General features: G+C 62.4%; 53 protein-coding genes and 3 pseudogenes (2 of these 56 only partly in view). 32 read left to right on the top strand and 24 right to left on the bottom strand.

What is annotated here, in order from left to right; translation table 11 throughout:
• Positions 1-232 carry the 3' end of a crotonase/enoyl-CoA hydratase family protein gene (locus tag ACFXS9_RS01730; protein WP_392684434.1) on the top strand. The gene continues 560 nt to the left of window position 1, outside the view, so the window shows 232 of its 792 coding nt (coding positions 561-792); its start codon lies beyond the left edge, outside the window; the stop codon is at positions 230-232.
• 64 nt (positions 233-296) lie between these two features.
• On the top strand, positions 297-1,088 hold the full coding sequence (locus ACFXS9_RS01725) for an SDR family oxidoreductase (RefSeq protein WP_392684431.1): 792 nt from the start codon (positions 297-299) through the stop codon (positions 1,086-1,088).
• 329 nt (positions 1,089-1,417) lie between these two features.
• Here ACFXS9_RS01725 and ACFXS9_RS01720 read toward each other — a convergent pair whose 3' ends face one another.
• Together ACFXS9_RS01720 and ACFXS9_RS01715 are read right to left on the bottom strand one after the other, a co-directional pair.
• Positions 1,418-1,732: an IclR family transcriptional regulator C-terminal domain-containing protein gene (locus ACFXS9_RS01720; RefSeq protein WP_392684429.1), complete on the bottom strand. Its 315-nt coding sequence runs from the start codon at positions 1,730-1,732 to the stop codon at positions 1,418-1,420.
• Positions 1,733-1,802: 70 nt separating this feature from the next.
• Positions 1,803-3,392: an amidohydrolase family protein gene (locus tag ACFXS9_RS01715; protein ID WP_392684426.1), complete on the bottom strand. Its 1,590-nt coding sequence runs from the start codon at positions 3,390-3,392 to the stop codon at positions 1,803-1,805.
• A 496-nt stretch (positions 3,393-3,888) separates the two neighbouring features.
• Between ACFXS9_RS01715 and ACFXS9_RS01710 the strand changes: the two genes are divergently transcribed.
• On the top strand, positions 3,889-4,245 hold the full coding sequence (locus tag ACFXS9_RS01710; protein WP_392684423.1) for a hydantoinase B/oxoprolinase family protein: 357 nt from the start codon (positions 3,889-3,891) through the stop codon (positions 4,243-4,245).
• A 331-nt stretch (positions 4,246-4,576) separates the two neighbouring features.
• Entirely contained in the window at positions 4,577-5,575 is a 999-nt protein-coding gene (gene dusA / locus ACFXS9_RS01705) for a tRNA dihydrouridine(20/20a) synthase DusA (RefSeq protein ID WP_392687180.1), read from the top strand.
• Between the two features lie 42 nt (positions 5,576-5,617).
• Here the strand turns inward: dusA and ACFXS9_RS01700 are convergent, their stop codons facing one another.
• The 5 genes and pseudogenes from ACFXS9_RS01700 to ACFXS9_RS01680 form a co-directional block, all read right to left on the bottom strand.
• Positions 5,618-6,685, bottom strand: coding sequence for a maleylacetate reductase (locus ACFXS9_RS01700; RefSeq protein WP_392684421.1), 1,068 nt, complete (start codon positions 6,683-6,685; stop codon positions 5,618-5,620).
• Positions 6,686-6,749: 64 nt separating this feature from the next.
• Positions 6,750-8,126 (bottom strand): MFS transporter, encoded by a 1,377-nt coding sequence (locus ACFXS9_RS01695; protein ID WP_392684419.1) that lies wholly within the window; start codon positions 8,124-8,126, stop codon positions 6,750-6,752.
• A gap of 43 nt (positions 8,127-8,169) precedes the next feature.
• A pseudogene (locus tag ACFXS9_RS01690) lies at positions 8,170-9,194 on the bottom strand (amidohydrolase family protein).
• Positions 9,195-9,234: 40 nt separating this feature from the next.
• A complete protein-coding gene (locus ACFXS9_RS01685) occupies positions 9,235-10,467 on the bottom strand; it encodes a flavin-dependent monooxygenase (RefSeq protein WP_392684416.1) in 1,233 nt (410 codons plus the stop codon).
• A gap of 48 nt (positions 10,468-10,515) precedes the next feature.
• Positions 10,516-11,034 carry a flavin reductase family protein gene (locus ACFXS9_RS01680; RefSeq protein ID WP_392684414.1) on the bottom strand — a complete coding sequence of 173 codons (519 nt, stop codon included), beginning with the start codon at positions 11,032-11,034 and terminating at the stop codon, positions 10,516-10,518.
• A gap of 207 nt (positions 11,035-11,241) precedes the next feature.
• On the opposite strand from ACFXS9_RS01680, the gene ACFXS9_RS01675 reads away from it, so the two are divergent.
• Positions 11,242-11,694 (top strand): MarR family winged helix-turn-helix transcriptional regulator, encoded by a 453-nt coding sequence (locus ACFXS9_RS01675; protein ID WP_392687177.1) that lies wholly within the window; start codon positions 11,242-11,244, stop codon positions 11,692-11,694.
• 27 nt (positions 11,695-11,721) lie between these two features.
• Here the strand turns inward: ACFXS9_RS01675 and ACFXS9_RS01670 are convergent, their stop codons facing one another.
• Positions 11,722-11,916, bottom strand: coding sequence for a hypothetical protein (locus ACFXS9_RS01670; RefSeq protein WP_392684412.1), 195 nt, complete (start codon positions 11,914-11,916; stop codon positions 11,722-11,724).
• Positions 11,917-12,057: 141 nt separating this feature from the next.
• On the opposite strand from ACFXS9_RS01670, the gene ACFXS9_RS01665 reads away from it, so the two are divergent.
• Positions 12,058-12,513, top strand: a complete 456-nt coding sequence (locus ACFXS9_RS01665) for a lipocalin-like domain-containing protein (RefSeq protein ID WP_392684409.1) — start codon at positions 12,058-12,060, stop codon at positions 12,511-12,513.
• Positions 12,514-12,620: 107 nt separating this feature from the next.
• Here ACFXS9_RS01665 and ACFXS9_RS01660 read toward each other — a convergent pair whose 3' ends face one another.
• From ACFXS9_RS01660 to ACFXS9_RS01645, 4 genes are all read right to left on the bottom strand, one after another.
• The gene (locus ACFXS9_RS01660; protein WP_392684406.1) at positions 12,621-13,172 is read right to left on the bottom strand and encodes a TIGR02281 family clan AA aspartic protease; all 552 of its coding nucleotides are present in this window, start codon (positions 13,170-13,172) and stop codon (positions 12,621-12,623) included.
• 28 nt (positions 13,173-13,200) lie between these two features.
• On the bottom strand, positions 13,201-13,404 hold the full coding sequence (locus ACFXS9_RS01655) for a DUF1289 domain-containing protein (protein ID WP_392684404.1): 204 nt from the start codon (positions 13,402-13,404) through the stop codon (positions 13,201-13,203).
• Between the two features lie 46 nt (positions 13,405-13,450).
• Positions 13,451-15,055, bottom strand: coding sequence for a sensor histidine kinase (locus tag ACFXS9_RS01650; protein ID WP_392684401.1), 1,605 nt, complete (start codon positions 15,053-15,055; stop codon positions 13,451-13,453).
• 202 nt (positions 15,056-15,257) lie between these two features.
• Positions 15,258-16,130, bottom strand: coding sequence for an NAD(P)-dependent oxidoreductase (locus ACFXS9_RS01645; RefSeq protein WP_392684398.1), 873 nt, complete (start codon positions 16,128-16,130; stop codon positions 15,258-15,260).
• Between the two features lie 174 nt (positions 16,131-16,304).
• On the opposite strand from ACFXS9_RS01645, the gene ACFXS9_RS01640 reads away from it, so the two are divergent.
• The 4 genes from ACFXS9_RS01640 (at position 16,305) to ACFXS9_RS01625 (ending at position 20,582) form a co-directional block, all read left to right on the top strand.
• Positions 16,305-16,742, top strand: coding sequence for a VOC family protein (locus ACFXS9_RS01640; protein ID WP_065728480.1), 438 nt, complete (start codon positions 16,305-16,307; stop codon positions 16,740-16,742).
• Positions 16,743-16,918: 176 nt separating this feature from the next.
• Positions 16,919-18,052, top strand: coding sequence for an Mrp/NBP35 family ATP-binding protein (locus ACFXS9_RS01635; RefSeq protein WP_392684394.1), 1,134 nt, complete (start codon positions 16,919-16,921; stop codon positions 18,050-18,052).
• Between the two features lie 181 nt (positions 18,053-18,233).
• Positions 18,234-19,322 (top strand): TRAP transporter substrate-binding protein, encoded by a 1,089-nt coding sequence (locus ACFXS9_RS01630; RefSeq protein WP_028349799.1) that lies wholly within the window; start codon positions 18,234-18,236, stop codon positions 19,320-19,322.
• Positions 19,323-19,493: 171 nt separating this feature from the next.
• Complete coding sequence (locus ACFXS9_RS01625; protein ID WP_028349798.1) at positions 19,494-20,582, top strand: TRAP transporter substrate-binding protein; 1,089 nt, start codon at positions 19,494-19,496, stop codon at positions 20,580-20,582.
• A 92-nt stretch (positions 20,583-20,674) separates the two neighbouring features.
• On the opposite strand, the gene ACFXS9_RS01620 is transcribed toward ACFXS9_RS01625, so the two are convergent.
• The 6 genes from ACFXS9_RS01620 to ACFXS9_RS01595 all read right to left on the bottom strand — a co-directional run bounded on the left by ACFXS9_RS01620 (position 20,675) and on the right by ACFXS9_RS01595 (position 27,397).
• Positions 20,675-22,330: a TRAP transporter large permease subunit gene (locus ACFXS9_RS01620; protein ID WP_392684391.1), complete on the bottom strand. Its 1,656-nt coding sequence runs from the start codon at positions 22,328-22,330 to the stop codon at positions 20,675-20,677.
• Positions 22,331-22,358: 28 nt separating this feature from the next.
• The gene (locus ACFXS9_RS01615; protein ID WP_392684388.1) at positions 22,359-22,940 is read right to left on the bottom strand and encodes a TRAP transporter small permease subunit; all 582 of its coding nucleotides are present in this window, start codon (positions 22,938-22,940) and stop codon (positions 22,359-22,361) included.
• A gap of 242 nt (positions 22,941-23,182) precedes the next feature.
• Entirely contained in the window at positions 23,183-24,790 is a 1,608-nt protein-coding gene (locus tag ACFXS9_RS01610; RefSeq protein WP_392684385.1) for a TRAP transporter large permease subunit, read from the bottom strand.
• On the bottom strand, positions 24,787-25,326 hold the full coding sequence (locus ACFXS9_RS01605; RefSeq protein ID WP_213290257.1) for a TRAP transporter small permease subunit: 540 nt from the start codon (positions 25,324-25,326) through the stop codon (positions 24,787-24,789). The genes ACFXS9_RS01610 and ACFXS9_RS01605 overlap by 4 nt, the downstream gene beginning before the upstream one ends.
• A 212-nt stretch (positions 25,327-25,538) precedes the next feature.
• Positions 25,539-26,567: a GTP 3',8-cyclase MoaA gene (moaA, locus tag ACFXS9_RS01600; protein WP_392684382.1), complete on the bottom strand. Its 1,029-nt coding sequence runs from the start codon at positions 26,565-26,567 to the stop codon at positions 25,539-25,541.
• 137 nt (positions 26,568-26,704) lie between these two features.
• Entirely contained in the window at positions 26,705-27,397 is a 693-nt protein-coding gene (locus ACFXS9_RS01595; protein WP_392684379.1) for an HAD family hydrolase, read from the bottom strand.
• Between the two features lie 161 nt (positions 27,398-27,558).
• Between ACFXS9_RS01595 and rpiA the strand changes: the two genes are divergently transcribed.
• The 5 genes from rpiA (at position 27,559) to ACFXS9_RS01570 (ending at position 31,669) form a co-directional block, all read left to right on the top strand.
• A complete protein-coding gene (gene rpiA, locus ACFXS9_RS01590) occupies positions 27,559-28,257 on the top strand; it encodes a ribose-5-phosphate isomerase RpiA (protein WP_392684376.1) in 699 nt (232 codons plus the stop codon).
• A gap of 24 nt (positions 28,258-28,281) precedes the next feature.
• On the top strand, positions 28,282-28,827 hold the full coding sequence (locus ACFXS9_RS01585) for a DUF2059 domain-containing protein (protein ID WP_028349790.1): 546 nt from the start codon (positions 28,282-28,284) through the stop codon (positions 28,825-28,827).
• 111 nt (positions 28,828-28,938) lie between these two features.
• Positions 28,939-30,324, top strand: a complete 1,386-nt coding sequence (gene gor, locus ACFXS9_RS01580; RefSeq protein WP_392684374.1) for a glutathione-disulfide reductase — start codon at positions 28,939-28,941, stop codon at positions 30,322-30,324.
• A gap of 91 nt (positions 30,325-30,415) precedes the next feature.
• Positions 30,416-30,727, top strand: coding sequence for a hypothetical protein (locus tag ACFXS9_RS01575; protein ID WP_392684372.1), 312 nt, complete (start codon positions 30,416-30,418; stop codon positions 30,725-30,727).
• Positions 30,728-30,829: 102 nt separating this feature from the next.
• Complete coding sequence (locus ACFXS9_RS01570; protein WP_392687175.1) at positions 30,830-31,669, top strand: 3-hydroxybutyryl-CoA dehydrogenase; 840 nt, start codon at positions 30,830-30,832, stop codon at positions 31,667-31,669.
• Positions 31,670-31,774: 105 nt separating this feature from the next.
• On the opposite strand, the gene ACFXS9_RS01565 is transcribed toward ACFXS9_RS01570, so the two are convergent.
• Both ACFXS9_RS01565 and ACFXS9_RS01560 read right to left on the bottom strand, forming a co-directional pair.
• Entirely contained in the window at positions 31,775-32,851 is a 1,077-nt protein-coding gene (locus ACFXS9_RS01565; protein WP_392684369.1) for a flavodoxin family protein, read from the bottom strand.
• Positions 32,852-32,931: 80 nt separating this feature from the next.
• Positions 32,932-33,522, bottom strand: a complete 591-nt coding sequence (locus tag ACFXS9_RS01560; RefSeq protein WP_392684366.1) for a cysteine hydrolase family protein — start codon at positions 33,520-33,522, stop codon at positions 32,932-32,934.
• Positions 33,523-33,712: 190 nt separating this feature from the next.
• Between ACFXS9_RS01560 and ACFXS9_RS01555 the strand changes: the two genes are divergently transcribed.
• A complete protein-coding gene (locus ACFXS9_RS01555) occupies positions 33,713-33,925 on the top strand; it encodes a hypothetical protein (protein ID WP_392684363.1) in 213 nt (70 codons plus the stop codon).
• Positions 33,926-34,272: 347 nt separating this feature from the next.
• Here the strand turns inward: ACFXS9_RS01555 and ACFXS9_RS01550 are convergent, their stop codons facing one another.
• Positions 34,273-35,184, bottom strand: coding sequence for an alpha/beta fold hydrolase (locus ACFXS9_RS01550; protein ID WP_392684361.1), 912 nt, complete (start codon positions 35,182-35,184; stop codon positions 34,273-34,275).
• A 240-nt stretch (positions 35,185-35,424) separates the two neighbouring features.
• On the opposite strand from ACFXS9_RS01550, the pseudogene ACFXS9_RS01545 reads away from it, so the two are divergent.
• From ACFXS9_RS01545 to ACFXS9_RS01535, 3 genes and pseudogenes are all read left to right on the top strand, one after another.
• Positions 35,425-36,814 (top strand): annotated as a pseudogene (locus ACFXS9_RS01545) (class II 3-deoxy-7-phosphoheptulonate synthase).
• A 1-nt stretch (position 36,815) separates the two neighbouring features.
• Complete coding sequence (locus ACFXS9_RS01540; RefSeq protein ID WP_275184317.1) at positions 36,816-37,169, top strand: diacylglycerol kinase; 354 nt, start codon at positions 36,816-36,818, stop codon at positions 37,167-37,169.
• Between the two features lie 157 nt (positions 37,170-37,326).
• Entirely contained in the window at positions 37,327-39,075 is a 1,749-nt protein-coding gene (locus tag ACFXS9_RS01535) for an NAD+ synthase (protein WP_392684358.1), read from the top strand.
• Between the two features lie 12 nt (positions 39,076-39,087).
• On the opposite strand, the gene ACFXS9_RS01530 is transcribed toward ACFXS9_RS01535, so the two are convergent.
• Both ACFXS9_RS01530 and ACFXS9_RS01525 read right to left on the bottom strand, forming a co-directional pair.
• Positions 39,088-40,281: a DUF2865 domain-containing protein gene (locus tag ACFXS9_RS01530; RefSeq protein ID WP_392684355.1), complete on the bottom strand. Its 1,194-nt coding sequence runs from the start codon at positions 40,279-40,281 to the stop codon at positions 39,088-39,090.
• A 156-nt stretch (positions 40,282-40,437) separates the two neighbouring features.
• Entirely contained in the window at positions 40,438-40,746 is a 309-nt protein-coding gene (locus tag ACFXS9_RS01525) for a hypothetical protein (protein WP_392684352.1), read from the bottom strand.
• A gap of 306 nt (positions 40,747-41,052) precedes the next feature.
• Between ACFXS9_RS01525 and cysS the strand changes: the two genes are divergently transcribed.
• The 4 genes from cysS (at position 41,053) to ACFXS9_RS01505 (ending at position 45,434) form a co-directional block, all read left to right on the top strand.
• Positions 41,053-42,723 carry a cysteine--tRNA ligase gene (gene cysS / locus ACFXS9_RS01520; RefSeq protein WP_392684349.1) on the top strand — a complete coding sequence of 557 codons (1,671 nt, stop codon included), beginning with the start codon at positions 41,053-41,055 and terminating at the stop codon, positions 42,721-42,723.
• Positions 42,724-42,837: 114 nt separating this feature from the next.
• Positions 42,838-43,350 carry a GNAT family N-acetyltransferase gene (locus ACFXS9_RS01515; protein ID WP_392684346.1) on the top strand — a complete coding sequence of 171 codons (513 nt, stop codon included), beginning with the start codon at positions 42,838-42,840 and terminating at the stop codon, positions 43,348-43,350.
• On the top strand, positions 43,347-44,945 hold the full coding sequence (gene cimA / locus ACFXS9_RS01510; protein WP_392684343.1) for a citramalate synthase: 1,599 nt from the start codon (positions 43,347-43,349) through the stop codon (positions 44,943-44,945). The genes ACFXS9_RS01515 and cimA overlap by 4 nt, the downstream gene beginning before the upstream one ends.
• 111 nt (positions 44,946-45,056) lie before the next feature.
• Positions 45,057-45,434 carry a VOC family protein gene (locus tag ACFXS9_RS01505; protein ID WP_392684340.1) on the top strand — a complete coding sequence of 126 codons (378 nt, stop codon included), beginning with the start codon at positions 45,057-45,059 and terminating at the stop codon, positions 45,432-45,434.
• A gap of 10 nt (positions 45,435-45,444) precedes the next feature.
• On the opposite strand, the pseudogene ACFXS9_RS01500 reads toward ACFXS9_RS01505, so the two are convergent.
• A pseudogene (locus tag ACFXS9_RS01500) lies at positions 45,445-46,049 on the bottom strand (TIGR00730 family Rossman fold protein).
• Between the two features lie 212 nt (positions 46,050-46,261).
• On the opposite strand from ACFXS9_RS01500, the gene ACFXS9_RS01495 reads away from it, so the two are divergent.
• From ACFXS9_RS01495 to ACFXS9_RS01455, 9 genes are all read left to right on the top strand, one after another.
• Positions 46,262-48,259 (top strand): ABCB family ABC transporter ATP-binding protein/permease, encoded by a 1,998-nt coding sequence (locus ACFXS9_RS01495; protein ID WP_392684337.1) that lies wholly within the window; start codon positions 46,262-46,264, stop codon positions 48,257-48,259.
• Between the two features lie 57 nt (positions 48,260-48,316).
• On the top strand, positions 48,317-49,015 hold the full coding sequence (locus tag ACFXS9_RS01490) for a phosphatidylserine decarboxylase (protein ID WP_392684334.1): 699 nt from the start codon (positions 48,317-48,319) through the stop codon (positions 49,013-49,015).
• A 65-nt stretch (positions 49,016-49,080) separates the two neighbouring features.
• Positions 49,081-49,971, top strand: coding sequence for a CDP-alcohol phosphatidyltransferase family protein (locus tag ACFXS9_RS01485; protein ID WP_392684331.1), 891 nt, complete (start codon positions 49,081-49,083; stop codon positions 49,969-49,971).
• Between the two features lie 128 nt (positions 49,972-50,099).
• The gene (locus ACFXS9_RS01480; protein WP_065745282.1) at positions 50,100-50,819 is read left to right on the top strand and encodes an RraA family protein; all 720 of its coding nucleotides are present in this window, start codon (positions 50,100-50,102) and stop codon (positions 50,817-50,819) included.
• Between the two features lie 39 nt (positions 50,820-50,858).
• Positions 50,859-51,827: a Bug family tripartite tricarboxylate transporter substrate binding protein gene (locus ACFXS9_RS01475; protein WP_392684328.1), complete on the top strand. Its 969-nt coding sequence runs from the start codon at positions 50,859-50,861 to the stop codon at positions 51,825-51,827.
• A gap of 219 nt (positions 51,828-52,046) precedes the next feature.
• Entirely contained in the window at positions 52,047-52,820 is a 774-nt protein-coding gene (locus tag ACFXS9_RS01470) for a motility protein A (RefSeq protein WP_392684325.1), read from the top strand.
• A gap of 33 nt (positions 52,821-52,853) precedes the next feature.
• Positions 52,854-53,681, top strand: a complete 828-nt coding sequence (locus ACFXS9_RS01465; protein ID WP_028349766.1) for a flagellar motor protein MotB — start codon at positions 52,854-52,856, stop codon at positions 53,679-53,681.
• A 158-nt stretch (positions 53,682-53,839) separates the two neighbouring features.
• Positions 53,840-55,741, top strand: a complete 1,902-nt coding sequence (locus tag ACFXS9_RS01460) for a potassium transporter Kup (RefSeq protein ID WP_392684322.1) — start codon at positions 53,840-53,842, stop codon at positions 55,739-55,741.
• 156 nt (positions 55,742-55,897) lie between these two features.
• Positions 55,898-56,577: the 5' end (the start) of a potassium transporter Kup gene (locus tag ACFXS9_RS01455; RefSeq protein WP_392684320.1), read on the top strand. The gene runs 1,246 nt beyond the window's last position; the window shows 680 of its 1,926 coding nt (coding positions 1-680); the start codon lies at positions 55,898-55,900; its stop codon lies beyond the right edge, outside the window.

Genomic DNA, 56,577 nt, shown 5'->3' with positions numbered 1-56,577 from the left:
TCCGGGCCAGCAGATCGTCCGCGCAATGGAGATTGCGGATCTCATCGCCAAGAACGCGCCGATCGGCATTCAGGTGACCAAGGAAGCCGCGCTGAAATACGTCGAGGCCGGTGAAAGAGCTGCGATCGATTACATCCCAAAGATCAAGGATCGCGTTTTCAACAGCGAAGACATGAAAGAAGGCATCCAGTCTTTCGTGGAACGTCGCTCGGCAGTGTTCCGCGGCAAATAGGGATTCCGCGGATCCCCACGTAACCGCGCAGCAGAACTTCGCCCACAAGCTTGAGGATTTGACTATGGGAAGCATCAAGAAGGCATTCGATCTCACCGGCAAGAATGCTCTTGTTACAGGCGGCTCCCGCGGCCTTGGGCTGCAAATCGCCGAGGCGCTAGGTGAGCAAGGGGCGCGGGTCGTGATTTCCTCTCGCAAGGCGCCGGATCTGGAAAAGGCCCAGGCGCATCTTGTCGGTCTCGGCATCAAGGCGGAGTGGATCGCAGCGGACAATTCCAGGGACGAAGACATTAAGCGACTCACTGACGAAGCGATCAAGAAGCTCGGCCGGGTGGACATTCTGGTGAACAACGCGGGCGCAACCTGGGGCGCGCCGACCGAGGACCACCCGATCGAGGCGTGGGACAAGGTGATGAATCTGAACATTCGCTCGCTGTTCCTGCTCAGCCAGCAGATCGCGAAGCGCTCAATGATTCCCAACAACTACGGCCGCATCATCAACCTTGCGTCGATCGCGGGTCTGTTCGGAAGTTCCGGGGATATGCAGATGGTCGCCTACAATACGAGCAAGGGCGCGGTGGTCAATTTCACGCGGGCGCTGGCGGGTAGTTGGGGGCGCTACGGAATTACGGCCAATGCTCTCGCGCCCGGATTTTTTCCGTCGAGAATGACGAAGGGCACAATCGAGGCTGTCGGTGTCGAAAAGCTCGCCGCCGGCGCGCCGCTGCGCCGCATCGGCGACGAGGACGATCTGAAAGGCGCCGCGGTTCTCTTCGCCAGCGACGCCGGCAAGCACATCACCGGACAGATCCTTGCTGTCGATGGCGGTCTGACTTCGGTGCTATCGTCTTCCTAAGCTTCGGCTGTCATAGCGAGAATGCTAACCGCCACCCGCAGCGCGCAAGTTTTCTTACTCTAACCATCGCCAAAACTACGACTGCGGTTCTGAAGCCATGGGCTTGGGGAGAGCGGCACGCTACGTTGCTGCCGAAGTAGATGGGATCGACCAAGGGGTACAAACTAGCGCGGTACTGCATGAGCCCGTCCGGTACTGCAACGCCACGATCAGATTCGGAGGGCAAGGGGAATGGCGAATGTTGACGAACAGTCTGAAATTGACTGCGGTGGAAAGCATCATTCCTTCGCTGCTCATTCGTGCAGTTCCGAGCCTTGCTGTGAGATTGGCTATTCCGCGGCATCCAGCCGACCATCCGTGCGCTCGTCGGGACCGCCAAGTGCCCGCGTCAGCTTCCAGGCAGCTTTTGACAATATCGCGCCCATGCTTTTCACCCGTTCGGGCGTCAGACGGGCCACCGGCCCTGACAGCGCCAGCACGCCGATCAACTTGGAATCCGCGCCGAACACCGGCATCGCCAACGCGCCAACATGCGGATCTGTTGCGCCCGCGGTGAAGACGGGCGGATCGATCGGTTCCGAACCGGGGCGTGGCGGCCACGCCTGACATTTGCGGAGCACTTCGGCGATCGCGCTCTTGTCCATGGGCCTTGTCTCACCGGCGACAACATGAAGCCGAAGGCGATGGGGGCTGTCGACGCGATAGAGCCGATCTCTAGGGACAAGTCCCCGGCGCCGGCGTGCGCTTCAGCGCGCGGCCGCTGGCCGCTGGCGTCAGCTTGCCGTCCTGAATGGCCGGCGTGCCGTTGACTAGCAGTGTCTGCACGCCGGCGCTCAATTCGCTCGGGCGCACATAGTCTGCCTTCGGCGCATAGCGGGCAGGGTCGAACACCACGACGTCGGCGAAATAGTCCGGCCGCAGATAGCCGCGCCGGTCGAGCTTGAAGATGTCGGCGGACAGGCCGGTCGATTGTCGAATGAAGGTCCTGAGGTCGATGACGCCGCGCTCACGCACATAGACCGCGTATTTCTGCGGGAAGGTGGCGTATTGCCGGGGATGGCCGTCGTTGCCGTCGGAAGAAGTGACGACCCAGGGCTGCTTCATGACGAGATCGACGTCGCTGTCGATCATGTTGAACGAGGCGATCATGTCGCGCGGATTGGCGCGCAGGATACGCACGGCGGCATCGATCGGTTCGATCCTCCATGTGTCGGCCATTTCCGACAGTCGCTTGCCTGTCCACGGCCGGTCCACACTGACCAGTAGGATGGAGTCCGCGCCGCCGCGCCGACGCAAATTCTCGATCATCTCGCCGCGGATCTTCGCCATTGCCGCCGCATCGTCGAAACGCCGGATCATCGCCTCATAGCCGCCGTCGACGGCCCAGCGCGGAACCAGCGCCGCATCGAGGCTGGTGCTCGACGCCAGCCACGGATACTGGTCGGCCGTCACCTTCTGGCCGCTCGCGCGCGCGGCCTCGATCAGGCGGATCACTTCCGGCACCTGGCCCTGCAGATCGACGCCGAGCGCCTTCAGGTGCGCAAAATGTACGGGCATTTCGGCCTCGCGGCCGATCTGCAGCACTTCCCTGACGGAGTTCATCAGGCCGATGGAATACGAGCTCTCGTCGCGCTGGTGGGTGTCGTAGATGCCGCCGCGGCGCGCCGCTTCCTTCGCGACCGCTACCACTTCCTCCGTCTTCGCAAAACTCTGCGGGGCGTAAAACAGTCCGGCGGAAAGGCCGATGGCGCCCTCGCACATCGCTTTCGCAACCAGGGCTTTCATGCGATCGAGTTCGGCGGGCGAGGGGGCGCGAGCATCCTTGCCCAGCACCGCTTCGCGGACGGCGCCGAAGCCGACATAGCTGACGATGTTGGTGCCGACCTTTTGCGCCTCGAGCTCTGCCTGGTCGGCGGCGACGTTGGGCGTACCCCTGCCGTCGACGCCGATGAACACGGTCGAGACGCCCTGCATCAGCCACGGCGCATTCAGCCGCTTGGCCGCATCGCCCGATCGGATATAGCTCTCGGGATGGGTGTGGACGTCGATCAGGCCGGGCGCAACGATCATGCCCTGCGCGTCGATGGTCGTCTTTGCCGCCGGTGCGCCGGCACGCGGGCCGACATAGACGATCCTGTCGCCGGTGACCGCGACATCGCCGACGAACGGCGCCTCGTCGGCGCCGCTGTAGATCGTCCCGCCGCTGATGACGAGGTCGGCCGTCTCGGCAGCAAAAGCGTAGCCGCCATGGGCGATGAGGCCGGCGATGGATACGGCGGCGAGCAGCACAGGCAGGCATTTCATCTGAAAAGTCTCCTTCACGCGCGCAGCAGGCTAGTTCGCGTTCTCCCGGACGTCCAATGCAGAATTTGCATTGGAGGCGCATCTCCGTGCACGCAGGAAGTTTTTCGCCAACAAGGCCGGCCCTTGCGCTGGATGCAGGTCTTTCCATCGGTATTGCCTCATTGGGGGCCGATGGCTTGTAAGAACGACGCGACCGCAAGCTTTGGAGCACTGCGCATGGGCATCAGCAAGCGCCGCTTCCTGAAGTGGAGAGGGTTACCTTGCTTGCGCAAGTATCCAATCATGAAGTGTCTGCGCAGCCTCGCTTAAGGGCCGTACACGATGCTGCACGGCCAGATGATAACAGAGATTGCCCTCGCAGGAATAACCTCCGTGATTTACCAGGTCTCCTCTGTCAAGTTCGTCTTCGACGAAGACGCGCGATAACAGGCCAACACCAAGCCCCGCGCCCGTGACCTCTATGAGGAAGGTTTGCGTACCCCGCCGATGAAAACTGGTGACGGCGGGCGCCATCAACGAATTGCTGATCGAAATCATCAAGAACAACGTGCGCATCCCCGAGCAAGTCCTGGGAGATTTGTGGGAGGGCAAGGCGCGAGGGGGCGATGGACAGGTGTTCGAAATTGATTTGCTTGCGGACGAACCGGTAACGATGTCTTTCATGGCCGATCGGCTGCGCACGCCAGCACCCGGCATGCACGGTGGCGAACCGGGCGCTACCGGCCACGTGCTGCTGGATGGCGTACCGATTGATCCCCGGGAAACGGTGGTCGCCGCTCCTAGGTCGCGGTTGACGCTGGAAACGCCAGGTGGTGGCGGATTTGCTCTTTTCGCAGCGACCGGTTCTCGGTGAATAATGCGTCGCGTTAGCTGTCGAAGCACCGGGTGGCGAAATTCCGATTCACGACTAATCGACACTGCACCCTCGGTTGCCGTTCCTCCATAATGAGGTCAGTGCACGCGGCCACTATCCCGGCAGAAGGATCGCGTTCCTTTGGGTGGACTAGGGAGGATGGCGATGCGACTAGCGACGTTTCTTAGAAGTTGGGCTTGTATGGCCGCGGGTTCGCGGTGACATTTACGGCCGCTGTCATGGGAGGGTCGTCGATTACGCACACGCGATAAGTATACTATTTTCGCGGAAATAGTATAACGGGGCAAATCCGCCGAAAGAAGATGATAAACTGTTGAAATATCAAGACTATCGCTTTTCCGTCGCGCCCATGATGGATTGGACCGACCGGCACTGCCGCGTGTTCCACCGTCTGATGAGCCGGCACGCGCGGCTTTATACGGAGATGCTGACGACCGGCGCCATTATTTATGGCGACCGGAGGCGGCTGCTCGGCTTCGATCCAAGTGAGCATCCGGTGGCGCTGCAGCTCGGTGGTTCCGTTCCGGATGATCTCGCAACCGCGGCGCGGATCGGCGAGGATCTTGGCTACGACGAAATCAATCTCAATGTCGGCTGTCCGTCCGACCGCGTGAAGGATGGCCGTTTCGGGGCCTGCCTGATGGCGGAGCCGGCGCTGGTCGCCGAGGGCGTGGCTGCCATGAAGCGCGCAGTCAAGATTCCGGTCACGGTCAAATGCCGGATCGGCATCGACGATCAGGACCCGGAAGTGGCGCTCGACGTGCTGGCGCGCGGCGTGGTTGCGGCCGGCGCGGACGCGCTGATTGTCCATGCCCGCAAGGCCTGGCTCAACGGATTGTCGCCGAAGGAAAACCGCGACATCCCGCCGCTCGATTACGACAGGGTTTACCGGCTCAAAGCCGTGCTGCCGGATGTGCCGATTATCATCAATGGCGGCATCGGCAGTGTTGCCGAGGCCAAGCGGCATCTCGACCATGTCGACGGCGTGATGCTGGGGCGGGCGGCCTATCAGGAGCCGTGGCGTTTGCTCGACGTCGATCCGGAATTGTTCGGCGAGGCGGCACCTCACGCGACGATGAAAGACGTCTTCGAAGCGATGTTGCCCTACATCGAAGACCAGTTGGCGCGAGGAGCAAAGCTGCATTCGATGACGCGGCACTTCGTCGGCGCGTTTCACGGCGTGCCTGGTGCGCGCGCCTTTCGTCGCCATCTGGCGGAGAAGGGCACCAGGCCGGGCGCGGGCGTCGAAGTGTTACGGGACGCGATCGCGCTGGTCGAGGATCGCGTGGCGGAGCCGGTCGCGGCGTAAAGCTTAGGCGGCGCGTGCATGTCGATGTCCAGCCCAGAGGGATCATTGGGCGGTTGGTGGAACGTCTCCGCGCCACGCGCGCGTGATCAATTCGCGGATCGCCTCTCGCTCGATCGCGCGCGGATTCCAGTACGGATCCTTCACGGCGAGGTCGGCGGCCTGATCGATGCCGCTCTCGGGCATGCCGATCTCGCGCAGCGACAGCGGCGCGGCAAGCTTTCGCGCCAGATCGTGGAGGCCGAGCGCCGGGTCGCTGACGCCAAGCGCTGAGGCGATGCGTGTCATCGCCTCAGGCACGGCAGGCGCATTGTAGGCGAGGGCATGCGGGAGAATGACGGTGTGGGTCTCGGCATGCGGCAGATTGAACAGCCCGCCCAGCGTATGGCAGAGCTTGTGGTGCAGCGCCATGCCGACCGCGCCGAGGCAGACGCCGCAGAGCCAGGCGCCATAGAGCGCGTCGGTGCGCGCGACCCTGTCGCTCGGCTCAGCGCAGATTTTCGGCAGCGCCCGCGCCAGCGTGCCGATGCCTTCCTGCGCCATCAGCGATATGATGGGGTTGCGATCCCGCGCGTAGAGCGCCTCGACCGCGTGTGCAATGGCGTTGACGCCCGATGTCGCCGATAGTTTTGCCGGCATCGTCATGGTGAGGTCGACGTCGTAGATCACGATCTCGGGGAGGATCTTCGGGCTCGACTGGGTGGTCTTGATCCCGCCGCTGGTCTGGCCAACCACCGGCGTCATCTCCGAGCCAGCGTAACTGGTCGGCAGCACGATCTGCGGCAGATCGGTGCGCAAGGCGATCGCCTTGCCGAGGCCGGTGGTCGAACCGCCGCCGATCGCGACGACGCCATCGGCCTGGCTCTCGCGCACGACTTCCATCGCCCGTTCCGTCACCTCGACGGGCGTATGCATGACCGCTCCGGTGAACACGCCGGCGAGGCGTTCGCCGATCATCTCCCGGATGCCGGCGACCAGATCTTTCTGCCGCGGGGTCGCCAGCACGAGGGCGCGGGTAACGCCGAGGCGGGACAATTCATCGGGCAACTGACGCAGCGTGCCGGTGCCGAACACCACCCGCATCGGCGCGCTCTGGTAGGTGAAGTCTTGCATGGTTGCTCCTTGCGGACGAATGACCGGCTCCAGGGTCAGGCCGCCCCGGAGCCGGACTTTCGGCTCAAGAGGCGGGCTGTGCAACCTTGCGCAAGCCGGCAGCCCCTTCAAGGCTACCAGATGGTGCGCTCACGGGCCGGCGGGCCAGCAGGATAATCATCCCGGCGGCAATCGCGGAGACGCCGATCGACAGGAACATCGGCGTCGGGCTCTGGTAATATTGCTGCAGCGCGCCGGCGACGAACGGGCCGAGGATGGCGCCGACGCGGGCGACCCCAAGCTCCATTCCGACTGCGGTGGCGCGCACGCCCGTCTCATAGGAAGCCGCGGTGAAATTGTTCAGCACGAACTGTGCGCCGATGATGAAGAAGCCGGCGGCGGCGACCGATGTGATGTTGACGATGTGGTCGTTCATCACCACGAGCGAGAGCACCGCGAGGCCGCCAATCGCCCACCAGGTCGCGATCAGTCCACGGCTGCTGCCGGACTTGTCGACGAGATGCCCAAGCACGAGAGCGCCGACGAACGACATGATCTGCATCAGCGCGCCGAAACCGAAGCTTGCAGCAAAGGTTTCTCCACGCTGCATCATCACGGTCGGAATCCACCCCGACAGGCCGAAGATGCAGAACAGGCTGAGGAAGGCCGATGCCCAGATCGCGAACGTGGTCCGGCGATATTTGGATTGCAGCAGCGCCGCCACCGAATTGACCGGCTTCTCGGTCTGCCCGACGGCGATTTCGGCAGAGGCGTAAATACCGGCGCGCTCGGGCCGGAGCTTTGTCAGCATGTCGCGGATTTCATCGGTGCGGCCCTGAAGTGCAAGAAACTTTGGCGATTCCGGAAGCATCAAGTGCATGAAGGGAAGCAGCAGGAACGACAGCGAGCCGATCCAGTACAGCGACGTCCAGCCGAATAGCGGCGTCGCGAATACACCGGCGACCCCGGCGAGGGTGCCGCCGAGCGCCCAGCCAAGTGCGACGCCCCACAGCGCGAACGTGTTCGCCACGCGCCGCGGCGCCAGCTCGTTGATGTAGGTGGTCGCGAGCGGCAGCAGCACGCCGAGGCCGATGCCGGTCAGAATCCGGAGGATGCAGAAGGAGAGGAACGAGTCGGCCGAGGTCGCGGTGAGCAGCGTGAAGATGCTGGTGATCCACAAGCCGCCGAGCAGGGTGCCGCGGCGGCCGAGCCGGTCGGCAATGATGCCGTGGATGGCGGCCCCGAGCAGGAATCCAACCAGGCCGCTGGAAATCAACAGTCCTGCCTGGCCAGCCTGTAGCCCCCACGGTTTTGCAACGTAGTGAATGACGTAAGCCGGGTTGAACGTGTCATATCCGTCAAACAGCGTTAGCAGTCCCATGATGGCGCCGAGGCGCCAGTGAAATTTTCCTACCTTTGCTTCGGCGAGTTCTTCGTGAAGATCGATTGCCTGCGCGGCCATGGCCGTATCCCTCCCAGATGGTGATTATGTCGTTTGAGGCCGCTTATTCCGCGGCTTGATGAATGCCGTGCTCGACGACGGCCAAGTCGCCGAGATCGAGCTTGAACAGGTCGATGGCGTTGCGCCGGCCGATCTTCAGGCGATCGTTCTCGCTGATGCTGGCGCCGTTGAACCAGTCGGAGGCGTGGTCCACGTTCTCGAACGGCCAGTCGACCGAGAACATGATGCGGTCGGCCCCGATCTCGAGAATGGAATCGATCAGCGTTTGCGTGCGGAAATTGCCCGACGTGGTCAGGAAGAAGTTGGCGTTGAAGTAGTCGCAGATTTTCTTTTTCGCCTTGTGTTTCGGCGGTGCCTTGACCCAGCCGTTGCGATGATCGACGCGCCACATGCTGTAGGGCAGGCCTTCGCCCATATGGCCGAGGATGATCTTCAGTTTTGGATAGGCATCGAACAATCCCGATCCCATCAGCCGCAACGCATGGACCGCGGTCTCCTGTCCGAACGCCCAGGTCGGGCCCATCAGCCAGGGATGCCCTTCATAAATCGCGCAGTCTTCCGGCAGCGGATTGCGCGGGTGCAGATAGAAGGGCAGGCCGGTCTGCTCCACCGCTGCCCAGAACGGCCAGTATTGCGGCAGGTCGTAATAGACCGGCCGCTTGCCGTCGCCGATTTGCGAGAAGCCGTTGACCAGCGCACCGCGGAAGCCGAGCGTCTTGATACAGCGCTCGAGTTCGGCGATCGCGAGATCGGGATCCTGCATCGGCAGTGCGGCAAAGGCCTGGAATCGCGACGGCCGTTTTGCCACCTGTTCGGCGAGGAAATCGTTGGCGCGGATCGCAATCTCGTTGGCGCGGACGATGTCGGGATCGCCTGAACCGCCGGTGCGTTCAACGACAGGATCATCATTTCGACGCCATGCCGGTCCATCTGGGCCAGCCGCTTGTCCTGGATATCCAGGAGGCGCTCCTTCAGTTCCGGCCAATAGGAATCCGGGACAAAGCCCGCCGAATCCATCAGCGTGTCCGGGATTGCAAAATGTTCCTCTAGCGCGATCTTGCCCTGCATATTGTCCTCGCTGATGTCTGATGCTGGTTAGTACTGTCCCTTAGTATTGACCTTGCGGCGTCAGCCCGAGCGCGAGTTGGCCGTACATGGTGCCGACGGCGTCCCAGTTCATGCTGATGTGGCGGCCGACGGCATTGGCATCGCGCCAGGCGCGCTGCACCGGATTGGAAAGATCGAGGCCGAGCCCGCCGGTCGAGGCGTTCAGCGCTTCGCTGGCGCGGATGGCCAGCGCAACCGAAAAGGCCTGACCGCGGCGGCTGACGATGCGGTCCTCGACCGAGACCGGCCTGCCGTCGCGGATCGTCGCCGCACGGTCCCTGAGATCGCGCAGCAGCACTTCGCGCGCCGCATCGACGGAAGCGGCCGCTTCCGCAACACGTAACTGGATGGTCGGGAAATCCGCCATGCGGTTGTTGTGGCCCGCCACCGCGCCGCGCGTAATTCGCCTCGAGGTAACGGCAAGATAGTCCTCCAACGCGCCGGCGGTGGCGCCGACTGCGGTAGATGCCAGGCAGGAGGGAATGTTCGACAGCATCGGGATTGAGAAGGTGGGGTTGGCGGCATGCAGCGCGGCGCCCGGTGTCTTGCCGGATGTGGTGTCGGCGAACGACAGCAGGCGGTGGGCGGGCACGAATACGTCCGACAGTACGAGCGTCTTGCTACCGGTGCCGCTAAGGCCGACGACATTCCATGTATCGTCGATGACGTAGTCGGTGGCCGGCACCAGCAGGAAGGCCGGCGCAAACTGGCCGGCTTCCGTCTTCGACGGCAATAGCGCCGCGCACAACGACCATTGCGCATTGTCGCAGCCGCTCGCAAACGACCAGCGCCCGCTGAGGCGATAGCCGCCGTCGACCTCGATCGCCCTGGCGGCCGGAGCATAGGAGCCGCAGGCCAGCGCATCTAGATTATCATCCCAGACGTCGCGCTGCGCGATTTCCGGAAATCCCGCGATCAGCCATTGATGGGCTGCGAGCAGGCCGCCGACCCATGCCGTCGAGGCGCAGCTTTTCGCAAGCTCGATGTTCAGTTCGACCAGCACGTCGAAATCGTGCTCGTAGCCGCCGAACATCGCCGGCTTGACGATATCGAAATAGCCGATCATGCGCAGCGCCGTGATGTTCTCTTCCGGCACGCGGCCCGCCTTTTCCGTGGTGTGGGCGCGTGCCTTGATCTGCGGCGCGATCTGCGCCACGCGGCTCCGCAACTCGCTAATGTCGGGGCGAGCGGCCGGCGGCGCGGGTACATTCTTCAACTGGGCGACTGATACCATTGGTTTGCTCCGTATCTTCGATGGGCTGGAAGGCGGCGGCTTGGCGGATCACGCAGCCTGGCTGTCGTGTGGCACCGAGAAGCAGTAGGTCGCGTCCTGGTAGATCAGGGGTTCGATCGGATCGCGCACGTTCACGGTCTCAGCTTCGCCGATGAAAATCGTGTGCGTGCCGTAGGGGACGGCGGCGGCCTTCTTGCAGAAGATGTTGATCTGCGCGTCGGCGAGATAGGTGACGCCCTCGGCCGAGGTCATCCATTGGCCGAGCCCGAACCGTTCGTCGGCCGGCACCGCGCCGCTGAAGGCGGATGAAAGTGTGATCTGGTCGCGGCGCAGAACGTTGACGCAAAACCGGCGCGCCAGCAGCATGATGTCGTGCAGCAGCGTTTGTCGGTTGACGCAGACGATCAGCGAAGGAGGGTCGAGCGACAGCGACGTCACCGCGGTCGCCGTCATCCCGTGGCGGCGGTTCTGGTCGGCAGACGTGATCACCGACACGGCGGCCGGAAATCGCCGCAACGCTCGCTTGAACGTTTCACGCAATTCGTCGGATGCCGAATCCAGCGACATGGTTTCCTCCACTGCACGGTCCGCTCTTGATCGGCGGCTTAATTTTCGTGAACAATAATTGCATTTGCAAATGACAAGTCAATCGGAAATTTTCAGATGCAACAATTGCCTTGAAAAATGATCGGCGCCCGGCTATTGGAGGGATGCAAAAGTTGCACCAAAGCGGGATGCAAGATCTTGTACCGGCTAACGAATTCCTTGCCCTACATGCTTAACCGCGTCGGCGTGCGGATGGGCGACCTGTTTTCCCGGCGCATCGCGGGCTACGGCGTGACACTACCGATGTACCGCGTGATGGCCGCGCTCTGGGAAAAGGGCGATCAGCGCCTCGGCGATCTCGCCGACATGACGACGATCGAGATATCGACGCTGTCGCGCCTGATCGGCGAGATGAAGCGGCGAGGCCTCGTCACGCGCACGCGGCTAAAGGACAACGCGCGCACGGTCGCGATCAACCTCACGCCCAAGGGGCGGACGCTGGTGGAAGAATTGATCCCGATCGCCATCCATTTCGAGGAAGTGGCGGTTCGCAATTTTCCGTCGAAGAACGTTTCGGACCTGAAGACCGTGCTCGCAGAAATCTACGAGAGCCTGAATTCGATCGAGCCCGAAATCGAGGAAGTCAACAAGGCGCGCAAGGCGGCGAAGTCGAAAGCGTAACGCTTGCGGACAATTCCTCTGCCAGCCTTAGCTGCGCATCGCGGCACGAAAGCCGACGAAGCTCAACGTGCCAGCCACGATGACCGCAATCCAGCTCGCCCAGAACGGCACATCCACGCCATTCAAGGTGACGGACCATCCCATCACGATCCGGATCAACTGCAGAAGTGCGATCAAGGCAAAGATGGCGGCGGCAAGCGTGCAAAAGGTTCTTGTGGTCATGCCCGTTACTCGTTTCGCTTGAACGTGGTAACGTCCGGGATTGCGGTGCCGGACCAACGTTATCAGTCTCTTCGGGGAGAGACCAATGAATGTGCAGTGATTTTCGCGGCATGCACTATCGCGGCGGCTTTTGGATCGTTCATGATGACATTCGATGCGCTTGGCCAGAAACAATCGTTGAAAGAGCAATTGGTTGGTACTTGGACGCTGCTCTCGTGGGAGCAGAAAAAAGGTGACGGCATCAAGGTCGAGCGTTATGGGACCAGCCCAAAGGGCATCGCCTTCTTTGATGCGGGCGGGCGATACATCATCACTGTGATGCGATCAGATCGTGCCAAATACGCGAGCAATGCCCTATGGCAGGGCACTCCTGACGAAAACAAAGAAACGGCCGACGGCACGATAACTTACTTCGGAACATATTCGATAAGCGAGGCAGACAGCAGCATCGCAATTCACGTCGAGGGCAGTTCCTTTCCAAATTGGAATGGCACGGATCAGAAGCGCTTTGTCACAATTGCCGGAGAACAATTGACGCTGACTGTTCGTCCTTCGGCTGGAAACGTAGTTGACGTGATCTGGAAGCGTGCGAATTGACTGAGCCCGCCAACTTGGCTCTTGGCCCGTCGCGTCGATATCAGCATATCTGCTTTTGCGCCGCTCTTGCAGGCCAAGCGGACATGATTAGTTTGTGAGTCCACGCCTTAGTTCGCCGCCGTGCGGCGCTTGCTCCGGCCCGCCACCTCGGGATAGCCGTGCAGCTTCAGCTTGTCGGCCTGCACGCCCCAGCTTTCCAGGCGGTCCAGAAAGCTCATGCCGAGCAGGTTGGTCTTCATCAGCCCGCGCGGCACCACCAGCGCCGGGACCGATTTCTCGACGAGGCCGCCGACCGCGAGGCGATCGAGGGTCAGCCGCGCCGCCTTGGTGTGGCCGCCCGCGGTTTCGAGTTCGACGTTGTATTCGAGCATCTCGATCGGCAGGCCGATCGCCTTCGCCGTCTCCCAGGTCAGCACCACCGACGTTGCGCCGGTGTCGATCACCATCGGCGCCTTGACGCCGTTGATCTTGGCGTGCAGCGCGAATTCACCGGCCTTGCCGCGTGCGATCTCCACAGCGGGCGCCGGCTCCAGGCTGCGTTGCCACAGCATTTTCGTGACCGAGTTGCTGGCGCGCGCGATCTGGTTCGGATCGCCATAGGCGACGACGGCGCCGGCGGTGGCGGCGAGCATCGCCAGAACGAGCATGATGCGGATCACTGGGCGCCTCCGCCGTTTCCTCCGGCGATCAGCCGCGCTCGGTGCGCGGCGGCATCGGAACCAGGCCCGCATCCACCATGCGCGTCGCAAGCCCTTCCATCACGGCCAATCGCTCCGCCGTTTCCATGCGGTGCCAGCGCGCGATCTCCGGCAACGTTCGTCCGCAGCCGAAGCAGAGATTGGTTTTGGGATCCATTGTACAGACTGCGATACACGGCGTTTCTTTGCTCATTCCTGGATAGTGAAGTGGTTTGGTTCCTTTGCGCAAGCGCTTGCAACTACAACCCCGTGCCGGCACTCATGATCGGCTTGTGACGCGGCCGCCGCTTGTCCTCGGCGGCCGCGGTGACTGCGGGTTCCGGCTGCAGGGGCGGGGCGTCCTCGGCCATCGGCGCCAGCGCGCTCATCACGCGCTCCGGCGGGAAGGTGACGATGACTTCGGTGCCGATGCGCAATTTCGATTTCAGCGTGAAGGTGCCGCCATGCATGTCGATCAGGCTCTTGGCGATCGGCAAGCCCAGGCCCGCGCCCTGTTCGGCCGATTTGATCGAGTTGGAGCCCTGGCCAAACGAAGCCAGCACAATCGGGATTTCATCCTCGGCAATGCCGGAGCCGGTGTCCTTGACGCTGAGATATTGTCCACCCGACGCAGTCCAGCCGACCTTGAGCCAGATATCGCCGCCCGGCGGAGTGAACTTGATCGAGTTGGATATGAGATTGAGCACGACTTGGCGCGTGGCACGCTCGTCGCCCCAGATCCTGGGCATGCCGTGCTCGAACACCTCATGAATGGTGATGCCGCGGCTAGTCGCGCGCAGCTTCAAAAGATGGTGGCAGTCGGCGACGACATGCACGAGCGACACCGCTTCCTCGTTAAGTTCGTAGCGGCCGGCCTCGATCCGCGACAGATCGAGAATCTCGTTGATGAGGTTGAGCAGGTGGACGCCCGAATTGTGGATGTCGGCGGAATATTCCTTGTAGACCGGCACGGCGTGCGCACCGAAAATCTCGCTCTTCATCACCTCGGAGAATCCGAGGATCGCGTTCAGCGGCGTGCGCAGCTCGTGGCTCATCTGCGCCAGAAAGCGCGACTTGGCGACGTTGGCGGATTCGGCGCGGTGCCGCGCTTCATCCGAGATCGCCTTGGCCTGTTCGAGCTCGCCGATCAGCGCATCCTTTTCGGCGCGCGCTTCGATCGTCTCCAGCGTCGTCGAATGAAGCTGATGGGCAAGCAGCGCAAAATAGCTTTCGGCGGCGACCGCCAGCAGCGCGAGCGCGTAATTGTCGAAGGTTCCGCCCATCACGAAATTGAGCGCGATCGCAGCCGTCACCGGCGCGGTTGCCGCCACGGCGGCAATGGGCAGCGTCGCGGCCAGCATGCTTGACACCGCGATCACCAGCAGCATCAGGAACATCATCATCGTGTTCGAGACGACGTCGAGGCCGGCGGGGTCGAGCAGGATCGCCGTCCAGCTCAGGCCGTAGAGCAGGTCGAGCAGCACGAAGCGGGTTTGCCATTTGCGCGTGGCGGCGAGATTAGGCTGCTCGCTGAGGAAGCGCTTGCAGTTGCGAATGATGGTGGCATGGATGCAGAGCATGCCGACGGTCCAGACCGCGGCCGGCACGGCATACTTCCAGAGGCCGAACAGCACGCCGGTCGCAACCACCAGCAGCATGACCACGAAGGAAGCCGATACCCGGGTCTGGGCGTATTGTCGGAGCAACTCGGTATCGAAGGCGGGGCGGGTCCCGCTGGTCGACGTTAACCGATCGCGCGCCTCGCGCACGCGCTGCGCCGCCACGCGCCGGGTGTTGACCGCTGGTGCGACCGGCGCTTCTGCCGGAAGCTGGACAACCTCGGGCTTCTCTGCGGGCTTACTCATTGAACAACACAAATCCTGCCCGCGAACTGCGCGGGCTTTTGCATTGTCTATCTGTGCCGCTAAATCATTAAGCGATGACTTAAAGAGCTAAAAATTCTCGTAAACGGGAAGTTAAAATTAACCTGTCGGGCGGACGGAACCCCCGCTTCTGACAGGATAAGAAGCGGGGGCTCTGTGCTTTGTCTTAACCTGTTTCTTTAACTCACCGCTCCAGCCGGGCCAAAAGGCTCGACGTATCCCAGCGCTTGCCGCCCATCTTCTCGACCTCGGCGTAGAACTGATCGACGAGGGCGGTCACCGGCAGGTTGGCGCCGTTGCGGCGGGCCTCACTGATGCAGATCGAGAGGTCCTTGCGCATCCATTCGACGGCGAAGCCGAAGTCGAACTTGCCGTCATTCATGGTCTTGTAGCGGTTCTCCATCTGCCAGGACTGCGCCGCGCCCTTGGAGATGGTCTCGATCACGGCCGCAACGTCGAGTCCGGACTTCTTGGCGAAGTGAATGCCTTCCGACAGGCCCTGGACGAGACCTGCGATGCAGATCTGGTTGACCATTTTGGTGAGCTGTCCGGCGCCGGCGGGGCCGAGCAGTTTGCACATCCTTGCGTAAGCGCCGGAAATGATCGGCTCGGCAGCGGCATAGGCGTCTTCCTTGCCGCCGCACATCACCGTCAGCACGCCATTTTCCGCACCGGCCTGGCCGCCGGACACCGGCGCATCGATGAACTTGAAGCCGGCCTTGACGGCAGCAGCATCGAGCTCGCGGGCGACTTCGGCGGAGGCGGTGGTGTGGTCGACGAATACCGCGCCCTTTTTCATGCCGGCGAAGGCGCCATCGGTGCCGATCGTGACCGCGCGCAGGTCATTGTCGTTGCCGACGCAGCACATCACGAAATCCTGACCTTCGGCCGCGGCCTTCGGCGTCGGCGCGGTACGCCCGCCGAACTTGTCCGCCCACTCCTTCGCCTTGGCCCCGGTGCGGTTGTACACGGTCACCTCGTGGCCGCCTTTTTTCGCCAGATGTCCTGCCATGGGGAAGCCCATTACGCCGAGACCGAGAAAAGCGACTTTAGCCATGTGAGTTACCTTGGAGTTTTTCGCCGGCGACGTTGGGCCGGCCGGACGGTGTTTTTGGAGGAGCCGCACCATAACCGCTGCGCAGGGGAGGGCAACGCCTTCGTTGATGGGCGGGGCTGGATTCGTGCTAGGATAGGTTCCTCAAGAACCTCACAAAAAAGGGAGTGACATCGTATGGGCGTCAGCGTGGGCGTGCTCGACCATTTCAACATCCGGACCCGCAACCTTGCCGATACGGTCCGGTTCTATGAGGACATTCTGGGCCTGGAAAAGGGCGCGCGGCCCAACTTCGCATTTCCCGGGGCCTGGATGTACAGCGAGGGCAAGGCGGTGGTGCACCTCGTCGATATTTCCAAGACCGACGAGCCGCAAAAGCCCGATTCCGGCGTTGTCCACCATGTCGCGTTTGCCAGCTACGGCTTTGACGGCATGAAACGGCGGCTGGAGCAGAAGGGCATGGCGTACGACTCCCGGCAGGTTCCGGGTGGTGACCTCTGGCAGATCTTCGTCAACGACCCCAATGGCGTGATGATCGAGCTGAACTACGAGGCGGCCAAGGAGCAGGCGGCTGCCGCCCCCGCGGAGCGGCGGGATGACGTAGGAGCGAGATAGCCTTTTGCGCTGAACCGCTCTATGGGTCGCATCAGACTGGCATAGCGTCTTGGAACGAGGCTCCGCTTTCGGACTTGGTCCGGAGCGGGTTGGGTTCGCGTCAAGAATGCGCGTCAAAACAAGCGAGTAGGGCCCGGTTCTCGCTCGGAACCGAAAGGGCTTCAGGAGATGCGCAAGTGAGCGTAACACAGCAACAGGTTCTCGATGCCGTTAGCCGGGTGGCCTCGCCGCGCGGCGTGCCACTGACCAATGCCAACGTGCTGTCGGCGATCTCGGTCACCGACGGCAAGGTGTTCTTCTCCATCAATGTCGACGCCGCCGAGGCTAGAGCCTGGGAAAGCGTGCGCGCACAGGCCGAAGCTGCAGTGCGCGCGATCCCTGGTGTCAGCACGGCGATGATCGCTCTCACGGCCGAGCGCAAGCCCGGTGCTCCGCAGGCCGCGCCCGTGGCGCATCGCCATGCGCATGGCGTGCAACCCGCTTCCGCCCACCGCCCACCGCAGGGCGCGGCCTCGCCGATGTCGAAGCAGGCGGAGATTCCTGGCGTTGCCGCCGTCATCGCCGTGGCCTCGGGCAAGGGCGGTGTCGGCAAGTCGACCACCGCGCTCAATCTTGCGCTTGGCCTGCGCGACCTCGGCCTGCGTGTCGGGCTGCTCGATGCCGACATTTACGGCCCCTCGGTGCCGCGGCTCGCCGGCATCAATGAGAAGCCGCAGCTCAACGCCGACCGCAAGATGATTCCGATCAAGCGTTTCGGGCTTTCGATCATGTCGATCGGCTTCCTGGTCGAGGAAGACACCGCGATGATCTGGCGCGGGCCGATGGTGATGTCGGCGATCACCCAGATGCTGCGTGACGTGGCGTGGGGCACGCTCGATATTCTCGTCGTCGACATGCCGCCCGGTACGGGGGACGCGCAATTGACCCTGGCGCAGAACGTGCCGCTGAAGGGAGCGGTGATTATCTCAACCCCGCAGGACCTCTCCCTGATCGACGCGCGGCGCGGGCTTGCGATGTTCAAGAAGGTCAACGTGCCGGTGCTCGGCATTGTCGAGAACATGAGCTACTTCCAATGTCCCGAGTGCGGCACGCGCTCGGACATTTTCGGCCATGGCGGCGCGCGCCATGAGGCGGAGCGGCTGGGTGTTCCATTCCTGGGCGAAATCCCGCTGCACATGTCGATCCGGACCACCTCGGATGAAGGCAATCCGGTGGTGGCTAGCGAGCCTGATGGCCCGCATGCCGCGGTCTACCGGGCCATCGGGACCAAGGTTCGCGACCAGCTTCAGGGCGCGATTGCCGCGGCCTGAGGTTGCATTGTCCGCGCCCATACGACTTTCGTTTAATCAGTGCAGTCATGCCTTTGTCGCGTTTTCGAACGCGAACTTCCGTGTTAAAGCGCCCCCGCCAGAGCGCCCCGGATGCCGTGGAATTCGTCCCGCCGGAGGAACGCTCGAGGAAATTTGGGGAACGACCCGAAGGAGAGCTTGAATGAAGCGTCGTGATTTTTTGAAGGTTTCAGCGGCCGGTGCTGCCGCGACAGCCGTTGCCTCGCCGGCGATCGCGCAATCGTCGCCTGAGATCAAATGGCGCCTGACGTCGAGCTTCCCGAAGTCGCTCGACACCATCTATGGCGGTGCCGAGCACCTGGCGAAGCAGGTCGCCGAGATGACCGACAACAAATTCCAGATCCAGGTCTTCCAGGCCGGCGAACTGGTTCCGGGTCTGCAGGCGCTCGACGCGACCTCCAAGAACACCGTCGAGATGTGCCACACCGTTTCGTATTATTACGTCGGCAAGGATCCGACCTTTGCGATCTTTTCGGCCGTGCCGTTCGGTCTCAATGCGCGCCAGCAGAACTCTTGGCTGGCGCAAGGCGGCGGTAACGACCTCGCCAACGAGTTCTTCAAGAAGTCCGGCGTGATCGGCTTCCCCTGCGGCAATACCGGCACGCAGATGGGCGGCTGGTTCCGCAAGGAGATCAAGACGGTCGCCGATCTCTCGGGCCTCAAGATGCGCATCGGCGGCATTGCTGGCCAAGTCCTGCAGAAGGTTGGCGTGGTGCCGCAGCAGATCGCTGGCGGCGATATCTATCCGGCGCTGGAAAAGGGCACCATCGACGCCGCCGAGTGGGTCGGTCCGTATGACGACGAGAAGCTCGGCTTCCAGAAGGTCGCGAAGTTCTATTACTACCCCGGCTTCTGGGAGGGCGGCCCGACGGTCCACGCCTTCGCCAATCTCGAGAAGTGGAATGAACTGCCGAAGAGCTACCAGGGCATTCTCACCAACGCGGCGGCGAACACTAATGCCTGGATGAATCAGCGCTACGACATGCTGAACCCCGCGGCACTGAAGCGCCTCGTCGCCAGTGGCACGCAGCTTCGTCCGTTCACTAACGAAGTGCTGGAAGCTTGCCTGAAGTCGACCAACGAATTGTGGGCCGAAATCTCCGGCAAGAACGCGGACTTCAAGAAGGCAATCGACGCGATGCAGGCCTATCGCTCCGACCAGTATCTGTGGTGGCAGGTCGCCGAATATACCTACGACAGTTTCATGATCCGTTCGCGCACGCGCGGCTGATCGGAGCCGGATACCTATCCCAAAAGCTTACGAGGAAGCCCGGCCTTCGCAGGAAGGTCGGGCTTTTTCGCGTTTCCATCCAATTGCTTATGGAAATCGGCGGCCGGATGTTCCATGCTTGATCCAAGCCTCGAAACGAAGGCTGACCGGCACAACCAAAAGGGATGAAATATGAAGCGAAGAGATTTTCTCAAAGTAACCGGCTTGGGTGCGGCAGGTGCTGCAACGATCGCAGCGCCCGCGATTGCGCAGGGCTTGCCCGAAATCAAGTGGCGCATGCCGACGAGCTGGCCGAAGTCCTTGGACACGCTCTATGGCGGTGCCGAATTGATGGCCAAGATGGTCGGCGAAGCCACCGACAACAAGTTCCAGATCCAGACATTTGCCGGCGGTGAAATCGTCCCCGGCCTGCAGGTTCTCGACGCCGTGCAGAACGGCACCGTCGAGATCGGCCATACCGCATCATACTACTATTTCGGCAAGGATCCGACCTTCACCTTCGGCTCTGCGGTGCCGTTCGGGCCGAACATGCGTCTCAACCAGGCCTGGTACATGCTTGGCGGCGGCAGGGATCTGCTCAACGAATTCTACAAGAAGTACAACGTGACCTCGCTGCTCGCCGGCAACACCGGCGCGCAGATGGGCGGCTGGTACCGCAAGGAGATCAAGACACCCGACGACCTGAAGGGGCTGAAGTTGCGCATCGGCGGCTTTGCCGGTCGTGCGCTGCAGAAGCTTGGCGTCGTCCCGCAGCAGATCGCGGGCGGCGACATTTACCCGGCGCTCGAAAAGGGCACCATCGATGCCGCGGAGTGGGTCGGCCCCTACGACGACGAGAAGCTCGGCTTCGCGAAGGTTGCCCCCAACTACTACTATCCCGGCTGGTGGGAAGGCGGCCCGATGCTGCTGGCCTTCGTCAATCTCGACAAGTGGAATGCCTTGCCGAAATACTACCAGTCGGTTCTCGAGCAGGCCGGCCACTACGCCAACAACTGGATGATGGCGAAATACGATCAGGCCAATCCGCCCGCGTTGCGCAAGCTGATCGCAGCCGGCGCCAAGCTGCGCCCGTTCCCGGCGCCGGTGATGGAAGCCTGTTACAAGGCGGCGAAGGAATTGCACAGCGAAGTCGCAGCCGGCAACGCCGATTTCAAGAAGGTGTATGAATCGCTGACGTCGTTCTCGAACAACGGCTATTCATGGTTCCAGGTGGCCGAACTCGGATACGACGGCTTCATGGCGCGTCACTCGCAGGGCTGATTTCGTCGAACCTGCCAAAAGCAAGCAAAAACCCCGGAGCGAAAGCTCCGGGGTTTCTTATTTGGGAGAAGCGGATGATTTGAGCAGCGGCGCTACTGTTTGGGCTGCCCGAAATCGAGTGGCGGCAATTCGATCTGCGGCACCTCGATCTTGATCGAGTTCGGATCGATGGTCGACGCCGCGCCCTTGTAGTGCATCACCATCGCCGGGAACATGATGACCAGTATCACCATGATGACCTGGATCACCACGAACGGCACCGCGCCCCAATAGATCTGGCCGGTTGTCACCGGGTCCATGCGCTTGCCGGTGACGCGGTCGATATAGGATTCCTTCGGCGCCACCGATCGCAGATAGAACAGCGCGAAGCCGAACGGCGGGTGCATGAACGACGTCTGCATGTTGACGCCGAGGATGACGCCGAACCAGATCAGGTCGATGCCGAGCTTTTCCGCCGCGGGTCCGAGCAGCGGAATAATGATGAAGGCCAGTTCGAAAAAGTCGAGGAAGAAGGCCAGGACGAAGACGAGCGCGTTGACGAAAAGCAGGAAGCCGATCTGGCCGCCGGGCAGGGAGGTCAAGAGATGCTCGACCCAGATGTGGCCGTTCACGCCGTAGAACGTCAGCGAGAACACGCGTGCGCCGATCAGGATGAAGATCACGAAGGCCGACAGTTTGGCCGTCGATTCCGTCGCTTGCCGGATCAGATCCCAGCTCAGCCGGCGCTTGGCGGCGCCGAGAATGAGTGCGCCGGCCGCGCCCATCGCGCCGCCTTCCGTCGGCGTGGCAATGCCGACGAAGATCGTGCCGAGCACCAGGAAGATCAGGAACAGCGGCGGCACCATCACGAAGGTCGTCTGCTGCGCCATCGCCGACAGGAAACGGAAGCCGGTGAACTTATGAATGAGCCAGTTCGCCACCGCCACGAAGAAGGCAAACAGGATGCCATAGAACATGCTGAGCACGACGTAATCGGCGCCGCGCGCCTCCGAATGGCGCATCATGAACCAGCCGAAAACGCAACTGACGATGAAGAGGACGCCGAGTGACCAAAGTCCGCGGCTGCCATCAGGCTCGCGAAAACCGACCGCCTCCGCTGGCAGACCCGGAGCAGCCTTGGGATAGATCATGCTGACCAGGAACGCGTAGCCGGCATACAGGCCAGCGAGCACCATTCCCGGGATGAACGCGCCCTCGTACATGTCGCCGACCGACTTGCCGAGCTGGTCGGCCATCACGATCAGGACGAGAGAGGGAGGAATGATCTGCGCCAGCGTACCGGAAGCGGCGATGACGCCGGACGCCATCCTTCGGTCGTAGCCATAGCGCAACATGATCGGCAGCGAGATAAGGCCCATCGAGATGACGGAAGCGGCAACGACACCCGTGGTTGCCGCGAGCAACGCGCCGACGAAAATGACGGCATAGGCGAGGCCGCCGCGGATCGTGCCGAACAATTGTCCGATAGTATCGAGCAGATCCTCGGCCATGCCCGACCGTTCGAGCACCAGTCCCATGAACGTGAAGAACGGAATGGCGAGCAGCGTGTCGTTGTTCATCACGCCGTAGACGCGCTCAGGCAGCGCTTGCAGGAAGTCCGGCCGGAACTCGCCCAGCTCGATGCCGACAAAGGCGAAGATCAGTCCAACCGCGCCGAGCGAAAATGCCGCCGGATAGCCCAGCAGCAGGATGATCACCAGCGACGCGAACATGATCGGCGCCATGTTGGCGATGAGAAAAGCAGTCATCTAGTCCCCCTGAGATCGCGCCTGACGATCAGCGTTTTTCGATCGCCTCGACGAGGTGTTCGACCTCGGCTTCGAGAGCATGCATTTGAGATGCGTGTGGATCCGGAATCAGGCCGCGCATCACGGCGATTTGCTTGATCAGTTCGGAAATGCCCTGAGCGAACAGGAACACGAACCCGATGATGATCAGTGATTTGGCCGGCCATTGCGGCAGACCACCGGCATTGCCGGACTGTTCGTTGATTTCAACCGAGCGCATGAAGAACGGACCGCCGGTGATGATCATCACGATGCAGAGTGGCATCAGGAAAAATACGTGGCCGATGATATCGACGATATCCCGCCAGCGTTTGGAAAACAGGTTGTTTACGATATCGATGCGGATGTGCTCGTTGTCGAGCATCGTCCACGGCGAGCACAGCAGAAAGACAACGCCGAACAGCACCCACTGCAGCTCCAGCCAGGAATTCGAGGATACGTCGAAACTCTTGCGCACGACCGCGTTGGTGGCCGAGATGAGCACGGCTATCAGAATGAGCCACGCCAGGCGTTTGCCCGTCCACCGTGTGAATGCGTCGATTCCCCGGCTCAATTTCAAGAGCGATTGCAACGATGACCCTCCCAGACTGACGCCTCTGCCGTCTTGACCGCGCTGTTGGGCGCAGCCGGCTTATCCTGCCGAGCTAGCATGAAGCCGATGCACCAAACCAGCGCTCGCTGCTGCCGTCAATCGGAAGTTTGTTGATATTGAAGGGGAATATTTCGTCTGCGGAACAGCATTGCGTCCTGGCCCGAGCGCCAGGCTGTGGGCGCACGACTTCGTCAACGAGTCATTGTTTTCCGGAGCAATTACTACTGTTGCTTGAGCGGACCTAAATCCAGCGGCGGCAATTCGATATGCGGAACCTCAATTCTGATCTTGCTGAGATCCTCTGCGCTCACCGGCTTGTCCAGCAACGCGGTAACGGTCCAGGGGAAGGCGATCACCAGCACGACCATGATGACCTGCAAGCCGATCCACGGGATCGCCCCCCAATAGATGTCGGAGCTCTTGACTTCCTTGGGCGCCACGCCGCGCAGGTAAAACAGCGCAAAGCCGAACGGCGGATGCAGGAAAGACGTCTGCATGTTGACGCACAGCATCACGCCGAACCAGATCAGCGCCGCATCCGCACCGACCACCGGCGCCAGCACCTTTTGCGCAATCGGCGCAACCATCGGCAGGATGATGAAGGCGATCTCGAAGAAGTCGAGGAAGAACGCCAGGAAGAAGATGAACAGGTTGATGAAGATCAGGAAGCCCCAGACCCCGCCGGGTACCGAGGTCAGCATGTGCTCCAGCCAGACGCCGCCGGAGACGCCGAGGAACACCACGGAAAAGCAGGTAGAACCGATCAGGATGAACACCACCATCGAGGTGAGGCGCATCGTCGACTGATAGCCCTGACGGATGAGGTCGCGGAGGTCGGGAATGCGCACGGCTTCCAGACAAATCCAGATCACGGCGAGATAGGTGATTGCGAAGGCGATCTTGAACAGAAAGCTGCCCGTGTAGAGGATTCCGAGAATCGTTCCGACGCCCGCGGCGATGATGCCGATCAGCAGAATCCTGTTGCCGGCCGCGCTGAATTCCTTGTGGTGTATTGCGGCAAGCACGACGGCGCCAACGGCGCCCATTGCGCCGGCTTCGGTCGGCGTCGCCAGGCCCAGCATCATGGTGCCGAGCACGACGAAGATCAGCACCGCCGAGGGGATGATTCCCATCAGACATTTTCGCCACAGCGGCCAGCCGGTGAGCGTCAACGCCGACCTCGGCACCGGCGGCACGTGGTCCGGCTTGATGATGCCGAGAAGAAAGGTGTAGCCGGCGAACAGCGCGATCTGGAATAGCGACGGCCCCCAGGCGCCGAGATACATGTCGCCGACCGACTTGCCGAGCTGGTCGGCTAGCACGATCAGCACCAGCGACGGCGGCACGAGCTGGGTGATGGTGCCCGAGGCCGCCAGCACGCCGGTGATGTAGCGCATGTTGTAACCATAGCGGATCATCACCGGCATCGAGATCAGTGCCATGGCGATGACCTGAGCCGCCACCGTGCCGGTAATCGCGCCGAGAATGAAGCCGACGATGATGACGGAGTAGCCTAGTCCGCCGCGCACCGGGCCGAACAACTGGCCCATCGAATCCAGCATGTCTTCGGCCAAGCCGCATCGTTCGAGGACGGCGCCCATGAAGGTGAAGAAAGGGATCGCCAGCAGCAATTCGTTGGCCAGAACGCTCCCGAAGATGCGGCCCGGAATCGCCTGCATGAAGCTGAAGTCGAAAAAGCCGAGATGGATCGCGAGAAAGCCGAACGAGAATCCGACCGCCGCCAGCGTGAATGCGACGGGAAAGCCGATCAGCATCGCCAGAATAAGTCCGCCGAACATCAGCGGCGGCATCATTTCCAGCGTGATCATTGCACCGGTCTTTCGTACCTGGCATCGATGGTCACGAGATTCTGCAGCGCGGCGACGCGCTTGATGACCTCCGAGACGCCCTGCAGTGCGAGCATCACGAAACCTGCGGGCACGACGAGCTTGATCGGCCAGCGCAACAGGCCTCCGGCGTTGCTGGATTCCTCGCCGACGGCGTAGGCCTGCAGGAAGAACGGCCAGGACAGCCAGGTCAGCAGCAGGCAGGCCGGGATCAGGAAGCACAGCGTTCCGATCAGGTCGAGCCAGAGCTGGCCGCGTTCAGAGAGCATCAAATAGAAGATTTCGACGCGAACATGCTCGTTGCGCTTGAAGGTGTAGGAGGCGCCGAACATCACGAAGATGGCGAACATGTACCACTGCAGTTCGAGCCAGCCGTTGGAGCTATAGCCGAACGCGTAGCGGATCATCGCATTGCCGGCGCTGACCGTGCACGCTGCGAGGACCAGAAAGTTGCAGAGATTGCCGATCTTTTCGTTGAGCAGATCGATGCCGGCACTGAGCGCTAACAACGGCCGCATCATACCTGCCCGGGCGGCGGCCACGACGCCATCGCCGATGTCGCGATCGATTGCATCGATCGTCCTCCCCTTTTTGCGCTTCCGCCGTCTTTGCCGCTCCGTTTAGGTGCGGTGGCCTGTCCAGCCATGCTGGCGTGAAGCAGCCGCACCATTCCAGCGCGCTGCAACAGCGTCAATCGGAAAATGCGTCGGACGATATGGGGCTGCGGTAACTAGCCGCCCGTCACGCTCATGTGGCGCGAGACGCTCGGGCGATTATGCCGACGGTCGATGATGAAGTCGTGGCCCTTCGGCTTCAGCCCGATGGCGCGATCAATCGCTGCCGAAAGCAGGTCGTCGTCGGCGGAGGCCCGCAACGGCTTGCGCAGATCGGAGGCATCCTCATGGCCGAGGCAGGTGTGCAACGTGCCGGTGCACGTGATCCGTACGCGGTTGCAGGACTCGCAGAAATTATGCGTCATCGGCGTGATGAAGCCGAGTTTGCCGCCGGTCTCAGTGACGCGGACGTAGCGGGCGGGGCCGCCGGTGTCGTCGTCGAGATCGGTCAGCGTGTAGTGCTGCGCAAGGCGGGCACGGAGCAGCGACAGCGGCACATACTGGTCGATCCGCCCTTCGCCGATGTCGCCCATCGGCATGACTTCGATCAGCGTCAACGCCATGCCCTTGCCGTGCGCCCATTCCATCAGCGAGGGGATCTCTTCCTCGTTCACGTTCTTCAGCGCCACCGCATTGATCTTGACCGCAAGCCCTGCGTCCCGCGCGGCCTCGATGCCGGCCAGAACCTTGTCGAGATCGCCCCAGCGCGTGATGGCGCGGAACCTTGCGGCATCGAGCGTATCGAGCGAGACGTTGACGCGGCGGACGCCGCAGTCGCGCAGTTCGGCCGCAAAGCGCGCCAGTTGCGAGCCGTTGGTGGTCAGCGTCAACTCATCGAGCGCGCCGGTTCCAAGATGCCGCGACAGCGAGTGCACCAGCGACATCACGTTGCGCCGGACCAGCGGCTCGCCACCGGTGAGGCGAATCTTGCGCACGCCCTTGGCGATGAAGGCCGAGCACAGCCGGTCGAGTTCCTCCAGCGTCAGGAGATCCTTCTTCGGCAGGAACGTCATGTCCTCGGACATGCAGTAGAAGCAGCGCAGGTCGCAGCGATCAGTCACCGACACGCGTAGATACCGGATGGTCCGGCCGAAGGGATCGACCATCGGACGTAACTGCTGATCGGGTGACGGGGAGCCGCTCATTCAAACTGCCTCTAAAGGGGCCGCTGGTTCGCTAGCATAATCTAGGCACCTTGTAAGGCGGCTACAATCGCAACCTCTCAAAGGGGGCCGCGGGGCAGAGTGGGGGATCTATGGCGATCAAAATAATAACTGTAAAATCAAACAGTTAAATCCGTAAAGCGGCCGCTGAGCCCATCCACGGCGGCCGGTAATTCGCGCATATGCCCGATCAGCCGGTCGGGCTTAAGCTGGGCGATCGGAACGTCCGTGTAGCCGAATTCGACCCCAATCACGGGAACGCCGGCCCGCCTGGCGACGCCGACGTCAGGTCCCGCGTCGCCCACCATGATGGTCGCGCCAATATCCCCGCCGGCGCGCGCCACCGTCTGCTGCAGGATCACGGGGTCGGGCTTGGAGACGCCGAACGTGTCGGCGCCGCAGATCGCGGCGAATCGTCCGCTCAAGCCCAGTTCGTCGAGCAGCCGCTTCGACAGCCATTCCAGCTTGTTGGTGCAGACCGCAAAACGACAGCCTTGCGCCTCGAGATCGTCGAGCGCAGCCTCCAGCCCCTCAAAGGGGCGCGATTCCACCGCGATATGGGCGCCGTAATAATCGACAAAATCCCTGGTGAGGCGGTCGATGTCGTCGGTGCTTATCGCACGGCCTTCCAGCTCCAGCCCACGTTCGATCAGCTTGCGGGCGCCGGCCCCGATCATGTTGCGCGCGGCACGCAGCGGCACCGGGGGCAATCCTTCGCGATCGAGCACGAAATTGAGCGCGGCGATCAGGTCGGGCGCGGTGTCGACCAGCGTGCCGTCGAGGTCGAAGACTACAGTGCGGGGAAGGCTCATCCGGAATTCGCTAGCGGCAGGCGGGCCTTCATGCAAGTGCAGCCCCGACACAGCGGACAACCTATTTCTGACAATTTAGACGGGCCACGGCGCTGTTCCCAAGGCCAAAACGACGCTAGACATGCGCCCGCGGATCGGCGGATTCTGGGAGCATCGTCAGCGTGGATATGGATGGACTTAAACGGCAAGCTGCGGCACGGGCGCTGGAGCATGTGCAGGATGGCATGAAGCTCGGGCTCGGCACCGGCTCGACCGCCAAGCATTTTGTCGAACTGCTCGGCGAAAGGGTTGCCGGCGGGATGAAGGTGATCGGCGTGCCGACCTCGGAAGCGACCCGAGCCCAGGCCGAAGCCTGCAAAATTCCACTGACCACGCTCGATGAAGTCGACCGGCTCGACCTCACCGTCGATGGTGCCGACGAGCTAGATCCCGCCCTCAACCTGATCAAGGGCGGCGGTGGCGCGCTGCTTCGGGAGAAGATCGTGGCGGCGGCATCCGATCGCATGATCGTGATTGCCGACGATACCAAATGGGTCGATGTTCTCGGCCGCTTCCCCCTACCTGTAGAGGTGATTCCGTTCGGGCTGGCCGCCACCCAGCGGGCCATGGCCGCGGCATTTGCCCAAAGCGGCGTTTCCGGGCAAATGGGGCTCCGCAAGGGCAAGGACGGCCACGTTTTTGTCACCGATGGCGGCCACTGGATTGTCGATGCCCATCTCGGGCGTATCGCCGATGCGCCGCGTCTGGCGGGCCTGTTGAGCCTGATCCCGGGTGTCGTCGAACACGGGTTGTTCATTGGCCTGGCCAGCACCGCCGTCCTGGCAGGTGCCCAGGGAATTCGCGTAGTTGAGCGGCGGTAACGCCGGTAATCGAGGAGAATTGGAATGAAGAGGCTTTCACGGATTTTGTCGGCGGCCGGCCTTGCGGTGGGGCTGGCCCTGACCGGCGCTCCGGCCGGCGCGCAGCAGAAGAACGCGCCGGCGGCGCCTGCGACCGCGCCGCTCAAGCCCGGTTCACCGGCGGCGATCGCCGCCGCCAAGGAAATCCTGGCGATGAAGAATGCGGCGGCGATGTACGCCAACGCCGTTCCCAATCTCGTCGAGCAGACCAAGAACGTGCTGATGCAGAGCAATCTGAACTATCAGAAGGATCTCAACGAGGTCGCCGTGATCGTGGCCAAGAATCTCGCCGGCCGCGAAAAGGAGATCGGCGAAGGCATGGCGCAGGTCTACGCCAATGAGTTCACCGAGCAGGAGTTGAAGGACCTCGTGACCTTCTACAAGTCGCCGCTCGGCCAGAAGCTGCTCGCGAACGAGCCCCGCGCCATTCAGTTCAGCATGTCGTACATGAACCAGTGGGCGCAGCAATTTGCTGAAGTCATCAACGGCCAGTTCCGCGCCGAGATGAAGAAGCGCGGCAAGGATATCTGATCTTCAACCGAAGCATGCCCTCGGACTTGATCCGAGGGTGGACTTCCGGTTCGCATGAAGAAAACGCGTCAAATATAAGAGATCAAACGGACGACTTCGGGCGGGGTTGAGATGGCTAAGTTCGACGTCGATCTGTTCGTCATCGGTGGTGGTTCGGGCGGCGTTCGCGCCGCCCGCATCGCCGCCGGCCATGGCGCGAAGGTCATGGTCGCCGAAGTATACCGGATGGGCGGCACCTGCGTGATCCGCGGTTGCGTGCCGAAAAAGCTGTTCGTACTCGGCTCGCACGTCCGCCACGAGATCGAGGACGCAAAAGGTTTCGGCTGGACCATTCCCGAATTCTCCTTCGATTGGCCGACGCTGGTCGCCAACAAGGACAAGGAGATCGCTCGCCTCGAAGGCATCTACGCCGCCAATGTCGAGAAATCAGGCGCGAGCATCGTCAAGACGCGTGCCGTGCTGGAAGACGCCCACACGCTGCGCCTGTTGACCGGCGAAACGGTCACCGCAAAATACATCCTGATCGCGACCGGCGGCGCGCCTAATCATGGGCGGGAGATCCCCGGCATCGAGCACGTGATTTCCTCCAACGAGGCGTTTCACCTCACCGAACTGCCGAAGCGCATCGTGATCCAGGGCGGCGGCTATATCGCGCTGGAATTCGCCGGCATCTTTGCCGGCTTCGGCTCCGACGTGACCGTGATCTATCGCGGCGACAACATTCTGCGCGGTTTTGATGAGGACGTCCGCAAGCACGTGCGCGCCGAGATGGAGAAGCAGGGGATTACGATCATCACCGGCTGCACCATCGATAAAGTGGACAAGCACGGCAACGAATACACCACGCATCTATCCAGCGGTTCGAGCATCGCCTCGGAGAAGGTGATGTTCGCTATCGGCCGCCACCCGAACGTCGCCAATCTCGGGCTCGAGAAGGCCGGCGTCGCCATCAACCCTGCCAATGGCGGCATCGCCGTCGACGAGTGGTCGAAGACCTCGGTCGACAACATCTATGCGATTGGTGACGTCACCCATCGCCTCAATCTGACGCCGGTCGCGATCCGCGAGGGCCATGCCTTCGCCGACACCGTGTTCGGCAAGCGGCCGGTAGCAGTCGACCACGCCACCATTCCGACGGCGGTGTTCTCGCAGCCCGAGGTCGGCACGGTGGGCCTGACCGAAGCGCAGGCCCGCGCGCAAGTGAGCCATGTCGACATCTACAAGGCCGATTTCCGTCCGATCAAAGCGACGATGTCCGGCCGCGACACCCGCGTGCTGATGAAACTCGTGGTCGACGGTACGACGGACCGCGTGCTGGGCTGTCACATCGTCGGCGACACAGCGGCCGAGATCGTTCAGGCGGTCGCGATCGCCGTGAAGATGAAGGCGACCAAAGCCGATTTCGACGCGACGATCGCGCTGCATCCGACGGCGGCCGAGGAATTGGTGACCATGCGGACGCCGACGGCGAGGTATGTGAGGCAGGCGGCGGAGTAGGTAGAATCGTAGGATGGGTTGAGCTCTTGCGAAACCCATTACCTTCCGTGAAGCGCCGTGGCTGGCAATTGATTTAGGTTGGAGTCCTGTGTTGCCCGAGCCCGAAATTTCTCTGGTAACGAGTCGGCTCGCAGCGGACATGGCTTCGCTTCATCCGCAACATCGGGCGGCACTCGAAAGCGCGCTGATCCGTCCGCGTGCAGTCGGCGTGAGTGACTCCCCCGGAGAATTAGTTGTTGCTGTGGCGGTTCTCGACGAGAAACTGCTCTATTGGTCGGACATCGAGGAAGGGTGGGAGCTTGAGGCACCCGATGGTCGCGGCAACATTCCCTCTCGCGGTTGCAACCAGTTTGAACTCCGGCATGTGCTCTATCAGGTTTTCGGCGCCCCCGATGCGTCCTAAGGGCGGCCGAGTGAGCGTGCCAAGGGCTACCGATGGCTGCGGCACTCTGATAACGGTGCAGCCAAACATTCAATAGTGGAGTTATCCCCATGATCGAGATCAATCGGTATCGTAGGCGCAGGCACGATGGGCAACGGGATCGCGCAGGTGTGCGCGGCGGCGGGCCTTCCGGTGGTCATGACCGACATTTCCGATGCCGCGCTCGCGCGTGGCATGTCTGTGGTCGCCAACAGCCTGGAGCGCCTCGTCAACAAGCAGAAGATGACCGACGCCGACCGGCAGGCGGCGCTGGCGCGCATCACGACGACCACGGACACGGCGAAGTTTTCCACCTGCGATCTCGTGATCGAGGCGGCGACCGAGAATGAGGACCTGAAGGTCAAGATACTGAAGGACCTTTGTCCGAAGTTACGGCCGCAGGCGCTGCTCGCGACCAACACGTCCTCGATCTCGATCACGAAACTCGCCGCGGCGACCGACCGGCCGGACCGTTTCATCGGCATGCACTTCTTCAATCCGGTGCCGTTGATGGCGCTGCTGGAATTGATCCGAGGCTTGCAAACCTCCGACGATACCCATGCCAAAGCGGAAGCCTTTGCAAAGCGGATCGGCAAGGTCTCGATCACGGCGAAGAACAGCCCGGGTTTTGCGGTCAACCGCATCCTCTGCCCGATGATCAACGAGGCGATCTTCGCGCTGCAGGAGGGGCTGGCTACGGCGGAAGACCTCGACGCCGGCATGAAGCTCGGCTGCAACCATCCGATCGGCCCGCTGGCGCTCGCCGACATGATCGGCCTCGACACCATGCTGTCGGTGATGGAGGTGTTCTACCAGGGCTTCAACGACCCGAAATACCGCCCCGCGCCGCTCTTGAAGGAAATGGTCGCCGCCGGTCATCTCGGCCGCAAGACCGGGCAGGGGTTTTATAGTTACGGGAAATAGGGGAGCGATAGCGATAGCATGTAGGATTGGTAGAGCGCAGCGAAACCATCGATCCCTCCACCGAGAGATGATGGGTATCGCTTCCGCTCAGCCCGTCATACGAAGTCATTTCGGATCAGGTTCGATAAGACCCTTCGCCGGATTCTCCAGCTTCCCCGCCCGCGCTAGCGTCACGGCATTCCCCAGCGTGCGCGCCGCGTTGCGCACCTCGTCCTGGAATTCACGGTCCTCGTCCAGGGCCTGGTGCGAAGTGGCGTAGGGCTCCATGTAGCCGATATAGCCCTCGGCTTCGGCGGTGCGGCCAGCCGAGATCAGCGACATGTCGGTTAGCCAGTCCGAAAGCGAGCGGCGCAGCGTCTCCGTGCCCGCGCTGTCGCCGTGCACGACGAGGCCGAAATGCCGGCCGGCCAAATGCCGCGGATAGGGCCATCCCTTTAGTTCGAGCGCCTTGGCCTGGTCGGCATGCTTGCCGTGCGTCGAGGTCGGATCGGGATTGCCGCCATCGGCGCAGACCAGGCGATCCATCATTGCCTTCAGCGGTGTCGGCGCGTGATACCAGTTCACCGGCGCCACGATCAGGATGCCGTGCGCGGCCACCCAGAGCGGATAGATTTCGTTCATCCAGTCGTCGGTCTGGCCGAGCGAATAGTTCGGATAGCAACTGCAGGGCCAGTGGCAGAGCGGCATCGCGGTGGCGACGCAGGATTTGCAGGGATGAATCTGCCGGCCATATTCCGACGTTAGCCGCGACAGATCCAGAATGTCGACCGCAAATCCCATTTCGACCAGCACCGGCTCGGCGAGCTTGACCAGCCGCCACGTCTTGGACGCCTCGCCGGGGCAGGTATGCTCGCTTCGCGCCGAGCCGTTGATGACGAGGATGCGCGGCTGCGCAGCGGCATCGTCGTGGCGCCGCTGCGCTTCGAGAATGGCCTCGCGTGCGGCGAGCCAGTCCACCGCGATTTCGTACTCGGGATCGGCGAAGCCCGCGCCCGCCTTGCGCGTCAGGGGGGCCTTGCGGGAATGGCTATAGGCGTCCCATGCCGCCGCGACGACGGCGTCGAGCTCGCGCTGCAGCGGCTGGAAGACCGGATCGACAAAGCGGCCGCGATAGCGCCTCTCGAATTCCTCGCGCGGCAATTTGACGGGCGGCATTTCCTTGCGAACGTCCGGCGCCGCCATGGATCGATCCTTTCGCGCAATGATGGCTGCCGTCTCAACGTTGGAGCCGGAGCGACGGTTCCGGCGGCTGGCCGGAGCATCTAGTCCGGACGCCACATGTCGAACAGTTCTTCGGCGCTTACCAGCTCGATCTGCTCGTTGAACCGCGTCCGGTACATGGTCATCAGCGCATCATGGCCGGTGTCCGAGGAACTGCAGAGCGCATCTTGCACGATGACGACGCGAAAGCCGAGATCGACCGCGCCGAGCACCGTGGCAAGCACGCAGACGTCGGTCTCCGCGCCTGACACCACCACTGTGCCGACATGCCGCTCGACCAGCAGATGACCGAGCCGCGATCCGAAGAACGCCGAATAGGCGGGCTTGTCGACGACCAGAGCCGGCGGTGAGTATCGTGCTAGCGCCGGCACGATATCAAGCGCGCCAGGTGCGAGATCGCCGCGCGTCGCGCGCTCCCATTTGGTGAAGTAGACGCGCCACTGGCCGCGACGGTCTTCCGGCCGCTCGGGTGTGATGAAGCGCGTGAATACCGTCCGCTCCGGATATCGCGCGGCAATCTGCGAGATCACCGGCAATACCCTTTCCATCCATGGCGTTTCCCACACGCCGCCCCTGGCGAAGATGTTCTGCATATCGATGCACAGATGTGCGGCGTCGCGAATTCCTTCCATGAGTGGCCTCTCGCCTCATTGAGAAGGCTAATTCGGAAAAAGGGAAGCTGGTTTCAACAGCCGGCCGGGAATGTCCGGCCTTGCCAGGCGCGCGTAACGTCGCGACCGAGGCCGGCGGCCGAGGGTGAACGGAACTCCCGCCTTTGTGCCACGTTGCATTCATGGTTGATGATGCGTGGATGGAAAGGCCGTGGCTTACTTTTCCAGAAGGCAGGACGCGATCGAGCGGAGCGGCAAGATCCTGGCGGATGTCGTATGTGCGCTGCTCCTGTTGGGCTTCGCAATTGCGTACTTCGGCTGGCTAGGCGGCGCGGTTGCGTTTCTCATCGTTGAAGGCGGACTGCTGGCGGTCGAATACGTCTTGCCCAGCGACGACGGTGACGCGGCCGCCGTTGTGAGGTGAACGCGGACCGCCAGGCGAACCATATGCATGGTCTCACTGCCCGATGGTCAACCTCGCGCAGAGAAGGGACTATTCATGCCCGTGAAGGTCGATGCCGACGATCTGACAGCAACGGTGCGCTACGCGTTGGAGACCACGCGCGCCACGGCAGCGTGCCCTTTCCACTGGGATGTGATTATTCGCGTCGGCGATGACGCCGCCGAGAGCCATGCTCTCGAGCGCGCAAGAAAAAATTGTCAGGAGCGATGGCACCCATTGGCCGGTGCAAGCTGTCAGGAGCGAGTTCGCGCGTCAGCTTGGCGAGGCCGCGGACGGCCAATGTCCCCTGTGCGAGGGCTGATCGCAAGTTACGCGCGGACCTCCGCCTGGATCCATTCCGCGGCCCCGCGCCACAGCGTGTCGCGATGCTCGGGCCGGAAAAATCCCATGTGCCCGATCTTGCTCACGCCGGTATCCGCAGGCCTCACCGTGATGATCTCAGGCGCGGTCGAGGTAAATCCCGAACACAACAATTCGACCGCCGGCGGCGTTGCCCAGGGATCGTCGGACATGCAGAGTGCACGCAACGCGCCTTGGTATTTCGGGAAATTCTGCACGGCTTCGAGCCTGGCATCGTCGAACAGATAGCGCGGGCTCATCACCCAGCCGACCCATTGCAAAAATGCATCCTTCGGCAGATCCATGCCGAGACCGGCCTTGCCGGGCATGTAGCCGAGCGCGCGGGTCAACGGAGTGCCCACAAAATTGAGCAGGGCATAGACGCGGTAGCGCTCCGGCGCCGTCATCAGTTTCCAGTAGCCGGCTTGTGCGGCGATCAGGAGTGCACGCGAAATCTCCGAATTGTTCGGCAACAGGCCGAGCGCCTGGCCGCCGAACGAATGCCCGACATAGGCGAAGGGCAGCGCCTTGTAACGCTCCCGCATCCAGGCCACCGCCGCGGTGATGTCCTGGGCTGCCCAGTCCGACATCGAGGCCTTGAAGCCGACCAGCGATTTCGGCCTGATGGAGCCGGTCAGCGCCTGCGGCCTCGAGTCGCCGGTGCCGCGATAGTCGTAGGTCAGAACCGCGCAGCCGCGGTGGGCGAGGTAACTGGCAAAGCCCCGGTAGAGTTTGCGGGGAACGGCGGTCGCCGAATTGACCAGGACCGCATGGCGTTTGGCCCCGCGGGGCAGAAACAGCGTCGCGGCAAGGGGATATCCATCCGTCGCGGGCACCGTGATGTCGTCGCTAAATATGTCGTCCAGCCCCGGCTCGGCCACCGTGTTCTCCTGCTAGCTTTGCGAGCGGCCATAACAAAAGCGAATTCGGATTTCGCCGCAAGAGCTTGTCAGGACTACCGGAAATCTAACTGGCGGTCGGCCCGCGGCCTGTGTATAACCCGGCCTTCGTAACCTTCGACCCGGCTCCGCCGAGGCTTCGCCGTGGTCCTCCCGACTTTGGTCGCGCCGAAGTTTTAACGAAGGCGGATAAGTTGCGGTTTTTGCTCAGGAGTTAACGTCATGTCCGAGCGGTGGACGCCCGATAGCTGGCGCACCAAGCCGGTGCTGCAGGTCCCCGATTATCCCGATGCCAAGGCATTGGCCGACGTCGAGGCGCAGCTTGCTACGTTTCCGCCGCTGGTGTTCGCCGGCGAGGCCCGTAACCTGAAGAAGGCGCTCGCCCGCGTCGCGGCCGGCGAGGCCTTCCTGCTGCAGGGCGGCGATTGCGCCGAGAGCTTTGCCGAGCACGGCGCCAACAACATCCGCGACTTCTTCCGCGTGCTGCTGCAGATGGCCGTGGTCCTGACCTATGCCGGCGCGCTGCCGGTGGTGAAGGTCGGCCGCATCGCCGGGCAGTTCGCAAAGCCGCGCTCGTCGAACACCGAAAAAATCAATGGCGTCGAGCTGCCGAGCTACCGCGGCGACATCATCAACGACATCGCCTTCACCCCGGAAGCGCGCATCCCCGATCCGCAGCGCCAGTTGATGGCGTACCGGCAGTCGGCGGCGACGCTGAACCTGCTCCGCGCATTCGCGACCGGTGGCTTCGCCAATCTCGGCAGCGTGCACCAGTGGATGCTGGGCTTCCTCAAGGATTCCCCGCAGTCCCGCCGGTACAAGGAGCTGGCGGATCGTATTTCAGACGCGCTCAATTTCATGCGCGCCTGTGGGCTGGACCTCGAAAGCCATCCCGAACTGCGCGCCACCGATTTCTACACCAGCCACGAGGCGCTGCTGCTCGGCTACGAGCAGGCGCTGACCCGGGTGGATTCCACCTCCGGCGACTGGTACGCGACGTCAGGCCACATGATCTGGATCGGCGACCGCACCCGCCAGCTCGACCACGGCCATGTCGAATATTTCCGCGGCATCAAGAACCCGATCGGTCTGAAATGCGGCCCCTCGCTGAAGCCGGATGAGCTATTGAAGCTGATCGACATCCTCAATCCCGACAACGAGCCGGGACGGCTGACGCTGATCAACCGCTTCGGCTCCGACAAGGTCGGCGATCATCTCGCGCCGCTGATCCGCGCCGTGCAGCGGGAAGGGGCGGATTGTGGTCTGGTCTTGCGATCCCATGCATGGCAACACCATTACCTCGACATCGGGCTACAAGACCCGGCCGTTCGACCGGGTGCTGTCGGAGGTGAAGTCGTTCTTCGCGATCCACGCCGCCGAAGGCACCCATGCCGGCGGCGTGCATCTGGAGATGACCGGGCAGGACGTCACCGAATGCATCGGCGGCGCGCGCGCCATCACCGACGAGGATCTCAACGACCGCTACCACACGGTCTGCGATCCCCGCCTTAACGCCGAACAGTCGATCGATATGGCTTTCCTGATTGCCGAACTGCTGAAGCAGGAACGCGCCGGGAAAGCTCAGCCGATGCCGGCCGCAGCGGGACTTTGATTTGCTGCGACTCTGGCGGGCCACGATCAACACCCGTAACGGCCTCGCTTTTGCGATCCGCTCGGAGCAGGCCGTCCGCGAGGAACTGTTCGCATTGGTGCTGTCGGTGCCGCTGGCCTGGCTGATCGGCACGACCACGATGCGCCGCGTGGAACTGGTCGCGGCCGTCGCCTTTGTCCTGGTGGTCGAGCTGCTCAACACCGCGATCGAAAAGCTCGCCGACCGCCTGACCACCGAGCACGACCAGAAGATCGGGCAGGTCAAGGACATGGGGTCGGCGGCGGTCGGCGTGGCGCTGTTGATGGCCGGCCTGTTCTGGCTGTTCGCCCTCGCGGAACGCATGGGCGCCATTTAGATATGCTTAGATATGCGGTTCTGATTTGCATCAGAACCGCATATCTAAGTTTTTGTTTTGACGCGTTTTCTTCACGCGAACCGGTATCCACTTCGCTCGAAAACGCTATCAAAGCGAGCAATTGCAGTTTGCTCTTGTGCAAGGCACCATCGCCCCCATGACCGACACCTTTACGATCACGCTGGCGCAGTTGAACCCGACGGTCGGCGACGTGCCAGGCAACGCCGCCAAGGCCCGCGCGGCGCGCGACAAGGCCGCGGCCGATGGCGCCGACCTCCTGCTGCTGCCCGAATTGTTCATCTGCGGCTATCCGCCGGAAGACCTGGTACTGAAGCCAGCCTTCCAGGCCGCCTGCCGCGCCGCGGTCGAAGAGCTGGCGCGCGAGACTGCGGGCGGCGGGCCCGCTGTTTTGATCGGCACGCCCTGGGTCGAGGACGGCAAGCTCTATAACGCCTGCGTGCTGCTCGATCAGGGCCGCATCGCCGCCTTGCGCTTCAAGGCGAACCTGCCGAACTACGGCGTGTTCGACGAAAAGCGTCTGTTCGCCCGCGGCCCCGCCGCCGGGCCGGTGACGGTCCGCGGCATCCGCGTCGGCGTCCCCATCTGCGAGGACATCTGGCTCGAGGAATCAGAAGAATACGAGAACGTCGTCGAGTGCCTCGCCGAGACCGGCGCGGAAATCCTCGTGGTGCCGAACGGCTCGCCCTACGCGCGCGACAAGAACGACCTCCGGCTGTCGATCGCAGTTGCCCGCGTCACCGAGAGCGGGCTGCCGCTGGTCTATCTCAACCAGATCGGCGGGCAGGACGAACTGGTGTTCGACGGCGCGTCGTTCGCGCTCAACGCCGACCTCTCGGTGGCCGCGCAACTGCCCGCGTTCGAAGAAAGCATCACCACGCTGCGCTGGACCAAGGGCGCCGACGGCTGGCGCTGCTCGGGCCCCGTAGTGCCCCTGCTCGAGGGCGACAAGGGCGATTACGCCGCCTGCGTGCTGGGCCTGCGCGACTACGTCCGCAAGAACGGCTTTCCGGGCGTCTTGCTCGGCATCTCCGGCGGCATCGATTCCGCGCTGTGCGCGGCCATTGCCGTTGATGCGCTCGGCGCCGATCAGGTCCGCGGCGTGATGCTGCCCTTCCGCTTCACCGCGCAAGTGTCGCTCGACGATGCCGCGAAACTCGCCAAAGCACTCGGCATCCGCTACGAGGTGCTGCCGATTGCCGATGCAGTGAACGGCTTCGAGAAAATCCTCTCCGGACCATTTGCCGGCCTGCCGCGCGACATCACCGAGGAGAATTTGCAGGCGCGCACCCGCGGCACGCTCTTGATGGCGATTTCCAACAAGACCGGCGCGATGGTGGTCACGACCGGCAACAAGTCGGAGATGTCGGTCGGTTACGCCACGCTCTACGGCGACATGAACGGCGGCTTCAATCCGATCAAGGACATCTACAAGACCGAAGTGTTCCGGCTATCGAGTCTGCGCAACGAGTGGAAGCCGGATGGCGCGCTCGGGCCGTCGGGCGAGGTGATTCCGGTCAACATCATCACGCGCCCGCCGACGGCGGAGCTGCGCGAGAACCAGACCGACCAGGATTCACTGCCGCCCTACGAGATGCTGGACGGCATACTGGAGCGTCTGGTCGAGCGCGAGGAGCCACTGGCCACGATCATCGCGGCCGGTTTTCCGGCTGAAACGGTGACGCGGATCGATCGCCTGCTCAACATCGCCGAATACAAACGGCGGCAGGCTGCGCCCGGCGTCAAGGTGACGGAAAAGAACTTTGGCCGTGATCGCCGCTATCCCATCACCAACCGCTTCCGCGACAACGGCAAGGCGTTGCCTGCGCCCGACGAAAAACTGGTCGCCCGCGCCGGCCGCGCCTCGGCGGATGCGTTCGAAGGGTAGGGCGTTTGGCGCCTACTGCTTCGGCGGGATGAAGGTCGGGCCGACGGTGCGGATCGGCTTGTCCTTGTCGTTGGTTGCGGCCGTCGTATCAGCCGGAGCAGCCGGAGCCGTCGCCGCCGGTGCGGGCGCGGCGGCGGTGGTGCCTGCGGGCGCGGCGCCCTTCTTGGGCGGCGGCGCGCCTTTCGCCTGCCCGCGCTGTTGCATCCGCTTCGCACTTTCCTCTGTGACGATGATGTCGCCCTGCTGTTCGACTGCCGCCCTGTCGTCGACGGACTTCAGCGCTTCGGACCAGGTCTGGCCCGCAGGCTTGCAGGAGCAGGATGCGTTGAACTCGGTGCGGAATTTGAACGCGTTGGGCAGCGATGAATAGGGCTGGCCGTTGATCGAGACCGCCTGGTTGATGTCTTCGCCGGGATTGCGATAGGCGAACAGATTCGCCTCCGCCGCCGGGCACAGCGCCTTGCAGGTCCTCTCGTCGTCCTGGAAGCGGGCCTGCACGGTAGCGAACGAGACCGGGAAATAGGCGCCATCGCAGGTGCGGACGCAGACGGTGCGGTAGGTGCCGGATGGCGCACCGAGATCGGCGCTCGGCGGCGGCAGCGTGTTGTTGTTGTTGCCGAACAGGCTGTCGATGAAGTTGCCAGGGCCGCGCGCGGCAGCGGCATATTGCGGGCCGCAATTGTTCTGCGCGAGCGCCACCAGCACCGAGCGGCGCTGGTTTTCGCGGTCAGCGCCGCCGATGCCGCCGCTGCGCAGCCGCTCCAGGCTGGTGGTGATCTGGTCGAGATTGGCGCGCATCTGCTGAATCTGGTTGTTCACCGGGCCGCACTGGGCGGAACGACCGTTGAACAGCGAGAAGAAGCCCGAGCTGTCGCAGCCCATACGCTTGGCTTGCAGCGTGACCCGGTCGAACTCGGCCTGCTGCTTGGACTCGGCTTCCTGATAGCGGCGGATCTGTTCATCCTTGGTGGGGTCGCCGGTGCCCGCGCCGCGGTCGATCGTCGCCAATTGTCCTTCGAGCCGGATGCAGATCGGATTGGCCTGCGCGCCCTGTTGCGGCGGGGCGTCCTGGTTCATCTGCGCCATGGCGTCGTCGTTCGTCTGCGCCAAAGCGGGTGCGTCCGGGGCGGCGATGCCGAGCAGGATGGCGCAGGTCAAAATTCGAAGGGAGAGGAAGCGTTGCGAATTTCCAGCATATCCGGCCATTGAGAGCTGATCCGCGCGGCTCAAAAAGCCTGATGACGCGGCCAAGGCGGCGTTCTGCGGCCAAGGCCGCATCCAATAGCTGCTTCTCGGGGCAGCGTCACGTCGTTTCCGGGGCGCGGGTGTGGCAAACCGGCCCTTGAAATTACGGGGTTCTCTTTAGCGCTGGCAGGTAATGGCGACGTATTCGCCGCACGCCGGGCCTGAGCAGCGGTTGCCACCGCCGATCGGAACCGCGCTGGTGACCTCGTCGGGCTCGACGCGACGATAGGCGGTCGCCTGCGCAAATTCCCGTGACTGACAATAGGAGCGGGCGGCGTGGGCGCCACATTTGTCGCCTCTGGCGAGGCACTCGTCGACGCCGTAACCATCGGCCTGGTTGGCCACGATGAAGACGTGGCTGTCGGCGGCAGCGGCCGAGGCGGCGAGCAGGAAGGCACAGGCAATGAGTGCGGAGGAAAGTCGCATGGATGGCACCGGCGGCGGGAAGGAGACCGCCCTCAGAAATAGGCCCGAAGTGTTAATAATGATTAACCATGAGGGCCGAGGGCGGCTGTGAATGGCGGGGGTTCGGCGGCCTGATCGCCCCCAAATCGGGCACAAGCAAGGCCTTGACGGCGTGCCTGCGATGCCGCAATGGTTGGAACCATGAACGGTCTCCTCGCCATCTGCGCCATTTGCCGCGAGATTATTAGCTAGCGATTCGCTGGCTGAGGCCGTCTTTTCTCAAAAATGAGATCACTGGACGCCCGGCCGCAAGGGATGGGTACGCCAATGGAATTGCGTCTCTACGATACCTTGACGAAGGAGAAGCGGCCGTTCGTGCCGCTCGATGCCGATAACGTCCGCATGTATGTCTGCGGACCGACGGTCTATGACTTTGCCCATATCGGTAACGCCCGGCCGGTTATCGTATTTGACGTGCTGTTCCGGCTGCTGCGGTATCTCTACGGCAAAGATCACGTCAAATATGTCCGCAACATCACCGACGTTGACGACAAGATCAATGATCGCGCCGCGCGGGATTTCCCCGGCCTGCCGCTCAACGAGGCGATCCGCAAGGTCTCCGAATTGACTGAAAAGCAATTCCACGACGACGTCGATGCACTCGGGGCGTTACGGCCAAACGTTGAGCCGCGCGCCACCGAACATATCGCCGAGATGCGAAAGATCATCGAGAAGCTAGTCGAGGGGCGCTTTGCCTATGTGGCCGAGGACCATGTGCTGTTCTCGCCGCAGGCGATGAACTCTGCGAATGCCGTGCTGCCGCGTTACGGCGCGCTTGCCAAACGCACTCTCGACGAGATGATTGCCGGCGCCCGCGTCGATGTCGCCCCTTACAAGCGCGATGCCACTGACTTCGTGCTGTGGAAGCCGTCGAAACCGGGTGAGCCATCCTGGCCGTCACCTTCGGGCATCGCCGCGCCGGGCCGACCGGGCTGGCACGTCGAATGCTCGGCGATGGCGTGGAAGCATCTCGGCGAGCATTTTGACATCCACGGCGGCGGCATCGATCTCGTATTTCCCCATCACGAGAACGAATTGGCGCAGACCTGCTGTGCCTTCCACCAAGGTCGCATGGCGAACGTCTGGATGCACAACGGCTTCCTGCAAGTCGAAAGCGAGAAGATGTCGAAGTCGCTCGGCAACTTCATTACCATCAACGAACTTCTAACGACCGACAAGTTTGGAGGCCGAAGATGGGCTGGTGAAGCGCTTCGCTTTGCGATGCTCCAAACGCCTTATCGAGAGCCAATAGACTGGACGGTACGAAGTTTGGAGCAAGCAGCGTCTCGCTTGAGAGGTTGGAAAGATTTTGCTGCGGATCGAACTCAGAGTCATGTCAGTCGAGGCTTGTTTGACGAGGTCATCGGGTTGCTTATGGACGACCTCAACACGCCCGCGGCTCTCAACCTCATCGATCGAGTGACTAAAAACGAAAACGCATCAAATAGAGATCGGTATACAGTCTATAAGACTCTCGATCTTTTGGGCTTCAAGGGTGGACGAAGCAACGTTGCTCGATTAGCAGAAGAACTCGCTGCGACAGCAAATAACATTGCGAAGTTCACTACCAACGACTGGCAAAGCATTGTCGCCGGCGTCAAGCTTAAGCCATTCCTAAATAGCGGAAAGCCCAAGGCAGGCACTAATCTAATCGCTTCCATCGAGGTGGTGCGTCGCTTCCTTCAAGACATAGAGCCACTAATTCGAGATGCAGTTGATCCAGCTCTCATCGAGGATCTGCGAGGGAAAAAGATCAAGAAGTTTGCACCCAAAACGACGAATCTCGAGAAGAGGATCATCGAATTGCTCAATTTGCGTACCGCTGCCCGAGCGCGCAAGGACTTCACGGAGTCCGATCGCATCCGTGATGAACTCGCTGCGATGGGGGTTGTCATCAAGGATTCCAAGGACGGTACCACTTGGGAGATCGTGCAATGACCCGTCCCGATACCCCGTTTCCGAAACACTGGCGCTATTACATCTTCATCAAATGGGCGCTGATCGTTGCCGCGATCGTGTTGGCCTTGAGACTGTTCGGAGTGTTTTGACGCGATGGGACAGGCATTGCCAAAACCTGGCTTGCGGCCGTTTCTGCCGGCGGATGTTCCGATGCTGGCGGCGATCTTCGTTGCCGCCATCGAGGGACTGACCGGCGACGACTATAGCGAGGCGCAGCAGGGAGCCTGGGCGCAGGCGGCCGACGACGAAGCCGCGTTCGGCAAGAAGCTTGCCGGGCAGTTGACGCTGATCGCGACTATCCAGAACGCGCCGGTCGGCTTCGCCTCGCTGAAGGGCGCTGACCATATCGATATGCTCTACGTGCATCCGAGCGTAGCCGGGCAGGGCGTTGCCTCGATGCTGGTCGATGCGCTCGAAAAACTGGCGGGCGCGCGCGGCGCGAAAACCCTGACGGTCGATGCCAGCGATACAGCCGAGCCATTGTTCAGAAAGCGCGGTTATACCGCCAAGCAGCGCAACACCGTTTCGCTCAACGGCGAATGGCTCGCCAACACCACGATGCAGAAGACGCTGGCGACAAGCGCCGCGCCGGGAGCGCCGACATGAGCCGCGAACGCCTCTATCTGTTCGACACCACGCTGCGCGACGGCGCGCAGACCAACGGCGTCGATTTCACGCTGCACGACAAGCAGATCATCGCGCAGATGCTGGATGAACTCGGCATCGACTACGTTGAAGGCGGTTATCCCGGCGCCAATCCAACCGACACCGAATTCTTCGCCGAAAAGCCGAAGCTCGAATACGCGAAATTCACCGCGTTCGGCATGACGCGCCGTCCGGGCCGTTCGGCCTCGAACGATCCGGGGCTGGCGGCGCTGATCGAAGCCAAGGCCGATGCGATCTGCTTCGTCGCAAAGTCCAGCGCTTATCAGGTGCGGGTCGCGCTCGAGACCACCAACGAGGAAAACCTCGCCTCGATCTGCGACAGCGTCGTCGCTGCGAACGCTGCCGGGCGCGAGGTGATGGTCGACTGTGAGCACTTCTTCGACGGCTACAAGGAGAGTTCCGATTTCGCGCTCGCCTGCGCCAAGGCCGCCTACGATTCCGGCGCGCGCTGGGTCGTGCTGTGCGACACCAATGGCGGCACCATGCCGCACGAGATCGAGACCATTGTCGGCGACGTCGTGAAGCACATTCCGGGCAGCCATGTCGGCATCCACGCCCATAACGACACCGAGCAGGCGGTGGCCAATTCGCTGGCCGCGGTGCGGGCCGGGGCGCGGCAGATCCAGGGCACGCTGAACGGGCTCGGCGAGCGCTGCGGCAATGCCAATCTCTGTTCGCTGATCCCGACGCTGCGGCTGAAGAGCGAATTCGCCGATGCGTTGGAAATCGGCGTCACGGACGACAAGATGGCGACGCTGATGAAGGTGTCGCGGACGCTCGACGACATGCTCAACCGCGCGCCGAACCGCCATGCGCCTTACGTCGGCGAAAGCGCGTTTGTCACCAAGACCGGCATTCATGCCTCCGCCGTTCTGAAGGATCCGCAAACCTACGAACACGTCTCGCCTGAATCCGTCGGCAACCACCGCAAGGTGCTGGTCTCGGATCAGGCCGGCCGCTCCAACGTCATGGCCGAACTCGATCGCGCCGGTATCCCTTACGAAAAAAGCGATCCAAAACTGGCGCGGCTGGTCGAGGAGCTGAAGGAGCGGGAAGCGGCGGGGTTTGCCTATGAATCCGCCAACGCCTCGTTCGATCTACTGGCGCGGCGCACGCTCGGCCGGGTGCCGGAGTACTTCAAGGTCGAGCAGTTCGACGTCAATGTCGAGCAGCGCTACAACGCCAACGGCCAGCGCATCACGGTGGCGCTCGCCGTCGTGAAGGTCGATGTCGCCGGAGAGCGGCTGATCTCGGCGGCCGAGGGCAACGGTCCAGTGAATGCGCTCGACGTTGCCTTGCGCAAGGACCTCGGCAAGTACCAGAAATACATCGAGGGCCTGAAGCTGATCGATTACCGCGTGCGTATCCTCAATGGCGGCACGGAAGCGGTGACGCGGGTCCTGATCGAGAGCGAGGACGAGAACGGCGAGAGCTGGACCACCATCGGCGTCTCGCCCAATATCATCGACGCTTCGTTCCAGGCGCTGATGGATTCTGTGATCTACAAGCTGGTGAAATCAGGCGCGCCGGCGTGAGGTGATACGGTCATTCCGGGATGGTCCGAAGGACCAGACCTCAGATGCGCAATTGCGCCCCATAGTTCGATGCTTCGCATCGCCCCGGAATGACGTCTGGAGCACATTCAAATGATCGATCACATCTCCGTCGGCGTCAGCGAACTCGAACGTTCGGCACGCTTCTATGAAGCAACCCTCGCAGCCCTCGGCCTCTCACGCCTCGTCACCCGTCCAGCAACCATCGGCTTCGGTAAGACATACCCCGAGTTCTGGATCAACCTGCGCGCCAGCATGGCGCCCGTGCCGCCCGAGAGCGGCACGCACATTTGCCTTCGCGCCAAAACGACTGCCGATGTCGATGCGTTTCACGCCGCTGCCCTCAACGCCGGCGGCCGCTGCGACGGCGCACCGGGCATTCGCCCCCACGATCGCGTGAAATATTACGCAGCATTCGTCGTCGATCCCGATGGCAACCGCATCGAGGCTGTGACGTTTCCCAGCGAATGAGCTGAGGAGCCTAAAGCCTCCGCGCCACTTCCGGCGCAAGCTCCTTTGTCGCCGCCGGCGTACGGGCGGCATGGGCACTCAGGCGCGGCAGGATGTCTTCCACGCGGTCGGCTATCAGCACATCAATTGGGAACGCCGGGCGGATAAATTCGGTCGCGCGCATATGCGCGAGCAGCGAGAGCAGCGGTTCCCAGAAGCCGTCGATGTTGGCGAGCAGCACCGGCTTGGAGTGGCGGCCGAGTTGCTGCCAGGTCATCTGCTCGACCAGTTCCTCCAGCGTGCCGATGCCGCCGGGCAGCGCCACGAAGGCGTCCGAGCGTTCGAACATCAGCCGTTTGCGCTCGTGCATGTCAGGCGTGACGATCATCTCCTGGACACGCGACAGCGCAAGTTCACGCGATTTCAAAAATCCGGGATGATGCCGGTGACGAGGCCGCCATGATCCAGGGTGGACTTGGCGATCTCGCCCATCAGCCCGACTGATCCGCCGCCATAGACGAGGCGGATACTGTTCTCGGCAAAAGCTTTTCCCAGGGCTTGGGCAGCTTCGACAAAACGGGGATTGGAGCCGGCGCCGGAGCCGCAATAGACACAGACAGTTTTGATTTGATCCATAAAGACCATGTGGCACTGCACCCAGGAAACCTCAAGTCTGATTGATTTCGCTGATGCAGCAGAAATAGGTCCGAAATCAAACCAAACGGGGGAAAGATTTATCTTTCAAGGCTGTACGGGAGAGTTAAACGCTTTATATGACGCACATATGCAGATCATCAGAAACCATCTGACGGCGGTCGGTGCGCCATCTTGCGTTGGGCGCGACAGCGATGGCTGATTCTGATTCGCACACCGATATCGTCCAGCTGCCGGCCGACAACGCTCCCGAAAAGGCGACCCTGATCGGGACGCTGGTTCACCTGTGGCCCTATATCTGGCCCGGCGACCGCGCCGATCTGAAAATGCGCGTGGTCTGGTCGATGGTGCTGCTCTTGCTCGCGAAGCTCGCGACGCTGACGGTGCCATTCACCTTCAAATGGGCGATCGATGCGCTCAACGGCATGGGCACGGCACCGGTCGAGGCCTCGAACTGGATGCTGTGGCTGATCGCCTCGCCACTGCTGATGACCGCAAGCTACGGCGCGGTGCGCGTGCTGATGGCGGTGCTGACGCAGTTTCGCGACGGCATCTTCGCCCGCGTCGCCATGCATGCGGTGCGCAAACTCGCCTACATCACCTTCGTTCACATGCACGAATTGTCGCTGCGCTTTCATCTGGAGCGCAAAACGGGCGGCCTGACGCGCGTGCTGGAGCGCGGCCGCACCGGTATTGAGGTGATCGTGCGGATGGTGATCCTGCAGCTCATCCCGACCATCGTCGAGGTCTCGCTCCTGATGGCGGTGCTGCTGTGGCAGTTCGACTGGCGCTATGTGCTGGTCACCGCGATCACGGTCGTGATCTACATGTACTACACCTACATCGCGACCGAATGGCGGATCGAAATCCGCCGCAAGATGAACGACTCTGACACCGAAGCGAATACCAAGGCGATCGACTCGCTGCTCAATTACGAGACGGTGAAATATTTCAGCGCCGAGACGCGCGAGGCCGAACGCTACGACCGTTCGATGGAGCGCTACGAGCATAACAGCGTCAAGACCTATACCTCGCTCGCGGTGCTCAACACCGGGCAGGCGGTCATCTTCACCATCGGCCTCACCGCGACGATGCTGATGTGCGCGCTGGGCGTGCGCAACGGCACCAACACGGTCGGCGATTTCGTCATGGTCAACGCCATGATGATCCAGCTCTACCAGCCGCTGAACTTCATGGGCATGGTCTATCGCGAGATCAAGCAGGCGATCATCGACATCGAGAAGATGTTCAACGTGCTGTCGCGCAATCCGGAGATCAAGGATGTCGAGGGCGCCGCGCCGCTCATGGTCAGCGCCGGCAATGTGCGCTTCGAGGACGTGCGCTTTGCCTATGATCCGGAGCGGCCGATCCTCAAAGGCTTGAGCTTCGAGGTGCCCGCCGGCAAGACGGTCGCGATCGTCGGTCCCTCAGGCGCCGGCAAGTCGACGATTTCGCGGCTGCTGTTCCGCCTCTACGACGTCTCCAGCGGAAAAATCCTGATCGACGGCCAGGATATCAGAAACATCACGCAGGCGAGCCTGCGCGCCTCGATCGGCATGGTGCCGCAGGATACCGTGCTGTTCAACGACACCATCCGCTATAACATCCGCTACGGCCGCTGGGACGCCGGCAATGCCGAGGTGGAAGAGGCGGCGCAACTGGCGCAGATCGACAGCTTCATTCGCAACTCGCCCAAGGGCTACGAAACCCAGGTCGGCGAACGCGGCCTGAAACTGTCGGGCGGCGAGAAGCAGCGCGTGGCGATCGCGCGCACGGTCTTGAAGGCGCCGCCGATCCTTGTCCTCGATGAGGCCACGTCCGCGCTCGACAGCCACACCGAGCACGAAATCCAGGAAGCGCTGGAGCGCGTCTCACGCGGCCGCACCTCGCTGGTGATTGCCCACCGGCTGTCGACGATCGTTGGCGCCGATGAAATTATCGTGCTGGATCAAGGGCGCATCGCCGAGCGCGGCACCCATGTCAGGCTTTTGGCTGCCGGCGGGCTTTATGCCAGCATGTGGAATAGGCAGCGCGAAGCCGAGGCGGCGCGGGAGAAGCTCGCGCAGATCGACGACGGCAACGAAGCGCCGAACCGCGCCCCGCCGCCGGTCGATGATCCGCTCAATGAGCCGTCCAAAGGGCCGGCCAGAGATCCCCTGTCCAAAGATCCCTTGGCAACTGCCGCGGAATAATCCAAATACGGCGCTACTTCCAAGGCAGCGAAGTCGGCCAGATAACAGCGAGCCCTAATGTCGATTGCGAATTCCATCCGCGCGCAGATCCCACCGATCCACCCGGAGGGCTATCCGTTCATCGGCGGCTTTGCGCTGGTCAGCCTGATCCTGTTCTGGATCTGGACGCCATTGGGTTGGATCGGCACCATCGTGACCGTCTGGTGCGCGCTGTTCTTCCGCGATCCCGTCCGCGTGACGCCGGTGCGCGACGGCATCGTGGTGTCGCCGGCCGATGGCCGCGTCTCGATGGTTGCTCAGGTGCTGCCGCCGGCCGAACTCGGCCTCGGCGATCGGCCCTTGCCGCGCATTTCGATCTTCATGAGCGTGTTCAACTGCCACGTGAACCGCAGCCCGGTGACCGGCCGGATTGACCGTATCGCCTACCGGCCCGGCACCTTCATCAATGCCGAGCTCGACAAGGCCAGCGAAGACAATGAGCGCAACTCGCTGGTGATCTCGACCACGAACGGCCGGATCGGCGTGGTCCAGATCGCCGGATTGGTGGCGCGGCGGATTGTCTCATTCGTGCGCGAAGGCCAGTCGATCGGCGCTGGCGAGCGGTTCGGCCTGATCCGTTTCGGCTCGCGTCTGGATGTCTATCTGCCCGAAGGCACGAGATCGCTGGTTTCGGAAGGCCAGACGGCAATTGCCGGCGAGACGATCTTGGCCGATTTCGGCTCGACCGAGCAGGGCCGGACGTTTCGCGCCGATTAACCACCTTCGGCGCCTAAATGGCCAGGCGGCCGCCGATGGCAAACCGGGCCGGCGCTTGCTATATAATGGCTGGCATGCTGATCCCGGACCCCAAATACCCTGAACTGCGCCGCCGCCGGTTTCGCCCGATCCCGGTGCGGATGCTGGTGCCCAACGTCATCACTTTGCTCGCGATCTGCGCCGGGCTGACGGCGATCCGCCTGTCGATCGAGGGGCGGATGGAGCTCGCGGTTGCGGCGATCGTATTCGCGGCGGTGCTTGACGGGGTCGACGGGCGCGTGGCGCGCATGATCAAGGGCCAGTCGAAATTCGGCGCCGAGCTCGACAGCCTGGCGGATTTCGTCAATTTCGGCGTCGCGCCCGGCCTGATGCTGTATTTCTGGCAGCTCCAGGAGTTGAACAACGGCGGCTGGATCGCGGCGATGGTGTTTGCGATCGCGGGCGGCCTGCGGCTTGCGCGCTTCAACGCCAGCATCGACGATCCGAACAAGCCTGCTTTTGCGGCGAACTATTTCACCGGCGTGCCGGCGCCGGCCGGCGCGATCCTTGCGATGCTGCCGTTCTATCTGGCGTTTCTCGGCGTCCCCAAGCCGCCGGCAATGCTGACCGCGGCCTATACGCTGCTGATCGCGTTCCTAATGGTGTCGCGGCTGCCGGTATTTTCCGGCAAGACGGTGAAGATGCGCGTGCCGCCGGAAATGGTGTTGCCGGTCTTCGTCTCCGTGGTGTTCTTCGTTGCGCTGCTGATCGGCTACCCCTGGCACATCCTCTCGATCGGCTCGGTGCTCTACCTCGTAAGCCTGCCCTGGGGCTGGAAATCCTATCGCGACCACGAGCGCAACGCCGCCCTTGCCGCACAGCAGGCTACGACGGCTGAAGCCACGCCGTCATCTCCGGGGACATTCTCGCCGACTCCCAGCGAGACCGAGGACGAACGGCCGGCGCGGCTGAACTGAGCGGCCTCGCCACTCTCCGATATGGCTGCCGTGAGCCGCTGCCGATTGGGTTCTCCCCCAATCTCGGCTATAGGGCTTAGCGAACTACGGTCTCAAAGAGCCGGGCCGAAAAATCAGGAGAGAACGCCGTGAACAAAGCCGTTACCGCCCCGCTGCCTGCTTCCGTCCTCGAGGCGCTGGCGCGCTACGACACCCCGACGATCTGCAATGCGATGGAGATCGTGGCGCCGGAGCGCCGCCTGATCGGCTACACCACCAAGCCGCTGGTCTGTCCGTTCCCCGACCTGCCGCCGATGGTCGGCTACGCCCGCACGGTGACGATCCGCTCGGTGCTCAAATCCACGCTTCCCGCCGATGAGCAGGCGAAGCGCCGCATCGCCTATTACGAATATGTCGGCACCGGCTTCGGCCCGCGCATCACCGTGATCCAGGATATCGACGGCGCCGATGTCGGCTATGGCGCGTTCTGGGGCGAGGTGCAGAGCAACGTTCACAAGGCGCTCGGCTGCCTCGGCGTCATCACCGACGGCTCGATCCGCGACATACCGCAATGGGCGCCAGGCTTCCAGGCTTTGGCCGGTTCGATCGGACCGTCGCATGCCTGGGTCCATGCCGAACATTGGGGTGGCGAGGTGCGCGTCGCCGGCATGACGGTGCATTCGGACGATCTGATCCACGCCGACCAGCACGGCGCCATTGTGATCCCCATCGACATCGCGGCAAAGATTCCGGAGGCCGCCGAACTCTGCGGCCGGCGCGAAACGCCGATCCTGGAGATCGCGCGCAGCCCGGACTTCACGCTGGAAAAACTGAAAGAGGCGCTGAAGCGCTCGGCGGAGATTCACTGACGAAAAGTCGGATCTGACAAATGGGCGAGGGGGAGCGCTATGAGACGGTTCTGGGCGGCACTCTCATTATCGTTGCTTCTCGGCGTCGCAGCCGTGCAGGCACAAACCTATCCCTCGCGGCCGCTCACGCTGATCGTGCCGTTCCCGCCGGGCGGATCGACCGATACTGCCGCGCGGATCATGGGCGAGCGGATGCGGGCAACGCTCGGGCAGTCGATCGTGATCGAAAATGTCGGCGGCGCCGGCGGTAGCATTGGCGTCGGACGCGTCGCCCGCGCTGCGCCTGACGGCTATACCTTCGACATCGGCCAGTGGGACACCCATGTCGGCAGCATCATCTACAAGCTCGACTACGATCTCGAAAAGGATTTTGAGCCGATCGCGCTGGTCTCGAACAATCCGCAGCTCATGGTCGCCAAGAAAGACCTGCCCGCGAACACGCTGGCCGAACTCGTGGCGTGGATGAAGGAAAACCCCGGCAAGATCAATTTCGTCAACCAGAATGCGGCGGCGAACGTCACCGGCGTTTTGTTCGAGAGCCTGACCAAGCAGAAGGTGCAGTTCATTCCCTATCGCGGCGCCGGGCCTGCCATGACCGATCTCGTCTCGGGCACGGTCGATCTCTTGGTGGTGCAGGGCGCGGCGGCGCTGCCGCAAATCCGCGCCGGCAAGATCAAGGCGCTCGCCAACCTTTCGCCGACGCGCTCGGCCTCGATGCCGGACATTCCGACCGCGGACGAGAGCGGCGTGCCCGGTCTCTACATGTCCGGCTGGTTCGGCTTCTGGGCGCCGAAGGGAACACCGAGAGAGATCATCGCCAAGCTCAATGCGGCGACAACAGAGGCGCTGGCCGATCCCGCGATCCAGAAGCGCTTTACCGAACTCGGCCTCGACGTCGCTCCGCGCGCGCAGCAGACGCCGGAAGGATTGGCCGCCTTCCAGAAGGCCGAGATCGAAAAATGGTGGCCGATCATCAAGTCAGCCGGCATCGGCATCCAGGCGCAGTGAGCTAATGACGGCGAGAGAATGCCAGCCGCGTGCCGGCGCATTATGGTTAGCGAATCCTTGCACCGTGTGGCCGCCGCCCCGCATTTTTACGATCCCTGTTCGAGTTTAACCTTTACGGCTCTTTAATTGCGCGGTCGTAGGGTTCCTCTGCGCCAGCTCCGAATGGAGCGCGCGACCGGTCAGGATGTCCGGTAGTTCGCGTACGCGTTGGAGTTCAGAATGGATATCACCACGCTCGTTGGCCTGATCGTCGGCCTTATTGTCCTGGCGACGCTGATCTTGATGGGTGGTGACTTCCGGATGTTCTACGACATCCATGCCGTCATCATCATCTTCGGCGGTTCGTTCGCCGCAACCCTTATCCGGTTTCCACTCAGCGCAATCCTGCACGGGATGCCGCTCGGCGCGAAATTCGCCTTCACCATGAGCCGGCTCTCGGCGCGCGACCTGGTCGACGAACTGGCGCGCATCGCGGAAATCGCACGCAAGCAGGGCCCGGTCGGACTGGAAAAGGTTGAGACCGACGAGCCGTTTCTCGCCAAGGGCATCCGCTACGTCGCCGACGGCTACGACCTCGAGTTCATTCGCGACAACATGGAGCGCGATCGCGACAATTTTCTGATGCACCTGAACGAGGGTTCGAAGATCTATCGGGCCATCGGCGACTGCGCGCCGGCATTCGGCATGATCGGCACGCTGCTCGGCATGGTGCAGATGTTCTCGAACATGTCGGATCCCTCGAAGCTCGGTCCCTTCATGGCGGTGGCCTTGCTGGCAACGCTTTACGGTGCGCTGGTGGCAGATCTGATCTGTTTGCCGATCGCCGACAAGCTGCATGGCAAGCTGATCGACGAGGAAACCAATCGCACGCTGATCATCGACGGCATCCTGATGATCCGCGATTCCAAGAGCCCTGCCTTGGTGCGTGAAATGCTGTTGGCCTATCTGCCCGAAAAGCACCGCCACGAGGAAGGCGAACTGGTTCCGGCCTGATCGGCTGATAGCATCAAGGCGCGGACATAGAGCATGGCCAAGAAAAAACGCGAAGAGGCGCATGGCGGTCACGGCTGGTTCGTGACGTTCGCCGATCTGATGGCGTTGTTGCTGTCGTTCTTCGTGATGCTGGTTGCGTTCTCCAGCCAGGACCAGCAAAAGCTCAAGATCGTCGCCGGCTCGATGCGCGAGGCGTTTGGCGTGCAGACCGAGTCCCGGCATTCGGGAATCGTCGAATCCGACGGCCTGCCGACGCGGCCGAAGCTGAAGAATGTCGAGCATATTCCGCCCGAGGATGCCTCCAATACCCCGACGCCCGATGACAAGGACCGTCAGCGCGAAAACGGCGCCCGATTGAAGGTCGATCGGGAGTTCGCGCTCGCCGCGGCATCGTTGCGCCAGGCGCTGCAGGACATGCCGGAACTGACCGAAATGTCCAAGAACATCATGTTCGAGGAAACCAAAGAGGGGCTCAATCTGGAAATCGTCGACCAGGATGGCCGCTCGATGTTCGCTGACGGCTCCAAGGTGCCCTACGACCGCACCCGCCGGCTGATCCAGAAATTGGCGGTGCCGCTGAAGGCGACACCGCTGCGGCTCAACATTGTCGGCCACACCTCTGCCGGCTTCCTGCCGTCACGCGGCGAATATGGCGCCTTCGATCTGTCGGCGGACCGCGCCAACGCTGTGCGCCAGATCCTCGAACGCGAAGGGCTGCCGGCATCCCACATCTACGCGGTCGGCGGCAAGGCCGACAGCCAGCCGCTGTTTCCCGACGATCCGACGCTGCCGGCAAACCGTCGCGTTACCATCACGTTGATGCGCGAAAATCCACCGCTTCCGCCCAACCTGAAGCCGTAATACGGTCCGACTACCATAATACCGGCGTGGCGCTGTGACTACTTTGCGCCAGTCCCGCATCGCGCGTGGTGTTATGGTTGCGCGATGATTGACAGGCAACGCGGAAGCGCCGATAGCCGCCCGGATCAATTCAACGACGAGAACGTTCCTTCTCCATCATGACTGTCAGCGTCACATCTACCGAAGCAGCCCATGATGGGCATGCCACCTCCGGCTTTTGGGCCCTGACGCTGGGCAGTATCGGCGTGGTGTTCGGCGATATCGGCACTTCGCCGCTGTATGCGTTCCGCGAGGCCGCCACCCACGCGGCTGAAGGCCAGCCGGTATCGCGCATCATTGTACTCGGCGTGCTCTCGCTGATTCTGTGGTCGCTGTTGATCGTGGTCACAGCCAAATATGTGCTGCTGCTGTTGCGCGCCGACAACAACGGCGAGGGCGGTACGCTGTCCCTGATGGCGCTGGGTCAGCGGGCGCTGGGCCGGCGGAGTTGGGTGTTGCTGGCGCTCGGTGTGGTCGGCGCCTCGATGTTCATCGGCGATTCCATGATCACACCCGCGATTTCGGTGTTGTCGGCGGTCGAAGGTCTCAAGCTGGTCACGCCCGCGCTCGAACATTATGTGGTGCCGCTGACGATCTTCATCCTCGTCGTGCTGTTCTCGGTGCAGAGCAGCGGCACCGCGCGCGTCGCCTCGCTCTTTGGGCCGGTCACGGTGATCTGGTTCGTTACGCTGGCGGTGATGGGCCTTGTCCACATCAGCGACGATCCCACGGTGCTCTACGCGATCAATCCCTGGTATGGGATCCAGTTCATGCTGTCCCATGGCGTCATCGGTCTGGTGACGATGGGCCTGGTGTTTCTGGCGGTGACCGGCGGCGAGGCGCTTTACGCCGACCTCGGGCATTTCGGGCGCAAGCCGATCCGGGCCGCATGGCTCTTTTTTGTGTTGCCGTCGTTGCTGATCAATTATTTCGGACAGGGCGCGCTGGTCTTGTCCGATCCGTCGGCGATCGAAAACTCATTCTACCGGATGGTCCCGGAGATGTTGTTGATCCCGCTCGTGGTGCTGGCGACCGCCGCCACCGTGATCGCGAGCCAGGCGGTGATAACGGGCGCCTTTTCCCTGATCCGCCAGGCGGTGCAGCTCGGTTTGTTGCCGCGCTTCGAGGTCCGTTACACCTCCGAAACCCATGCCGGCCAGATATATCTGCCGCGCGTCAACCGGATGCTGCTGATCGGGGTGGTTCTGCTGGTGCTGCTGTTCCGCACCTCCAGCGGTCTTGCGTCGGCCTATGGCATTGCGGTCTCCACCACCATGGTGGTCGACGGCATCATGGGCTTTGTCGTGATCTGGAAGTTGTGGAACTGGCGCGCCGCGACCGCGGCGGCCGTGATCCTGCCCCTGGTCGTCGTCGACATGAGCTTCTTTGCCGCAAACCTCTTGAAGCTGTTGGAAGGCGCCTGGGTGCCGCTGCTGTTCGGCGTTGCGGTAGCGGTGATGATCTGGACCTGGCGCCGCGGCGCCGCGATCCTGACTGCCAAGACGCGGCGCATCGAGGTGCCGTTGATGGACCTGATCAGGAGCCTGGAAAAGCGCCCGCCCCACATCGTCAAGGGCACGGCGGTGTTTTTGACCTCTGATCCGAGCTTCGTGCCGACCGCGCTGATGCACAACCTCAAGCACAACAAGGTCCTGCACGAGCACAACGTAATCCTGACCATCGAAACCGCACAAACGCCGCGGGTCGATGTTTCAGAGCGCGTCAAGATGGAAACCATCAGCGAGAAATTTTCTACCGTCCGGCTGCGGTTCGGCTTCATGGAATCCCCGAACGTACCCAAGGCGCTGGTGATCGCGCGCAAGCTCGGCTGGCAGTTCGACATCATGGCGACCTCGTTCTTCGTGTCGCGGCGGTCGCTCAAGCCCTCGGCGCAGTCGGGCATGCCGCTCTGGCAGGATCATATGTTCATCGCGATGAGCCGGTCAGCGAACGACGCCACCGACTACTTCCAGATCCCGACCGGGCGGGTTGTAGAGGTGGGTACCCAAGTAACTATCTGATTTCAGATGGAAAATTGGCCGCAGCCTTCGGCGCCATCTATGCGGAAAGCGCATACCGGAGGCCTGGATTCCGGCTAACCTGTCCATTCGTCCCGGGAGTATAGGGCTGCGCTTCTGCACTTGTGCAGTGCGGTAAGGAACCGAGGCCCCCATCTCATGTCAGTCCAGTTTGCGATCCCCGCGGCGGAAACGCCCGCGGCCAATGGTCATGGCGAAGCGCATTCCACCGCCACCTTCAAGGCGCTGATGCTCGGCAGCATCGGCGTCGTCTATGGCGACATTGGCACCAGCCCCTTGTACGCGCTGCGCGAAGCGGTGGCCGCCGCCAGCGAGACTGCGGCCGGTGCCACGCCACAGGCCGTGCTCGGCGTGCTCTCGCTGATCCTGTGGGCGCTGATCGTGGTGGTGACGTTGAAATATGTCGTCATCCTCTTGCGTGCCGACAACAATGGCGAGGGCGGAACGCTGGCACTGATGGCGCTGGCGCAGCGCGCAGTCGGCAAGGGCGGGGCGGCGATCGTGCTGCTCGGCATCATCTCCGGCGCGCTGTTTTATGGCGACGCGGTTCTTACGCCGGCGCTGTCGGTGTTGTCGGCCATCGAAGGCATCAAGCTCGTCACCGTCACCTTCGAGCACTATGTGGTGCCGCTGACGGTCATCATTCTGGTGGCGCTGTTTGCCGTGCAATCCCGCGGCACCGCGCGCGTCGCCGCGTTCTTCGGACCGGTGATGTGCGTCTGGTTCGCCGTCATCGCGGTCGCAGCCGTGCCGCAGATCATGCGGCATCCCGAAGTGCTGCAGGCACTCAATCCGCTTTACGCCGTTTCTTTCATGCT

This window comes from Bradyrhizobium sp. RDI18, from assembly GCF_043203335.1.
Taxonomy (GTDB): domain Bacteria; phylum Pseudomonadota; class Alphaproteobacteria; order Rhizobiales; family Xanthobacteraceae; genus Bradyrhizobium; species Bradyrhizobium retamae.
This window is presented reverse-complemented; position numbering and strand designations above follow the sequence as displayed.

Excerpts from the sequence above, each read along its gene's own strand:
- ACFXS9_RS01725 (WP_392684431.1), top strand. The coding sequence starts at position 297 with ATGGGAAGCATCAAGAAGGCATTCGATCTCACCGGCAAGAATGCTCTT.
- ACFXS9_RS01720 (WP_392684429.1), bottom strand. The coding sequence starts at position 1,732 with ATGGACAAGAGCGCGATCGCCGAAGTGCTCCGCAAATGTCAGGCGTGG.
- ACFXS9_RS01715 (WP_392684426.1), bottom strand. The coding sequence starts at position 3,392 with ATGAAATGCCTGCCTGTGCTGCTCGCCGCCGTATCCATCGCCGGCCTC.
- ACFXS9_RS01700 (WP_392684421.1), bottom strand. The coding sequence starts at position 6,685 with ATGCAAGACTTCACCTACCAGAGCGCGCCGATGCGGGTGGTGTTCGGC.
- ACFXS9_RS01695 (WP_392684419.1), bottom strand. The coding sequence starts at position 8,126 with ATGGCCGCGCAGGCAATCGATCTTCACGAAGAACTCGCCGAAGCAAAG.
- ACFXS9_RS01685 (WP_392684416.1), bottom strand. The coding sequence starts at position 10,467 with ATGGTATCAGTCGCCCAGTTGAAGAATGTACCCGCGCCGCCGGCCGCT.
- ACFXS9_RS01680 (WP_392684414.1), bottom strand. The coding sequence starts at position 11,034 with ATGTCGCTGGATTCGGCATCCGACGAATTGCGTGAAACGTTCAAGCGA.
- ACFXS9_RS01675 (WP_392687177.1), top strand. The coding sequence starts at position 11,242 with ATGCTTAACCGCGTCGGCGTGCGGATGGGCGACCTGTTTTCCCGGCGC.
- ACFXS9_RS01670 (WP_392684412.1), bottom strand. The coding sequence starts at position 11,916 with ATGACCACAAGAACCTTTTGCACGCTTGCCGCCGCCATCTTTGCCTTG.
- ACFXS9_RS01665 (WP_392684409.1), top strand. The coding sequence starts at position 12,058 with ATGATGACATTCGATGCGCTTGGCCAGAAACAATCGTTGAAAGAGCAA.
- ACFXS9_RS01655 (WP_392684404.1), bottom strand. The coding sequence starts at position 13,404 with ATGAGCAAAGAAACGCCGTGTATCGCAGTCTGTACAATGGATCCCAAA.
- ACFXS9_RS01650 (WP_392684401.1), bottom strand. The coding sequence starts at position 15,055 with ATGAGTAAGCCCGCAGAGAAGCCCGAGGTTGTCCAGCTTCCGGCAGAA.
- ACFXS9_RS01645 (WP_392684398.1), bottom strand. The coding sequence starts at position 16,130 with ATGGCTAAAGTCGCTTTTCTCGGTCTCGGCGTAATGGGCTTCCCCATG.
- ACFXS9_RS01640 (WP_065728480.1), top strand. The coding sequence starts at position 16,305 with ATGGGCGTCAGCGTGGGCGTGCTCGACCATTTCAACATCCGGACCCGC.
- ACFXS9_RS01630 (WP_028349799.1), top strand. The coding sequence starts at position 18,234 with ATGAAGCGTCGTGATTTTTTGAAGGTTTCAGCGGCCGGTGCTGCCGCG.
- ACFXS9_RS01625 (WP_028349798.1), top strand. The coding sequence starts at position 19,494 with ATGAAGCGAAGAGATTTTCTCAAAGTAACCGGCTTGGGTGCGGCAGGT.
- ACFXS9_RS01620 (WP_392684391.1), bottom strand. The coding sequence starts at position 22,330 with ATGACTGCTTTTCTCATCGCCAACATGGCGCCGATCATGTTCGCGTCG.
- ACFXS9_RS01610 (WP_392684385.1), bottom strand. The coding sequence starts at position 24,790 with ATGATCACGCTGGAAATGATGCCGCCGCTGATGTTCGGCGGACTTATT.
- ACFXS9_RS01605 (WP_213290257.1), bottom strand. The coding sequence starts at position 25,326 with ATGCGGCCGTTGTTAGCGCTCAGTGCCGGCATCGATCTGCTCAACGAA.
- moaA (WP_392684382.1), bottom strand. The coding sequence starts at position 26,567 with ATGAGCGGCTCCCCGTCACCCGATCAGCAGTTACGTCCGATGGTCGAT.
- ACFXS9_RS01595 (WP_392684379.1), bottom strand. The coding sequence starts at position 27,397 with ATGAGCCTTCCCCGCACTGTAGTCTTCGACCTCGACGGCACGCTGGTC.
- ACFXS9_RS01585 (WP_028349790.1), top strand. The coding sequence starts at position 28,282 with ATGAAGAGGCTTTCACGGATTTTGTCGGCGGCCGGCCTTGCGGTGGGG.
- gor (WP_392684374.1), top strand. The coding sequence starts at position 28,939 with ATGGCTAAGTTCGACGTCGATCTGTTCGTCATCGGTGGTGGTTCGGGC.
- ACFXS9_RS01565 (WP_392684369.1), bottom strand. The coding sequence starts at position 32,851 with ATGGCGGCGCCGGACGTTCGCAAGGAAATGCCGCCCGTCAAATTGCCG.
- ACFXS9_RS01560 (WP_392684366.1), bottom strand. The coding sequence starts at position 33,522 with ATGGAAGGAATTCGCGACGCCGCACATCTGTGCATCGATATGCAGAAC.
- ACFXS9_RS01535 (WP_392684358.1), top strand. The coding sequence starts at position 37,327 with ATGACCGACACCTTTACGATCACGCTGGCGCAGTTGAACCCGACGGTC.
- ACFXS9_RS01530 (WP_392684355.1), bottom strand. The coding sequence starts at position 40,281 with ATGGCCGGATATGCTGGAAATTCGCAACGCTTCCTCTCCCTTCGAATT.
- ACFXS9_RS01525 (WP_392684352.1), bottom strand. The coding sequence starts at position 40,746 with ATGCGACTTTCCTCCGCACTCATTGCCTGTGCCTTCCTGCTCGCCGCC.
- cysS (WP_392684349.1), top strand. The coding sequence starts at position 41,053 with ATGGAATTGCGTCTCTACGATACCTTGACGAAGGAGAAGCGGCCGTTC.
- ACFXS9_RS01515 (WP_392684346.1), top strand. The coding sequence starts at position 42,838 with ATGGGACAGGCATTGCCAAAACCTGGCTTGCGGCCGTTTCTGCCGGCG.
- cimA (WP_392684343.1), top strand. The coding sequence starts at position 43,347 with ATGAGCCGCGAACGCCTCTATCTGTTCGACACCACGCTGCGCGACGGC.
- ACFXS9_RS01505 (WP_392684340.1), top strand. The coding sequence starts at position 45,057 with ATGATCGATCACATCTCCGTCGGCGTCAGCGAACTCGAACGTTCGGCA.
- ACFXS9_RS01495 (WP_392684337.1), top strand. The coding sequence starts at position 46,262 with ATGGCTGATTCTGATTCGCACACCGATATCGTCCAGCTGCCGGCCGAC.
- ACFXS9_RS01490 (WP_392684334.1), top strand. The coding sequence starts at position 48,317 with ATGTCGATTGCGAATTCCATCCGCGCGCAGATCCCACCGATCCACCCG.
- ACFXS9_RS01485 (WP_392684331.1), top strand. The coding sequence starts at position 49,081 with ATGGCTGGCATGCTGATCCCGGACCCCAAATACCCTGAACTGCGCCGC.
- ACFXS9_RS01475 (WP_392684328.1), top strand. The coding sequence starts at position 50,859 with ATGAGACGGTTCTGGGCGGCACTCTCATTATCGTTGCTTCTCGGCGTC.
- ACFXS9_RS01470 (WP_392684325.1), top strand. The coding sequence starts at position 52,047 with ATGGATATCACCACGCTCGTTGGCCTGATCGTCGGCCTTATTGTCCTG.
- ACFXS9_RS01465 (WP_028349766.1), top strand. The coding sequence starts at position 52,854 with ATGGCCAAGAAAAAACGCGAAGAGGCGCATGGCGGTCACGGCTGGTTC.
- ACFXS9_RS01460 (WP_392684322.1), top strand. The coding sequence starts at position 53,840 with ATGACTGTCAGCGTCACATCTACCGAAGCAGCCCATGATGGGCATGCC.